Source organism: Streptomyces sp. IBSBF 2435 (genome assembly GCF_036815005.1).
GTDB lineage: Bacteria > Actinomycetota > Actinomycetes > Streptomycetales > Streptomycetaceae > Actinacidiphila.
Map to the genome: position 1 here is coordinate 1 of NZ_JAJSYW010000020.1, position 57,671 is coordinate 57,671.

Here is a 57,671-nt window from a genome sequence, read left to right on the forward strand (position 1 = left end):
CCCCCCGGGGCCTGGGGGTGTGGGGCCCCCCCCCGGCGGTGGTAGAGCACCCCCCCCGCCGGCGCCCGGCCGCCCGATCCGGGCCCGGCCCGGCAGCAGCCGGCGCTGCTCACGGGCTACGAGCGGATCGGCGAGCAGCGCTACCGCGAGTCGGTGGGCTTCCACTACGAGGAGTTCACCGTGGGCGACGTCATCGAGCACCGCCCCGGCCGTACAGTCACCGAGACGGACAACGTGCTGATGAGCATGCTGGCCATGAACCTCTCCCCGCTGCACATCGACGCCGCCTACTGCGAGACGCTGCCGTGGGGCAAGCCGCTGGTCTCCAGCCTCGTGACGCTCAGCATCGTCGGCGGGATGACCGTGCGCAGCACCAGCGGCCGGGCACTGGCCAACCTCGGCTGGGACCACATCCGGCTGCCCGCGCCGGTCTTCGCCGGCGACACCCTCTACGCGCAGAGCGAGATCCTCGCCAAACGGCTCTCGCGCAGCCGTCCGGGCGAGGGGATCGTGTCCTGCCGGACGACCGGGACGAAGTCCACCGGCGAGGTGGTGCTGGTCTACGAGCGCAGCTTCCTGGTGCCGTGCAGGACCGGGGCAGCCGGCGCGGCAGCCGGGTACCCGGCCGTGCCCGACGCGCCGCCCGCCCCGCCGTCTCCGGCCGGGTCCGCACCGCGGGAGTCGGCGTGAGGACACTGCTGATCGGCAACACCCGCACCGAGGAGATGGTCGGCGACCTCGCCGCGCTGTCCCCGCAGGCCCGCGAGGCCGCCGGATACGGTGCCCACCGCATGCTGTGGTGGGCGCGCGAAGGGGACGTGCTGGTCCTGCCGACCCTCCCCGACGAGGCGTTCGCCGACTACGTCGCCGCGCTGACCGGGACCCCGCGCGCCTCGGTCACCGTCCTGGCCCCGGCCCCCGGCCGGCTGGGCTCCGGGCTGCTGACGCCGGACCGGCTGGCGGACCCCGCGCTTGAGGAGGCGCTGCACGGCGCGCTGCGCAAGGCCCAGGGCTCAGGACCGGCCGGCCTGCGGATCACGCCGGTCTACCCGGACGCCACCGTGGCCGACCTCGCACGCCGCCTCGGCGCCGAGGCGGCGCTGCCCGGCTTCGGCTTCCACGCCCAGGGCGGCAGCGCGCTGGTCAACAGCAAGGCGGCCTTCCGCGCGGTGGCGGCCGGCGCGGGTGTGCCGATCGCGCCCGGCACGGTGGTCATCGACCCCGGCGAGGCGGCCCGCGCGATCCGCGCCCTCCTCGGCGGGGGCCACTGCGCCATCGCCAAGCAGGAGTTCAGCGGCGGCGGGCTGGGCAACGAGATCCTGGCGCCCGCGCCCGGCGTCGAGCCCGCGGGCGCCCCCCGCGCGGTGGTGCTGCCCGACGGCGCGGCGATCGACGCGTACGTGGCGGAGCGCTGGCCGTGGCTGACCGAGGGCGGCCGGCACCGGCTGGTGGTGGAGCGCTACTACGCCGGGGCGGTGCCGGTGTACGCGGAATTCGTGGTCGCCGACCGCGCGGTCGAACTGACCGGCACCGGCGAGATGCTGATGGACCCGGTGGTCGTCGGCGAGATCGTACCGGCCTCGGCGAGGCTGACGGCCGACGCCACGGCCGAGTTGATCGCGGTCGGCCGGCACCTGTGCGAGGCGTACCGGGCGCTGGGCTACCGGGGCACGATCAGCGCCGACGCCTACCTCACCCCGCAGGGCGAGATCCGCTTCTGCGAGGCCAACGGCAGGATCACCGGCTCCACCCATCTGCACACCGTCATGGCCGAGCGCCTGGTGGGTCCGGCGGTGCGCCCGCGGCGGGTCCTGCTGGGCGGGGAGTGCGCCGCGCCGTCCTTCCCGGCCGCCGTCGCGGCGCTCGAGGCGGCCGGGCTCGGCTTCGACCCCGCGACCGGCACCGGCGTGGTCCTCGTGAACGACTTCGGGCCGGCGGCGGGAGCCGTCATGTACTGCGTCATCGCCGAGGACGTCGCGGGCGCCCGGGAGCGGCAGCGGGAGACGGAGCCGCTGCTGGCTCATGCCGCGGCCTGAACGCGCCACACCGCACGGCCCGTTGATCCGGGGCCGCCGCCGCGGGCGGCCCGGACGGCACCCCCCACCATGCCCCGCCCACCCGCAACCGACGCCGAGAGAAGGCCGAACCATGCTCCTGAACAGCTACGACAGTTGGTCCCCGCTGCGTGAGGTGGTCCTCGGATCCGCCGACAACTACACCTCGCACGAACGGGAGTTGTCCTTCGACATCTTCTTCCACGACGAGACGCCCTACAGCCGCATCTACTACCCCCGCCATGTCAGCCCCGGGGCCGGTCCGGCGAAGCGCTCCCCCATCAAGCAGCGGTATCTGGAGGAGCTGCGCGAGGACGTCGAGCAGATGGCCGACATCTTCGCCCAGCTGTCGATCACCGTCCACCGCCCGCTGTCGCTGGACGCGGCGACCGGCGAGGTCCGCACCCCCGCCTTCGCCGCCGCCGTCGTCCCGCCGCTCAACGTCCGCGACAACAGCATCGTGTTCGGCGACGAGATCATCGAGACGCCCCCGCTGGTGCGCTCGCGCTACTTCGAGACGCAGTTCCTCAAGCCGGTCTACGCCGAATACTTCCGGCGCGGCGGGCGCTGGACGGTGATGCCCCGCCCGATGATGACCGACGCCTCCTTCGACCTGTCCTACGTGGCCGAGGCGGGCAAGGCCGGCTCGCTCTTCGAGCCCATCTCCGACCCCCAGCCGTCCCCGTACGACACCGGGTTCGAGATGATGATCGACGGGGCGCAGTGCCTGCGGCTGGGCCGGGACGTGTTCGTCAACGTCTCCAACGCCAACCACGCGCTCGGCTGCGACTGGCTGGAACGGCACCTTGAGGGGCGCTTCCGCGTCCACCGGCTGCACCGGCTCGCCGACAGCCACATCGACAGCACCGTCCTGGCGCTGCGTCCCGGTCTGCTGCTGGTGCGCTCCCCCGAGGTCGCCGAGCGGCTGCCGAAGGCGCTGCAGAGATGGGACATGATCTTCCCGCCCGAGCCGGAGGACAACAACTTCCCCGACTACGACGACGACGACCTCATCCTCACCAGCCGCTACATCGACCTCAATGTGCTGTCGGTGTCGCCGGACACCGTGATGGTCAACGCCGCCTGCCCGGAGCTGGCCCGCACCCTGGAGGGCCGCGGCTTCACCGTGGTCCCGGTACGCCACCGCCACCGCCGGCTGTTCGGCGGCGGCCTGCACTGCTTCACCCTCGACACGGTCCGCGAGGGTTCCGGGCCCGAGGACTACCTCGACGACTGAGCACGCCGCCTGTCAGCCGACGAAAGGAGAAGACGATGCGGGCCGTGGTATTACGGCGCTTCGGCGGGCCCGAGGAGCTGCGGCCCGCGGAGCTGCCGGAACCGGAGGCGGGCCAGGGCGAGTCGGTCATCGACGTCACCCTGGCCGGACTCAACTTCGCCGACCTGGAGGTCCGCGAGGGCGTGTACGCGCCGCCGCGGCTCCCCGCCGTCCTCGGCGCCGACGTGGTCGGGCGGCGGCGCTCCGACGGGCGCCGGGTCGTCGCCCTGCTGCGCGCGGGCGGCGGCTACGCGCAGGTGGCCGTCGCGCGCGACGCGTACACGGTGGAGGTGCCGGCCGGTATCGACGACGCCCAGGCGGTGGGCCTGCTGGAGCAGGGGTGCACCGCCTACGGCGCCCTCGTCACCGCCGGGCGGCTGCGCCCGGGCGACAGCGTGGCGGTCGCCGCCGCGGCCGGGGGCGTGGGCCACCTCGCGGTGCAGTTGGCGCTCGCGCTCGGCGCCGGTCCGGTGGCGGCCGTCGCGTCGACCCCCGAGAAGCGGGCGTTCGTACGGTCGCTGGGCGCGCAGGTGGCCGTCGGCCGGGCCGAGGAGCTGGGCGAGGCGCTGCCGAACGGTGTCGACCTCTACCTCGACTCGGTCGGCGGCCAGGAACTGCGGGCGGGCCTCGCCGCGGTGGCCCCTTTCGGCCGGCTGGTGTCGGTCGGCGCACGCGGCGGGCTGTCCGACACGCTGGCCATGGACGATCTGACCGGCCGGTCCGTGGGGGTGCACGGCCTGTGGATGCAGCAGGTCCTGGCGGCCCCGCAGGTGTTCGCGCGTGCCTCGGGCATGCTGTTCACCCTGGCCAGGCGGGGACTGCTGACCGCCCGGATCGACCGCGTCGTACCGCTCGCCGGGGTGGGCGCGGCCCACGCGGCGATGGCGGCACGCGCGACGATGGGCAAGGTCCTGGTCGATGTGCGGGCCTGACGGGCGGTAGGGCAGGCGACGGCTCCGCGCGCCGGCGGCCGGAACGGACCGGGCCGTACGGGCGCGGACCGGGTGCGTACGGTCGCGGGCCGCGGGGCCGCGCTGTGCGGTCGTACGGTCGCGGGCGCCGGGTGCGTACGGTCGCTGCGGGGTCGTACGGCTAGCGGGCCGCCGGGGCGCACGGTCGCGCGTTACGCCGCCTGCTGGCCGACGGGTTCCGCCACGTGCGGGGGCGGCGCCGCGAGCCGGCGAAGTCCCGGTGTGGCGGCGCCGATCGACGTGACGGCGCCGATGCAGAGCAGGCCGCCGCCGACCAGGGCCGTCACGCCCGTCGTGGCGGCTGCCACGAGCCCGCCCGCCATGCTGCCGAGGTCGGGTCCCGCCTGCCCGACGATCTGCTCGGCGGCGGCGACCCGGCCGAGGAGTTCGTTCGGAGTGTTCAGCTGGACGATGGCGCCGCGGGACACCACTGAGACGGTGTCGGCCGCGCCGGCCAGCACCAGGCAGCCGAGTCCGGCCCAGGCCTGCGGCGAGAGCCCGAACAGCACCAGCGCGGCGCCCCAGGAGGCGGACCCGCCGAGCATTACCAGGCCGGGGCGCGGCAGCCGGGTGAAGGTCCCGGAGAAGACGGACGCGGCCACTCCGCCGACGGCTATCGCGGACAGGAAAAGGCCCAGGGTGCGCGGGTTGCCGCCGAAGCGCTCCTCGTTGATGAGCGGGAACAGGCTGATCGGCATCGACAGCACGGTGGTGGCCAGGTCGGAGAGCAGCGCCCCGCGGATGACCGGGGTGCGGACCAGGAAGGCCAGGCCGTCCAGCACGCCGTTCAGCCCCGGCCGGGTGGCCTCGTCGCCGGCCCGCATCGACGGCAGGCCCAGCGCCCCGTAGATCGCCGCGGCGAAGGTGAGCGCGTCGACCAGGTAGCAGGCGCCGACGCCCGGACCGCCGAGGATCAGCCCGCCCATCGCCGGGCCGAGCAGCATGGCGCTCTGGAAGGAGATCCGGTTCAGCGCCAGCCCGGCGGAGAGCTGGTGCGCGGGGAGCAGCCGCGGGACGAAGGTGCGCGAGGCCGGGCCGCTGCCGGCCACGAAGCAGAACTGCACCGCGACCAGGAGCAGCACCGCGGCGGGGGGTAAGTGCCCGAAGAACCCCTGGAGGGCCAGGAGCAGGGCGCACGCGGCCTGCCCGCTGGTCGCGGCCAGGTAGAACCTCCGCCGGTCGACCCGGTCGATGAGCGTCCCGGCGAAGAGCCCGAGCACGGTCAGCGGAAGCGCCTGCGCCAGGCCGACGGCGCCGGTCCAGACCGTACTGCCCGTCATCTGCCAGACCTGGTACATCACGGCGACGAGCGACATCTGGCTGCCGAACCCGGAGAGCGCCTGGCCGGCCCACAGCCGCCGGAAGGCTGGTGAGGACCGCAGCGGGGCGACGTCGAGCAGCGCGTGCCTCATGCCCATCCGGGGTCCTCCGTCGGCTTTTCCGGTGTCCGGCCCTGCACATCTCCTGCCAACGGCCGCCCTGCGCTGCCCCTGCCGCCCTCGGAGTATGCCGGGCACCGGGCGCCCCCGCCTAGACCGAAAGGCGCCCGTCACGAAGCGCCGAAACCGGGGCCGCTGAATCGGCTGGTCGCGGACGCGGTCCGTGCGCGAGGCTGGGCGTATGCCTCGACGTCTCATGTTCGTGCAGTTGAAGACCGGTTACGACACCGACCGGGGCCCCTCCTGGATCGGGTGGGTGGACTTCTCGAAGACCTGGAGCACCGCGTACGTCCGGGGGAGGACACTGCGGCGGTCAGGGGGGATGTCCGACGCGAACTTCCACGACGTCGGGACCGGCGAGGAGTTCTGGGTCTCAGGACCGAAGCGGGACCGCACCGACACCCGCTACGGCCCGTCCAGCCCTGACATCGACCCGGAAGCCGTCAGGGCCTACCGCGCCTTCCTCGACGGCGCGCCCCTGCCGGGCCGGCAGAACGGCTGACCGGCGGGAGGCGGGCCGCGCTCGGCGCACCGGCGTCAGGAGCCGTGCGAGTGGGGCGGTTCGGGCTCTGGGCGGTCGAGTTCCGGTTCCAGGCCGTCCGCGACCGGGGCGGGGCGGCGGCCAGCGTCGACCCGCCACACCTCGAAGGCCCAGGTCGTCGCGGACACCACCGCCAGGCCCAGCAGCCACCCGCCGATCACGTCGCTGCACCAGTGGACGCCGAGGGCCACGCGGGTGAAGCCGACACCCACCACGGCCAGCGCCGCCACGAGCCAGCACAGCCGGTGCGCGGCGCGCGGCACGAACGGGAGCAGGACCAGCAGGAAGATCGCGAAGGACGTGGTGGCGGTCATGGCGTGCCCCGAGGGGAAGGAGTAACCGGGCGCGTGCGCCACCGGGTCGGACAGGGCGGGGCGGGCCCGTTCGACGATCGCCTTGACCAGCACGCCGGTCAGCGCCCCGGCGCCGGCGGTCACCGCCGACCAGGCCGCCAGCCGCCAGGCCCTGCGGTGCAGCAGCCAGAGGGTGAGCAGGGCCACCGCGGTACGCAGGGTGCCGGGGCTGAGGATCCAGTTCGACACGAAGGAGAGTGCCCGCGTCCACTCGTGGTGGCGGACGGCGATGTGGTGCAGCCGGTCGGCCGCCCCGGTGTCGATGTCCCGCAGCGGCGTCCAGTGCGCCTCGACCAGGACGAGCAGGAGTCCGAAGAGCACCGCCGCCGCCGCGGCGCCGGCGGCCGAACCCAGCAGGTGGGCGCCGTACGAGCGGTCGGCCCTGCGGGTGCGGTCGCCGATGGACTCGGGTGCGTTGTGCGTCACCATGTCAGGCTCCCGGATCGGACGTGACCGGCCCGGGCCGCAGTGCGCGGGCCGCTTCCAGCTGGGCCGCGAACGACAGCCCGAAGAACAGCGCTATCGAGGTCAGATAGGACCACAGCAGCAGCGACATGAACGCGCTCAGCGGCCCGTAGACGGTGTCGAAGGAACCGCTCAGCCGCAGGTAGAGGGCCAGCAGCGCGGTCAGCGCGGCCCACAGGACGAGGGAGACCGCCGCCCCGAAGCCCAGCCAGGTGTAGCCGGGCTGCGGACGGCGGGGGGCGCGGCGGAAGATCACGCTCCCGGAGGCCAGCGCGAGCAGCAGCCCGGCGGGCCAGCGTACGACCTTCCAGACGTCCAGGGTGGTCCCGCCGCCCAGGTGGTAGACCGACACCACGGCGGACGCGAGGTCGTCCCCGGCGACCATGATCACCGTGGCCAGGCCCAGCGGCGTACCGGCCGTCAGCGCCATCACCAGGCCGCGGGTGTACTTCTGGCGGAAGGGCCGGTCGCGTTCGATCCCGTAGATCCGGTTCGCCCCGCGCTCGATCTGGCACATGCCCGTCGTGAGATTGACCCAGGAGAAGACCAGGCCGAACCACAGGGCGAACTGGGCACCGTCGCCCGCGTGCCGCCGGCTGCGTTCGAGGGCGTCTTCGACGACGTGCTCGCTCGGCCCCGCGGCCAGCTTGCGGATGGTCAGTTCGGCGATCTGTCCCACGCTCTCGCCGTGCACCGCCGTCGACAGCCCCACGAAGGCGATGGCCAGCGGGATCACCGCCAGCACGATCTGCAGGGCCAGCGCCCGCGCGTGGCTGAATCCGTCGGCGTACCGGAACCGTATGAAGGCGTCGCGCAGCAGCGTCCAGCTGCCGTAGCGGCGCAGCGCCGCCATCGCCTCGTCGGCCGACAGCTCGTCCTCGGACATGTCACGGGTCTGCGGGACCCGTGTCGCGGTACCCATTCATCCCTCCTGCTGGCGGAGTCCGGGGACCCCGGACCGCTCGGGGACCCCGGGGGCCTCGCGGCGGCCGGGGATCCTGGGGGCCCCGGCGCGCCCGGAGACCTCGGGCAGGAGGACGCTCAGCGCGCCCGGCACCACCCGCGCGGACAGCTGCCGTCCGGCGGCCACCGGGTCGCCGTCGATCTCGCGCGGCTGCCGGGTGCGCAGGACGAGATCGACCCGCCGGCACGCGTGGGTCTCCACACCGCCCGCGCCGGAGCGCCGGGAGGAGCCGTGCAGGACGTACGCGGCGGCGCCCAGCCAGCCGCCGAGGCCGCGCGGATCCAGCAGCACGACATGGAGCAGGCCGTCGTCGGGGCGGGCGTCCGGGGCGAGCGACGCGCCTCCCTGCAGCCGCCCCACGTTGGCGATCACCACCATGCGCGCGGTGCGCCGTACCGGCTCGCCGCCGTCCAGCCGCAGCGTCATCGCCGTACGGGGGACGCGCAGGGCGCGCACCGATCCCAGGGCGTAGGCGGGCCAGCCCAGGGCCGACTTCGCGCGGTCCGGGGTCCTTTCCATCAGCGCGGCGTCCAGGCCCGCGCCGGACATGGCGCAGAAGAGGGTCGGCGGCAGGTCGTCGCCCTCGATCCGGCCGAGGTCCACCGGCCGGGCCGTCCCGCCGAGGGCGGCGTCCAGCGCCCGGACCGGATCGAGCGGCAGGCCGAGGTTGCGGGCCAGCAGATTGCCCGTGCCGTGCGGGGCCACGGCCAGCGGCACGCCGGTGCCGGCCAGGGCCTCGGCGACCGCGCGGACCGTGCCGTCGCCGCCGCAGACGACCACCAGGGCGGCGCCGTCCGCCACGGCCCGCGCCGCCGGGCCGCCGCCGGGGTCCTCCACGGTGGTCTCCACGAACCGCGGTGCGGTGTGGCCGTACCGTTCCAGTACCAGCCTGATCCGGTCGCGGTCGGAGCCGCCGGTGGAGACGGGGTTGACGATCACGACGGTCGGGCCGGGCGCCGGCTCGGCGCTCTCGCCCGCCTCGGCCACGGCGAGGTCCACCGCGTTGCGCGGCAGCGGGGCCGGGGCGGGATCGGCGAACAGGACCGTCCGGCCGACGATCAGCAGCGACAGCGCGCCGTTGAGCATGCCGCCGGCCACATCCGTCGGGTGGTGCATGCCCCGGTACATCCGGCAGGTGCCCACCGCGAACGGCAGCAGCACCAGGAGCACCGCCACCGCGATCCGCCAGGGGCGGCTCAGCCGCCGTGTCCGGGTGAGCACCAGAACGGCGAGCCCGCCGTAGAGGGCGGTGGCCGCCCCGGTGTGGCCCGAGGTGTAGCTCGACGTCGGGGGTGAGTCGTCGAGCCGGTGCACCGCCGGCCGGTGGCGGTCCACCGCGGAGGTGATCGCCAGGAACACCAGGGCCTGGAGCGACACGCTCACCGCGAGGAAGACCGCCTCGCGCCACCTCGGCAGGACGGGCGCGAACACCATGGCCGCGCAGACCACCAGGGTGATCGCGATGATCGTCAGGGTGTTGCCGGCCTCGGAACCCCAGGAGGTGACGGTGTCGAAGGTCCCCGTGCGCACGTGCACGAACCCCTCGTTGACGCGGTCCTCCACCGTGAAGGGCCACACGTGCCGGGCGGGGCCGGTGATGAGCAGCCCGAAGCCGATCAGCAGCGCGGCCTGGCAGATGGTCAGCGCTGTGATGCGGCCGACGGCCGTGGCGGTGCCGGTGGTCAGGACGGGGAGGCGTCCGCCGGGCGACGCAGCGCCGGGTCCTCGGCTCGGACTCCGGCCGGAGCCCGGGGCGGTTCGGCCCGGAAGTGCGGTTGGCATGGGTTCCCCCCTGTTGGACGAGTGCGCCGGAGCGGCGGCGTACGCGGAGGCCGGTTTGTGCCTCTCCGAGCCGCTACCCGCCATCGGCCCGTGCAGGCCGAACAGAAATCCCGGCGTCTGGACCGGCGGTCGGCCGCGGCGGTCCGGCGCAAGCGCGGGGACGGGCGCGGGTGGGGTCCCGCGGGCACGTCGGCGACCTGGGCGGCGCCCGGGACCCTGGCGGCGGCGCGGCGCTGCGAACCCTCTACTATCAGGGCGTTCGGCGTGGCCGAGCCGTGAGGGGAGCGTCGGCCGCCGGGTGCCGCCGACGGAATGAGGGTGGGGATCGTGGCCAAGCATCGTTTGTCCAAAAGGGGCCGGTACATCGCCTGGGCCACGGCGGGTTCCGTAGTCGCCGCGGGGGGCGTCGTCATGGCGCAGACGTCGATGGCCGCGACCACGTGGCCCGCGCAGAAGACCTTCACCGGCCGCGCCTTCGACGCCTGCGCGGCACCCTCGCTGAACGCGATGAAGGCGTGGAAGTCCGACGCCTATTACGGAGCCGCCGCCGTTTATGTCGGCGGAAAGAACCGCGGCTGCGCGCAGGCCAACCTCACCGCGTCCTGGGTGAAGTCGGTCAACGCCGCGGGCTGGAAGCTCATACCGATCTACGTCGGCGCCCAGCCGCCCTGCCAGACCGGCTCCAGCCCGGAGAAGCTCACCGCCGCCACGGCCGCCGCGCTCGGCGCGAGCGACGCCAAGGACGCGGTCGCCAAGTCCGCGGCGCTCGGGATGAAGGCCGGCTCGGCGATCTACCTCGACATGGAGCCGTACGCCATCACGAACACCTCGTGCAACACCGCCGTGCTGACCTACGTGCGCTCCTTCACCAAGACGCTGCGCGCCAAGGTCTACCGCGCCGGCTACTACGGCTTCGCCACCTCCAGCGCCAAGGCGGTCGCCACCGCGGCGGACAGGACCGACCTGCCCGGCAACCTCTGGTACGCGCTGTGGGACGGCAAGGCCACCACGACGGACTGGCCCTGGGACCCCAAGCTGTTCACCGGCCACAGCCGCGGGCACCAGTACACCGCCAACAGCAAGGAGACCCGCAAGGGCTACACCATCACGGTGGACCGCGACGCCTGGGACGGGCCGGTCGCCATCGTCGGCTGAGGCCGAAGGTCCGGCGCTCCTGGCGCCGGCACGGACGAGGTCGCCGCGCAAAGTACCCCGGTCCTCGCGGTGGAGGTCCCAGGCCACGGGATACCGCCATGACGCCAGGTGACCAGGTGGCGGGGCTGTACGCGGCGGGGGCCGCCGGCCGGACAGCGGGCGGCGGCTACGGCCGCGGGCCACGCCCGCGGCCGTAGCCGCCGCAGAGGTCGTGGCGGGGCCGGCCCCTACCCGGCCGGGACCACCACCATCGCCGACCCGCCGCCGCGCCGTACCGGCTCCGCCGCAGCCAGCCAGCGGCCGTCCGCGAGGCGCTGGACGCCGGTGGCCGCGCCGATCTCCGGGTTCTGGACGAAGTGGTGGCCGATGCCCTCCAGGTCGGTCTTCAGCGGGCTGTTCCACAGGGCGGGTTCGAGTTCGGTGTTCGCCGCGTTGCGCTGGCTGGCGCGGGGCGCGGCGATCGCGTCGACCAGGGGCAGGCCGCGGTCGACGTGCTCGGTGAGGACCTGGAGCACCGTGGTGATGATGGTCGCGCCGCCGGGCGAGCCGATCGCGAACTCCGGGCGGCCGTTCTTGAGCACGATGGTCGGGGAGATCGACGAGCGCGGGCGCTTGCCGGGTCCCGGCAGGTTGGGGTCGGGCACGGCCGGGTTGGCGGGGACGAAGGAGAAGTCGGTCAGCTCGTTGTTGAGCAGGAAGCCGCGGCCCGGCACGGCGATCGCGCTGCCGCCGGTCTGCTCGATCGTCAGGGTGTAGGCGACGACGTTGCCCCACTTGTCGGCCACGGTCAGGTGCGTGGTGTTCTCACCCTCGTACGTGGTCGGCGCGGCCGTTCCCGTGCCGCCGCACGCGGCGGGGTGGGCCGGGTCGCCCGGGGCGAGCGGGCTGGTCAGCACCGCGTCGTCCTTGATCAGGCAGGCCCGCGAGTCGGCGAACCGCTGCGAGGTCAGCCCGGCGGTCGGCACCTGCTCGAACGCGGGGTCGCCGACCCAGCGGCCCCGGTCGGCGAACGCGATCCGGCTCGCCTCGATGTAGTGGTGCAGATACTGCACCTGCGAGGCGTTCTTGAGGTCGGTGTGCTGGAGGATGTTCAGCGCCTCGGCCACCGACGTACCGCCGGACGAGGACGGCGCGGGCCCGTACACGTCCAGGCCGCGGTAGTCCGTGTGGGTCGGCGCCTGCCTCTTGGCGGTGTACGCAGCCAGGTCCGCTGCGGTCAGGTCGCCGGTGCGCACCACGCGGGTGGCGGCGGGGTCCACCGGGGGCTTGCGCACGGTGCTGACGATGTCCGCGCCGATGTCGCCGCGGTAGATGGCGTTGATCCCCTTGCGGCCCAATTCCTTGTACGTGGTCGCCAGTTGGGGGTTGCGCAGGGTGGAGCCGACTGCCGGGGGCTGCCCGCCGGGCAGGAAGAGCGCGGCGGTGGCCGGGAAGTCCTTGAACCGGGCCTGGTTGTCCGCGGTCTGCGAGTTGAAGGTCGCGTCCACGATGAAGCCGTCGGTGGCGATCTTCTCGGCGGGCTTGAGGACGTCGCCCAGCGAGCGGCTGCCCCAGGAGTCCAGGGCGGTCTGCCAGGTGGCGGCGGTGCCGGGCACTCCGACGCTGCGTCCGCTGGTGACCGCGTCGGCGAAGGCCAGCGGCCGGCCGTTCTCGACGAAGAGCTGGTCGGTTGCGCTGCGCGGTGCGGTCTCGCGGCCGTCGATGGTGAAGACCTTGTGCTGCTTGGCGCTGTAGTAGACGAAGTAGCCGCCCCCGCCGATGCCCGAGGAGTACGGCTCGGTGACGCCGAGCGCGGCGGCGGTGGCCACGGCGGCGTCCACCGCGTTCCCGCCGTGCCGCAGCACCTCCACACCGGCCGCGGTGGCGTCGGTGTCCACGCTGGCGACGGCCCCGCCGTACCCGACTGCGAGCGGGGCCTTGGCAGGCGGCGAGCCCGGATGGCGGTGCGCCGGCGCGGCGGCGGTGAGGGCGCCGACCACCGCCGTGACGGCGAGCGCGGACACCGCCCCCACGGCCCGCCGCCGTACATCGTGCCTGGTTGAATGCGCGTCGGGGTACCTGCGACGATTGCGTCCCATTTACGGAGCCTCCACTCAACGACCGTCCCGGCAGCCTAACTTCACCTCAGCCGCCACGTCAGGAGCACGCCGAAGAGTCCTGTAGGTCCCGAGTTATTCTGTCGCCGCGGCAAGAGATATTCGACTTCCCGATTGCGTGGCGCCGTACGATCGCGATCTCTCCCGGTCACCGCACGTACCGCCGCCGGGCGCAGCGGCCGGCGCCACTTGGCCGGACCCGGGGCGCAGCGCCGCGTTCCGACCACAGCACACCTGGGCGGATACGTAAATCTGATGCCGCAGGCACAGAAATTCCCGCAGGCCGCGTGGAGCCTTTTACGTCCTTGCCGGCACAGCAATCAAAAGGGTCGGACATAATCGCCGCCGCGTGCTATGGTTCGTATCAGTTGCAGTTGTGGTTCCCAAAGACTTCAAGTGCCCTCGCCGCCACGAGCGGCGGGAGCGCTTTTGTATTTCCGGTTGTTTTTCCGGATGGGGTAATCATCACGGCGACGCGGGGTCCGCACAGTGCGGGCTCCGGGTACTGCCCCTGAAGGAGAATGTAATATGGCATCTGGCACCGTGAAGTGGTTCAATGCGGAAAAGGGTTTCGGCTTCATCGAGCAGGACGGCGGCGGCGCTGACGTCTTCGCCCACTACTCGAACATCGCCGCCTCCGGCTTCCGCGAGCTGCAGGAGGGCCAGAAGGTGAACTTCGACGTCACGCAGGGCCAGAAGGGCCCGCAGGCGGAGAACATCGTTCCCGCCTGACGCTGACGCGCACAGCAGGCCGGGGCCCGCACCTTGGGGTGCGGGCCCCGGCCTGCCGCATTACCCGAATGATTCCCGGGTCCGCGGCGACAGCCGCGCATCCCGCCGGGCACCCTGCCCCCGTACCTCCCGGGCAGGCCGCCGCCCGCTTCGCAGCATTCCCTTTCATCGGTTCGTTCTTGTGTTCCCAGTCGCGGCTTGCGCCGCCCGGGATTCCTCGACGTACCGCATCGAGGAAAGGTTCTCCATGAACCGCACGTACCGCACGACCGATCGCTCTTCCCGCAGCCGTTCCGCCGGCTCCACCGGCTCCGGCCGCGGCGGCTACCGCGGTCAGGCCCCGAGCCGTTCCGGCGGGCCGTCCCGCTCCGGCGGCTACGGAGGCCGCCGCCCCGCGGCGGCGCAGGGGGAGTTCGCCCTGCCCGTCACCCTCACCCCGGCCCTGCCCCCGGTGGAGACCTTCGCCGAGCTGGACCTGCCGCCCGTACTGCTGACGGCGCTGGGCCGGCAGGGGATGGCCGTGCCGTTCCCGATCCAGGCCGCCACGCTCCCCAACTCGCTGGCGGGACGCGACGTGCTGGGCCGCGGCCGTACCGGCTCCGGCAAGACGCTGGCGTTCGGCCTGGCGCTGCTGGCCCGTACCGCGGGGCGGCGCGCCGAGCCCGGTCAGCCGCTGGCCCTGGTGCTGGTCCCGACCCGGGAGCTGGCCCAGCAGGTCACCGACGCCCTCACCCCGTACGCCCGCGACCTGCGGCTGCGGCTGGCCACCGTCGTCGGCGGCATGTCCATCGGCCGTCAGGTCAGTGTCCTGCGGGCGGGCGCCGAGGTCGTCGTGGCGACTCCCGGCCGGCTCAAGGACCTCATCGACCGCGGTACGTGCCGGCTGGACCAGGTCGACATCACCGTGCTGGACGAAGCCGACCAGATGGCCGACATGGGATTCATGCCGCAGGTCACCGCCCTGCTGGACCAGGTGCGCCCGGGTGGCCAGCGGATGCTGTTCTCCGCCACCCTGGACCGCAACATCGACCTGCTGGTGCGCCGCTACCTGACCGACCCGGTCGTGCACTCGGTCGACCCCTCCGCGGGCGCGGTCACCACGATGGAACACCACGTCCTGCACGTGCAGAACACCGACAAGCAGGCCACGACCACCGAGATCGCGGCCCGCGACGGCCGGGTCCTGATGTTCCTGGACACCAAGCACGCCGTGGACAAGCTCACCACGCACCTGCTGCGCAGCGGTGTGCGCGCGGCGGCACTGCACGGCGGCAAGTCGCAGCCGCAGCGCACCCGCACACTGGCGCAGTTCAAGAGCGGTCACGTGACCGTGCTGGTCGCCACCAACGTGGCCGCCCGCGGTATCCACGTCGACGACCTCGACCTGGTCGTGAACGTCGACCCGCCGAGCGACCACAAGGACTACCTGCACCGCGGCGGACGTACCGCCCGGGCCGGCGAGTCCGGCCGCGTCGTCACCCTGGTCCTGCCCAGCCAGCGCCGCGAGATGACCCGGCTGATGGCCACCGCGGGCATCACCCCGCAGAGCACGCAGACCCACTCGGGGGACGCCGAACTGACCCGTGTCACGGGCGCGCGGACCCCCTCCGGTGTACCCGTCACCATCACGGAACCGGTCGCGGACCGCACCAAGCGCAGCTCGTCGTCCTCGCGCGGGCGGCGCAGCCGCCCCGCGCAGGCCCGGCGCTCCACCCGGCCCACCGCGGCGCCGGCGGGAACCTCACAGCGCCGTTCCGCCCTCAGTCCGGCAGCATGAAGCCCGCAGGACCGTCCCCCTCAGGCCGCACCGGCTCCCGCCCCGTCCCCCTCATCTGCGAGGACCCATGCGCTGCATCATCGCCCGTTTCGCCTTCGACCTGACCAAGAGTGACGTGCAGGCGTCGATGAAGGGCATCAAACCCGAGCCGATCACGGGCGAGTCCGTGATCATCAGCCGCCGCCACTACCCGGTCAAGCAGGTCGGGGAGGTCATCACCCGGCAGGACCGCCGCGACTTCAGCGCCGCCGAGGTGACCCGCGCCCTCCACAACCTCGGCTTCACCTGCCGGAGCGCCACCCCTGACGCTCCCCCCGCCGCCCTCGGTCCGCTCCGGACAGCATCCTCGCTGCTGGGCGTCGGACACCTGTCCGGCCACTGACCGGGCCGGTTTCCGCGGACCCGGGAGCCCACCCGGCCGTCTCACCTAGCCGTCGGGCCGCCGATCGTTTCGGCGGCCCGGCCCCTACCCGAGCGGGATTACCAGATCTCATCCTCGTCGACATTGTGAAAGTGCACCCATACCACGATTCAGGCACTCGCGCGGTACCAGAACCTGCCCTCGCGACACCGCTCTCGTGCGCGGCAGTGCACGGGAAGGCATGACATGGCTATGGGAACGGTCAAATGGTTCAACGCGGCCCGGGGGTTCGGCTTCATCGAGCAATCCGGCGATGGCGCCGACGTATTCGCGCACTTCTCCCATCTCGTCGACCCAGGACTTCCCGGACTGGTCGAGGGCCAGCGGGTGACGTTCGACGTCACGCAGAACCCGAAGGGTCTGTACGCCGAGAACATCGCGTGCGCCTGACCACCCCACATCGCCGGGCTTGACCACGCAGGCCCCGCCGTACGCCGGTCGGAGCAGCGGTGCGGGCGCTCCTTACGCCAGCCGCGCCGGCCGATGGGCGGCGGCGCGCTCCACGAAGACCTGGTGGAGTTCGTGTGCCGCGCGCGGCACCGAGCCGGACAGCCGGCGCTGCGCCACCATCAGCACCTCGGTCGCGTCGTCGGCCACCGGCCGGCGGACCAGCGCGCCGCTGCGCTCCAGCGGGTCGCCGATCACGCTGAAGTCCGGCAGCACCGTGGCACCCAGCCCCTCGGCCACCATCAGCTTGCCCATCTCGGCGCCGTCGGTGGAGTACGAGAAGGACGGTGTCCGGCCGGCCAGCAGCCGGTGCACGTAGCGGTGCACGACACAGCCGACCCGCATCACGACCAGCGGTTCGGTCAGCAGGCCGTCAACGCCGTATCGACCGGCGCCCGCGCGGACGCCTAGTCTGGCGGTCGGACGGAGACCCGCATCGACGGCATGCCGGGGTCCGGCCCGTGACGGCTAGGAGTGAGGAAGCGATCGGTATGCGCGGCATCCTCACCAAGCGGCGCCATATCGACCTCGCGCGCGTCGCCAGCGCCTGCTGTTGCCGCTGAGCACCGCTCCCGCCCGCTGTGGCGGACCCCGCCGCTCACCACCGCGTCCCGCCGCGCGCTGAAACCGCGGTCGGCCCGCACGGCTTGCCCTCGCCCGGGACGCCGTCCGCCCCGCAGGACCGGATCGCACGCCGCCGCCGTGCCGGCACCGCACACGTACCGGCCCCTCGGCTGCGCCCCGTGACCGGTGCTGTCCGCGAGGGGTGCCCCGCACCTCGTCCAGGGCTGGCTCATGCGGGACCGGCGCCTCACGGCCGGCGACGACGGCCCCGTGACGGCCGGCCCCGCCGCCGCGCCAGGCCGCCACCCCACCTCTCGACCGCCCTCGACTCCCAGGAGGCCTTCCGTGACCGCTCCGTCCCGACCCCCGACCGCTACGGCGTCCCGCAGGGCGGAGGTGATCGCCGACGACGCGGAAGCGCTCGCCGTCGCCGCCGCGCTCGCCGCCGAATTCCGGGTCGGCGCCGCCCGCCGGGACGCCGAACGCGAGCTGCCGCGGGCCGAGCTGGACCGGCTCACCGCCGCCGGGCTGCTCGCGGTCACGGTCCCGGCGGCGCACGGCGGGGCGGACGTCGGCCTGGGCACGCTCGCCGAGGTCTTCCGGCTGCTGGCCACCGCGGACGGCAGCCTGGCGCAGATCCCGCAGAGCCACTTCGCCTACGTCAACGTGCTGCGCGCCCAGGGCACGCCCGCCCAGCAGGACTTCTTCTTCCGGGAGCTGCTGGCCGGCAAGCGGTTCGGCAATGCGCAGTCCGAGGCCGGCACCAAGCACGTCCAGGACATCCGCACCCGGCTGGAGCCCGGCGCCGACGGGACCGGATACGTACTGACCGGGGTCAAGCACTACGCCACCGGCGCGCTGTTCGCCGACTGGATCCCGGTGCTGGCCAGGGCCGGGGACGAGGGCGCGCTGCACGTCGCCTACGTGCCCGCCGACGCGCCGGGCGTGACCGTGGTGGACGACTGGGAGGGCATGGGCCAGCGCACCACCGCCAGCGGGACCGTACGGCTGGAGGACGTCGCGGTGCCCGCGGACCGGGTGGTGCCGCACCACCTGACCTTCACCGGGCCGCAGCTGCACGGGGCGGTGGCCCAGTTGCTGCACGCGGCGATCGACGCCGGGATCGCCGGGGGCGCGCTGGCCGAGGCGGTGGACTTCGTCCGCACCAAGAGCCGCCCGTGGTTCGAGAGCGGATTCGACACCGCGGCCGAGGACCCGCTGCTGATCCAGCGGGTCGGCGAACTCGCCCTCCAGGTCAAGGCCGCGGACGCGCTGCTGGCCGCGGCGGCCCGCGCGGTGGACGCCGCCCGCGCCGAGCTGACCGACGACAGCGCCGCCGAGGCGTCCATCGCGGTGGCGGCGGCCAAGGCGTTCGCGGCGGCCGCGGCGGTGGAGGTCTCGGGCGCCCTGTTCGAACTGGCGGGCACCCGCTCGGCCGCCGACTCGTTGAACCTCAACCGCTACTGGCGCGACGCCCGCACCCACACGCTGCACGACCCGGCGCGGTGGAAGGTGCAGCACATCGGCCGCTACGTGCTGTCCGGCACCCGCCCGCCGCGGCACGGCCTGCTGTAGTCCCGCAGCCTGCCCGCAGGCCACGCCCGCTGTACACCCGCGGCCTCACGCGGCCCGCGGGCCACAGTGGCGGGCGCCCGCCCCCACCAGCCGCACACCGAAGCCGCTGACCCCGAACGGAGATCTCTCGTGACCCTGACCTTCCACTGGTTCCTGCCCACCTACGGTGACAGCCGCCGGATTGTCGGCGGCGGCCACGGCACCCCGGCCGGCGCGGCGGGCGGCGACCGGCCCGCGACGATCGGCTACCTCACCCAGATCGCCCGCGCCGCCGAGGACCTGGGCTTCGTCGGCGCGCTCACCCCGACCGGGGCGTGGTGCGAGGACGCCTGGCTGACCACCGCCATGCTGGCCCAGACCACCGAGCGGCTGAAATTCCTGGTCGCCTTCCGCCCCGGCTCGGTCTCCCCCACCCTCGGCGCGCAGATGGCCGCGACCTTCCAGCGGCATTCCGGCGGCCGGCTGCTGCTCAACGTGGTCACCGGCGGCGAGAGCCACGAGCAGCGCGCGTACGGCGACTTCCTCGACAAGGACGCGCGCTACGCCCGCACCGCCGAGTTCCTGCACATCGTGCGGGGGCTGTGGGCCGGCGAGGCGGTCGATCTGGCCGGCGAGCACCTGCGGGTGGAGGGCGCCCGGCTCAGCCGGCTGCCCGACCCGGTGCCCGAGGTGTACTTCGGCGGTTCCTCGCCGGCCGCGGGCACGGTCGCGGCCCGCTACAGCGATGTGTACCTCACCTGGGGCGAGCCGCCGGCCGCCGTCGCGGAGAAGATCGGCTGGATCCGGGCGCTGGCCGACAAGGAGGGCCGCCGGGTCAGGTTCGGCATCCGGCTGCACGTCATCCCGCGCGACACCGCCGGGCAGGCGTGGGCCGAGGCCGAACGGCTGCTGGCCGGCTTCGCCCCCGAGACCATCGCCGCCGTCCAGGCGGGCCTGGCCCGCAGCGAGTCCGAGGGCCAGCGGCGGATGCTGGCACTGCACGGCGGCAGCACCGCCGACCTGGAGATCTCGCCGAACCTGTGGGCCGGTATCGGCCTGGTACGCGGCGGCGCGGGCACCGCGCTGGTCGGCAGCCACACCGAGGTCGCCGACCGTATCGCCGAGTACCACGCGCTGGGCATCGACGAATTCGTCCTGTCGGGACACCCCCACCTGGAAGAGGCGTACTGGTTCGGCGAGGGCGTACTCCCCCTGCTCCAGGCCCGCGGGCTGTGGACCCACCCGCTCGACGAGACCCCCGGCGCCCGCGACACCGCCACCGCCGAGACCCCCTTCGCCGGCCGGAACTGACGCCGGCGGGCGGCGGGACCGCGGTCACCCCGGCGACCTGTTCCCGCCGGCCCGCCCCGGCGCCCGCCGCGTGCGCGTCCCTTCCGCCGTCCGCGGACGGCACCGAACTCCGAGGCCACCGGCCTGCCGGCACCGGGCGGCACGCCTCGGCGGCCGGGTCCTCATACTGGGTGGTGCGCAGGTGTTCGGGTGGCCGCGGCGAGGAGCTGACAGCGGCCGGGGCGCGTGGTTGGCTGGTGTGCGCGGATCGCATGTCACCGGATGAGACGGGCAGGGCGTGGCGGGAGCGGCGGAGTATCCCGGGGGCGTGCGGGCGGACGGTTTGCCCGCGGTGCTCTCGGACCGGGACAGGCTGGCGGCGCTGGAGGCCAGCGGGCAGGTGGGCAGCGCCCCTGAGGCGGTGTTCGACGACCTCGCGCGGCTGGCGACGTCGGTGACCGGGTGCGGTATCTCGGCGGTGACCTTCGTCGGCGAGACCCGTACGTTCTGGAAGTCGGTGCCGCACCTGCCGTACGGGGACGCGGAGTCCTGGCAGAACGCGGTGGGCGACAGCTTCTGCTACTTCCCGGTCGGGATGAACGGCCCCTTCATCGTCGAGGACGCGGAGAAGGACCCGCGTACGGCGGGGCATCCGGCGATCGGGCCGTGGGGAGTGGGCGCGTGGGCGGGCTTCCCGATCGTGTCCGCCGACGGGCAGGCCATCGGCAGCATGTGTGTGATCGACGCGAACCCGAGGGTGTGGACGGCCGGCGAGCTGGAGACGCTGGCGATCCTGGCGCGCGCGGTGTCCAGCGAGGTCAACCTGCGGGTGTCGCTGAGCAGTACGCGCAACGCCCTGACCCGCGCCCAGGACGCGCTGGAGACCGTGCAGGAGGCGCTGGACACCTCCAAGGAGCTGGCCCGCAGCCTGCAGGACAGCCTGCTGCCCCCGCTGCTGCGTCCGGTGCCGGGCCTGGACGCCGCCGCCCGCTACCTGGAGGCCAGCGGCGACGTCAGCGTGGTCGGCGACTTCTACGACCTGTTCCAGGCCCGCGGGCCGTGGTGGACCGCGGTGATCGGCGATGTGTGCGGCAAGGGCACGGAGGCGGCGAAGGTGACCGCGCTGGCCCGCTACACCCTGCGCGCGGACGCCGGCGAGCACCTGTCGCCCGCGGCGGTCCTGGACCGGCTCAATGCCGCGATGCTCGCGCAGCGCGCCCCGCGCTACCTCACCGCCGTCCAGGCCACCTTCCGCACCACCCCCGCAGGACTGGCCGGACGGCTGTGCCTGGCCGGGCATCCCCCGGCGCTGATACGCCGCGCCGACGGCCGGGTCCAGCAGGTCGGCACCCCCGGCTCCCTGCTCGGCGTGTTCGCCCCGGTACGCCTGGCCGACGTCCGCTTCCGCCTGGCTCCCGGCGACCTGCTGCTCCTCTACACCGACGGCGCCTGCGAAGCCCGCCCCGACCCGGACAGCCCCAGGCCCCACCGGCCGATGTTCGACGAGGCGGCCCTCGCCCGTACTCTGGCCGACACGCGCGGCCTGGACGCGGCCGGCACCACCGGGCACATCGCCGCGACCCTGGCCGCCCACCACGACGGCTGGGCCAGCGACGACACCGCCCTGCTCGCCCTGCGCGTACCGCCGCGCACCTGAGGGGGCCCCGCGCCGGCGTGCGGCCGTACGCGGTGAGCACCTCCCGCACGGCCTCGACGCGCTCCTCCCACCGCGGGTGCGGGCACGCCGGCTCAGTTCAGCCACGCGGGCGGCAGCGAACGGATGTCGCCCGCCCTGCCCCGGCCGGAAGCTCCCTGCGTGTCCCGACCAATCCGTATGGCGAGTGGTCACGAAGTCGTGGTGTGCCGCCTGCTGACCGATGCGGGTACGAGGAGAGAGGGGGCGTGATGGCGACGGATCGCATCGACACCCGGTTGCGTGGACAGCTCGCGGAGCAGCCGCGGGATGCGGACAGCGACGCCGTGCGGATCGCCCGTTGACCGCGCGGAAAGACGCAGCCCCCGGGTTGGCCCGCCCCTTGTCCTCGGGCGGGCCGACCCGTCCGGGGCCGCCCGCCGCGCCGGCTCCCCGTCCTGCGGGCGTACGCGCGGCACCGCGGTCCCGGGCGAGCCGCCGTACCGGCCGTACCGTTCCCGAATCGAGGCACGACATGACCGCATTCCGCACTCCCGCCCGAGGCCGCAGGGCCGCCGCCCTCGCCGTCGCCGCCGCGCTGCTCTCCCTCGTCGGCTGCTCGTCCTCGTCCGGCTCCGACGGATCCTCCGGCGCCGCGACCCCGCCCGGCATGTCCTCGATGGCGTCCGGGCCCGCCGCGTCCGGGTCCTCGGCGCCTGCCGGGGCGACGCGGATCACCATCACGGACTTCATGTTCAGCCCGGCCACGCTGACCGTCCGCCCCGGCGCCAAGGTCACCGTGGTCAACCAGGACTCGACCGTCCACACCGTGACGGCCACCGAGGACAAGCAGTTCGACACCGGCAGCGTCGCGCCGGGCAGGACGACGACGTTCACGGCGCCGACCACGCCGGGAACGTACGGCTACATCTGCACGATCCACCAGTTCATGACGGGCACCCTCACCGTCAGCTGACTCCCGGCGAAGGAACCCCACGATGCCGACCACTGGACCACGCCCCTCCACCCGCGCAACGCTGAGGGGAGCGGCCCGCCTCGCCGCGGCGGCCGGACTGGCGGTGGACGCCTACGTGCACGCCAAGCTCGCCGACCAGTACGACCCCGTCAAAGCGACGCTCAGCGAAGGCAACCTCTTCCGCGCCGAAGCCGCCGCGGCCGCCCTCGCCGCGCTGCTCATCCTCGTCTGGCGCCGTCCCGTCAGCGAGGCCTCCGGCTGGCTCGTCGCCGCGGGAGGACTGGCCGCGATCCTCGTCTACCGCTACGTGAACGTCGGCGCGCACGGCCCGCTGCCCGCCATGTACGAACCGATCTGGTCCTCCGACAAGAAGACCGCCGCACTGGCTCAGATCGTCACCCTCGTCACCGCGACCTTCCTGCTCCTCTCGGGCAGCCGCACCGGAGCCGTACGTGAGAAGCGCCCCCGGGTCCGGTACGGGCAGGGCCTGTGAGGAGTCCCTGTCGCCCCGGCCCAGAGGCACTTGGGCACGGCCGCCGGGCCCAGCAGCGGACGGCGAAGAGCGCGCATGGCTGACTCCTGTTTCCTGTCACGGCGTCGGCACATGAGCGGCCGACTCGCGCCAGGACACGGGGTTTTGCCCGGTTCTTCGGGTATCTCAGGCGGACTGACACGTTCGTGTCCGACCGGCCGCCCACCGTTGACACGACCGGCGCCGGGGCCGCACACCGCAGGAGCGGTCCCGCAGGACCGCCCCTGACGTCCGACCGGCCTGCCGCGCTCCGCCCGTCGCCCCGACCGGGCCGGACGGCGAAACGCGGCAGGTCCTAGTCCTGACGGACGCGGTTGCGGCTGGCGCGGCGCCTCACCGAGCGGCGCTCGTCCTCGCTGAGTCCGCCCCAGACACCGGCGTCCTGACCGGTCTCCAGCGCCCATTGGCGGCACTGGTCCATGACGGGGCACCGGCGGCAGACCCTCTTGGCCTCCTCGATCTTCAAGATCGCGGGGCCGGAGTTGCCGACGGGAAAGAACAGCTCGGGGTCCTCGTCGCCGCACGCAGCGCGGTGTTGCCAGTCGGGGATCATGGTTCCTCCATCGCTCGATCGGCCTTTCGGGGTGGGAGCGGCCGGGCAGAAGAGTTCGATCGCCGGACCAGCATCGACTTCTCCGCCTCCTGGGCGGCTTTCTCCTGTGGTGCGCCTGTCCGGTGAGACGGAGCCCAACCGCACTGCGGGGCAGCGGGATTCGGTCGGCCTCGCGCGCGCACGGCTGCTCCAGGCCATACGGGGGCCCGGCGGCGTCAGCCGAGCGCGACCACCAGCGCGGCGGCGAGCACGAGCAGGACCGCCGCGGAGAGCAGAATGATGCGGCCCACGGGCATCGAGGCCGCCGCATGATGGCGGAGGCGCCCGGCTCGCGCGTGCTTGTGCGGCCGTCCGGCGGCCCAGGGGCGAGTGCTGTGTGTCGTCATCCGGATCTGCGTCATGCTCCCCTCCTGACCGCTGAACGGAGAATGAAAGCCGGAAAATGACGGACAGGGCCGCTCGGGGTGGGTGACGCGCCGGTGTCCGGAGTCCTGTCAGCCGAAGGGGACGCGGGCCAGCACGGTGCCGTACCTGCCTCAGGGGCCGGGGCCGGTCCGCTGTCTCGAAAGCGATCTGTTGTCATGACCCGATCAGTGGGTAATGTCCCGGGGTGCTGTCACATACGCGGAGATCCCCCGCCCGCCCGATGTCCGTCGTGGCGGCGATCCTCGCCGCCCTGGTCCTCGTCCTGCTCGCCCCGGCCGGCGCACACGCCGGTCCGGCCCCACGGGACACCGGCAGCCAGCCGGTCGACTCCTACGCCAACGCCGTCCGCCAGTCCGTCTGGGTCACCACCGGCCTCGACGGCGACCGCGACGGCAAGCCCGACCGGGTGGCGGTGGACATCGTCCGGCCCTCGGAGCCCGCCGCGGCCGGCCAGAAGGTCCCGGTCATCATGGACGCCAGCCCCTACTACTCCTGCTGCGGCCGCGGCAACGAGAGCCAGCTCAAGACGTACGACAAGAGCGGGAACCCGGTGGGCTTCCCGCTCTACTACGACAACTACTTCGTGCCGCGCGGCTACGCCGTCGTACTCGTCGACCTCACGGGCACCGACCGCTCCGACGGCTGCGTCGACGTCGGCGGCCCCTCCGACATCGCCTCCGCCAAGGCCGTCATCGACTGGCTGAACGGCAGGACCACCGGCTACAGCACCCGCACCGGGAGTACGACCGCCACGGCGAGCTGGGCCAACGGGGCGGTCGGCATGATCGGCAAGAGCTGGGACGGCACCATCGCCAACGGCGTCGCCGCCACGGGTGTCGACGGCCTGAGGACCATCGTCGACATCAGCGGCATCAGCTCCTGGTACGACTACTACTTCGCGCAGGGGGCGGCGCTCTACGACGGCGGCCCCGACGCGCTCGCCTCCGAGGTCGAGAGCTCCGCCGCGCGGTCCCGCTGCTCCGCCGAGCAGCAGGCGCTGCGCACCGGGGCGCCGCGCAACGGCGACTGGACCAGCGCCTGGCAGCAGCGCGACTACTACGCCGACGCGTCCAAGGTGAAGGCCAGCGTCTTCGTCGCGCAGGGCGCGCAGGACCTCAACGTGCGCACCAAGAACTTCGGCCAGTGGTGGGACGCGCTCGCGGCCGACGGGGTGCCGCGCAAGATCTGGCTGTCGCAGACGGGCCACGTCGACCCGTTCGACTACCGGCGGTCCGCCTGGGTCGACACCTTGCACCAGTGGTTCGACCACTACCTGATGGGCGTCGACAACGGCGTCCAGAACCAGCCGGTGGCCGACATCGAACGCACCCCCGACCACTGGACCACCGATCAGGCCTGGCCCCCGTCGGGTACCGCAGCGACCCGGCTCGGCCTGCTGCCGGGCACCGCGAACGGCCTCGGCACGCTGAGCGCCGCAGCCCCTCCCGCGAGCGGCACCGAGCGCTACACCGACAACCCGGCGCAGAGCGAGGACACCTGGGCGGCGCAGGCGGACCAGGCGACCGCGGCCAAGGTGTCCTTCACCACCGGCGTGCTCACCGGCGACCTGCGGCTGTCCGGCGGCGGCACGGTGACACTCACCGCGACGGCGTCCACCACCAGCGCCCACCTGTCCGCGGTCCTGGTCGACCTCGGCCCGGCGACCATCCGGGACTACGAGGGCGCGGGCGAGGGCATCACCACGCAGAGCACCAGGTCCTGCTGGGGCGACAGCACGTCCGGGGACAGCGCCTGCTACCTCGACACCGCGGCCGACACCGAGACCGTCCAGCAGACGGTCTTCAGCCGCGGCTGGGCCGACCTGGGGCACTACGACCCCGCGCTGCACGGCGTCGCGCTCACCGCGGGCAAGCCGTACACCATCACCCTCCAGCTGGCCTCCTCCGACCACGTGGTCCCGGCCGGGCACCGGCTCGCGCTGATCGTCGCGGGCACCGACAACGGGCTGATCGTCGCCCCGTCCACCAAGCCGGCGATCACCGTCGACCTGTCCAGGTCCAGCGCGGACCTGCCGCTGGTCGGCGGCCTCCCGGCGCTGGCGCACGCGCTGCGCGGCGGGTCCAGCAGCCCTCGCGCGGCGGGCGGTCCGGCCACCGCCGTCCCGGCGGGCGGCCCGGCGGCGGCGCTGCCCGCCTCGCAGGCGGCGCGACTGCGCTGAACCCCGCCCGCAGCCGATCGAGGGTCCCGCCGGTACGACCGGCGGGACCCTCGTGTGTGCGGCAGCCGCACACACGACCGGGCGCCGCAGGCTCGAAGCGGGCCGGCCCGGTCCCGCCCGGGCTCGGCCTGAACGTTCCTTCACGGCGTGCGCCCCCGGCGCGGGGCGGATCGCGCGGCGGGTGCGTGTGATACCGAGCGCCGATAAGAATGATTGCGCTCCGCAATCTTGCAACCACATACTGTGATCACCGCTGCGGATCGCTGTCCCTGGAGCGTGCTTCCCTCTGTCAAGTCGCCGCCGTTAGGAGGTATTTGATGCCCCGGTTGACGGTAGAAGACGTACTGGCCGTGTCCGTCCAGCCCGTCCTGCTGCTCGCTGTTGCCAGTGTCTTCGCCCTCTCCGAGTGGCGTGGATGGGAATTGGGCACAGCCACCTTCCTCTTCCAGTTCGCGGTGCTCGGTTTCCTGGCGGCGCTGGAGTTCCTGATCCCCTACGACCTGTCCTGGCGGCCGACCCGGCGCGAGTGGGGGTACTACGGCGTGTACTACGTGCTCACCGCCACCGCGGGCGCACTCGGGCAGACCGTCGTGCTGCTCGCGGTCGCCGCGATCGCGACCGCGCACCCCGTCCTCCCGCTGTGGGGCGAGATCCCCGTGGCACTGCTGACCGGCTCACTCGCGAGCTACGCGGTGCACCGGGCCGGGCACAGCGTCCCGTGGCTGTGGAAACTGCACGGCGTGCACCATGTGCCGGCCAAGGTCAACGTCGCCAACAACGGCGTCAACCACGTGGCCGACGTGTTCATCTCACAAGGGTTCGTCCAACTGACGCTCGCCTTCCTCGGGTTCTCCGAGCGCGCGGTCTTCGGGGTGGGGCTGTTCGTGATCGCGCAGGGGTATTTCGTCCACGCCAACATCCGGGTGTCGCTCGGGCCGCTGAATCACGTCCTCGTCGGTCCCGAGCAGCACCGGCTGCACCACAGCACCGATCTGTCCGAGGCCGGCCACTACGGATCCGACCTGTCGCTCTGGGACCGGGTGTTCGGCACCTTCACCTGGCGTCCCGGCCGCGAGCCGGCGGCGGTCGGCCTGACCGACCCCCGGTCCTTCCCGGCCTCCGGGCGCATTCTCACCACGCTCGTCCACCCCTGGCGCCGCTCGCTCGGCTGACACGTATCCGCTGTCCTCCGCGCTGTTGCCGGCTTGCTCACGTCTGCGCGGTGCGTGCCGTCCTCCGGGACGGGCGCCCGATCCGTGACCCGAGGAGTGCTCATGTCCGCATCACCCAGTGGTTCCCCCCTGCCCGCCGCCAAGGTCGCCCTCATCGGCATCGGCTGCCGCTTCCCGGGCGGTGCGAACGACCACCGCTCCTTCTGGCGCAATCTCGCCGAGGGGAGGGACTGCATCACGCCGACGCCGCCCGACCGGTACGACGTGGCGGGTCTGGGCAGCAGGGACAAGGCCAAACCGGGTCGGCTGGTGGGCGGGCGGGGCGGGTACATCGACGGGTTCGACGAGTTCGACCCGGCGTTCTTCGGCATCAGCCCCCGTGAGGCGCACGCCATGGATCCCCAGCAGCGCAAGCTTCTGGAGGTGGCCTGGGAGGCCCTGGAGGACGGCGGGCAGAAGCCGGCCGAGCTGGCCGGGCGCGATGTCGGAGTGTTCGTCGGGGCGTTCACCCTGGACTACAAGATCCTGCAGTTCTCCGATCTCCGGTTCGACACCCTCGAAGCCCACACGGCGACCGGCACGATGATGACGATGGTCTCGAACCGGCTCTCCCACTGCTTCGACTTCCGGGGCCCCAGCCTCTCCATCGACTCCGCGTGCAGTTCCTCCCTCGTCGCCGTCCACCTCGCCTGCCAGAGCCTGCGCCGCGGCGAGAGCTCGCTGGCCCTGGCCGGCGGCACCCTGCTGCACCTGACTCCGCAGTACACGATCGCCGAGACCAAGGGCGGCTTCCTGTCGCCGGAGGGGCGTTCCCGGACCTTCGACGCGAACGCGGACGGCTACGTCCGGGCCGAGGGGGTCGGCGTCGTCGTCCTCAAACTCCTCGCCGACGCGGTACGCGACGGTGACCCGATCCACGCCGTGATCACGGAGACCGGCGTCAACCAGGACGGACGCACCAACGGCATCACCGTCCCCAGAGCCGAGGCCCAGACCGCGCTCATCGAGCAGGTCTGCGCCCGGGCCGGCATCACCCCGGGCAGCCTGCAATACGTGGAGGCGCACGGCACGTCCACCGCGGTGGGCGACCCGATCGAGGCGAACGCGCTGGCCGGCGCCCTCGCCATCGGCCGCAAGCCCGGCGCCGCCTGCTACATCGGATCGGTCAAGACCAACATCGGGCACACCGAGTCCGCCGCGGGGATCGCGGGCCTGATCAAGACCGCGCTCAGCATCGAGCACCGGCTGATCCCGCCGCACATCAACCTGGAGCGGATCAACCCCGCGATCGACCTGGAAGCCGCGCCCTACAGGATCCCGGACCGGCTCACCCCCTGGCCCGCGCACGAGGGACCGGCCCGCGCGGGGGTGAATTCCTTCGGCTTCGGCGGCACCAACGCGCACGTCCTGCTCGAAGCGGCTCCCGGTCCGGCTCCGGCCCCGGTCCGCCACAGACCGTCCACCGCAAACCCCGGCCTGCCGTTCCGCGTCCTGCCGCTCAGCGCCCACGACAGCGCCGTGCTGCCCGCGCTGGCCGACACCGTACGCGCGGAACTGGCGGAGCCGGCCGACCCGCACGCGGCCCCGGTCCCGCTCACCGACCTCGCGCACTCCCTCGCCCACCACAGGCAGCACCACGACGCCCGGCTGGCCGCGGTGTACGCGTCACCTCACGACCTGGACGAGGCGCTGGCGGCGTACGCCCGGGGCGAATCGCACCCCCGTGTCCTGGCCGGCAGACGCCACGAGGCACCGCACGACGCACCCGCCTGGGTGTTCACCGGGATGGGACCGCAGTGGTGGGCCATGGGCCGCGAGTTGTTCGCGGCGGCGCCCGCCTACCGGGAGGCCGTCGAGGCCGTCGACCGTGAGATCACCGCACAGGCCGGCTGGTCGCTGATCGCCGAGCTGAACGCCGACGAGGACGCGTCCCACATGACGCAGACCTGGCTGGCCCAGCCGGCCAACTTCGCCGTGCAGACCGGACTCGCCGCCCTCTGGCGCGCCCACGGGGTCCGCCCCTCGGCCGTGGTCGGCCACAGCACGGGCGAGGTCGCCGCTTTCCACGAGGCCGGCGTGTACGACCTCCCGGACGCCGTACGGATCGTGCTGCACCGCAGCCGGCTCCAGCACCGGGCCACGGGCGCCGGCACCATGCTCGCGGTCGGTCTGCCGGAGCAGGAGGCCACCCGCCGTGCGGCGGCCTTCGGCGGCCGGGTGTCCGTCGCGGCGGTCAACAGTCCGGAGGCACTCACGGTGGCCGGGGACGAGGCGAGCCTGACCGCGTACGCCGAAGCGCTGCGCGCCGACGGCGTGTTCGCCAAGTTCCTCGATGTCCGCGTGCCCTACCACAGCGCCGCCATGGACGACCTGAAGGCCGATCTGCTGGCTGAGCTGGCCGGGATCACCCCCCGTCCCGCCCGGCTGCCCCTCTACCTCACCGGCAGGGAGGGGCGGGCAGAGGGACCCGAACTCGACGCGCGCTACTGGTGGGACAACGTCCGCGACACCGTCCGCTTCCGCTCGGCCATCGACGCCATGCTCGACGACGGGCACCGCACCTTCCTGGAGATCGGCCCCCACCCGGTGCTCGGACGCTCCATCAAGGAGTGCTTCGCCGCCCGCGACGGCGTGTCCGGGGCCGGGGACGCGGCGCCGGCGCCGGTCGCGGGCGGGCACCAGCCCGTGACCACGCTGCCCTCGATCCGCCGGTCCGAGGACGAGCTCCTGTGCTTCACCACCTCCCTCGCCGCGCTGTACACCGTCGGCTGCGCCGTCGACTGGGACGTGCTGCACCCGCGGGGACACCGGGTGCCGCTGCCGCGGTATCCGTGGAAGCGGGACCGGTACTGGACCGAACCCGCCTCCGTGGCGCAGATCCGGCTGGGCCACGTCGACCATCCGCTGCTCGGCCGGCGCCTCGCCACCGCGGAGCCCGCGTGGGAGGTGGCGCTCGACGTCGAGACCACGCCCTATCTCGCCGACCACCGGATCCAGGGCCGGACGCTGTTTCCCGCAGCCGGGTATGTCGAGATGGCCTACCAGGCGCTCCAGGCGCTGACCGGCGGGACGGACGCCGGGCTCGGCGGCATCGAACTGCGCAAGGCCCTCTTCCTGCCCGACGACGCCCCGCGCCGCGTGCAGTTGTCGCTGTCCGCGGAGTCCTCCTCCTTCACCGTGGCGAGCGGCGGCGACACCCCCGCGGTCCACGCCTGCGGCACGGTGCGCAGCGGAAGTCCGGCCGCACGCGTCCCCGCGCTGGACCGGGAGGCGATCACGGCGCGCGGCGGGCAGCCCCTGTCCTCCACCGCCTGCTACGGCCTGCTGAGCGCCCTCGGCTACGACTACGGCCCCGCCTTCCAGGGCATCGCGGAGGTCTGGCGGGCGCCGGGCGAGGCTCTGGCACTGATCAGGCCGCCCGCGAGCGCCGGTGAGGGAGCGGCGGGCCACCACGTGCACCCGGTTCTGCTCGACTCCTGCTTCCAGACCCTGCTCGTCGCGGGACTCCCGGCCGCCGACACGGCGGCCGGGGGCGGGATGCTGCTGCCGCTCACCATCGACGAGCTGCGCACGGACCCCGTCGGCGCGGGCCCGCTGTGGGCGCACGCCACCGTCACCCGGCGTGCGGACGACGAACTCGTCGGCGACATCGCCCTCTACACCGAGGACGGCGAGCCGGCCGGCCACGTCCGCGGCTTCCGCGCCGCCGACGTCGAGCAGGCCTCGGCCACGGTGGGGCTCACGACCATCGACGGCTGGCTCGCCGAAGTCGCCTGGACCGAGGCGCCGTCGCCCGGCCAGGCTCCGGACGGCGAGCCGGCCGTACCCGGTACCTGGCTGCTGTTCGCCGACCGGCCCGGGGGCGTGGCGGACTCCCTCGCGGGGCTCGCGAGCGGCCGGGGCGCGCGCTGCCACCTCGTACGGCCGGGTGACCGCTACCTGTTCGACCATGACGGACGGGGCTCCCGGGTGGTTCCGGGCAGCGCCGACGACCTCCGCAGGCTGCTCGGCGACCTGACCGCCCTGGCCGCGGACCGCGGTGAACCGCCCCTGGACACCGTCGTCCACCTGTGGAATCTGGATCTGCCCCGGCTGGACGACACCTCGCGGGACGACCTCGACGCGCACGGCTCGCTCGGCGCCTACTCCGTCGTCGCCCTGGCCCAGGCGCTCCAGGACCACCCGGGGCAGGCGACCGACCCGGCCGCCCTCCACCTGGTCACCCGGGGCGCCCAGGCGGCCGTGCCCGGTGAGCCGGTCGAGCCTCTCGGCGCACCGGTCTGGGGCATCGGCCGGGTGCTGCGCCACCAGGAGCTGACCGCGCACCGGGGCAAGCTGATCGACCTGCCGCCGCTGCGGGAGGGCGCCGGTCCCGGGGCCTCGGAAGCCGAGGCCGGCGCCGGCGACGCCGAGGAGCTGCTGCGTGAACTCCTCGCCCCGCGGACCCCGGACCGGCCGCAGGACGAGGTGGCCCTGCGCCACGGGCGCCGCCTCGTCAGCGCGCTCGCCCGCCCCGGAGACCTCACCCTTTCCCTCCCGCCCCGGCTGCGCCCGGACGGCGCCTACCTCGTCACCGGTGCCTTCGGCGCGCTGGGCCGGCTGCTGTGCCGCTACCTCGTCCGCCGGGGCGCCCGGCACCTGATCCTCGTCGGGCGCACGGAACTGCCCGACCGCGCCACCTGGCGGGCGGTCGGCCCGGACTCCCCCGCGGGCTCCGGGATCGACTTCGTCAAGGAACTGGAGTCGCTCGGCGCGCACCCCGTGCACGCCGCCCTCGACATCCGAGACGAGCAGGCCCTGACGCAATGGCTGGCCGACTACCGGGGCCGGGACGCTCCACCGGTGCGCGGCGTCTTCCACCTCGCCGGGCAGGTGCGCGACACCCCCGTGCGGACCATGGACCGCGCCACCTTCGACTCCGTGTTCACCCCGAAGGCCGCGGGTTCCTGGCTCCTGCACCACCATCTGCGCGACGAGCCGCTCGACTACTTCGTGCTCTTCGCCTCGGTCGCCTCCCTGCTCACCACCGCCGGCCAGACGAACTACGCGGCGGGCAACGCCTTCCTGGACGCCCTCGCCCAGCACCGCAGGTCCCGGGGCATGCCCGCGCTCAGCCTGGACTGGGGGCCCTGGGCGACCGGCATGATCCACGAACTGAGCCTGGTCGAGCACTACCGCACCGTCCGGGGCATGAGTTCGCTCTCGCCGGCCGCCGGCACGGCCGTCCTGGAACGGGTCCTCGGCCAGGACCGCGCCCAGCTCCTGATCGCCACCGTCACCGACTGGCCGACCTTCCTCGCCTGGTATCCCGCCCCGCCCCCGCTGGTCGCGGACCTCGCCGCCGAGGCAGCCCGCGCGGCGGACTCGGCGGGGTCCGCCACCGACGGCCAGGACGGCTACCTGGACCGGTTCAGGGCCGCGGCGGACGAGGCGGAGCGCGCCCGGCTGGTCACGGACCGCTTCGTCGGCTGCGCCTCGGCCGTCCTGCGGATGCCCGCGGACCAGCTCGACCTGGACACCGGCCTCGGTGCGCTGGGCATCGACTCGCTGCTCGCCATGGAGCTGCGGGCCAGGGTCCAGGCGGAGACCGGGGTCGCGCTGCCGGTGGTGGCGCTGCTCAGCGGAGCGCCGCTGCGGGAGCTGACCGCGCAGCTGCACCAGGCCACCGCGGAGCTGGCCGCGGCGGCGGCGGGACCGGAGACCGCGGCGGCGGCGGAGGTGTACGAGGACGTCTCGCGGCACCCGCTGACCCAGAACCAGAAGGCGCTGTGGTTCCTCAAGCAGCTGAATCCTGACGGCTTCGCCTACAACATCGGCGGGGCGGTCGAGGTCCGCACGCAGATCGACCCGGAGCTGATGGCAGCCGCCGTCCGCGTCCTGACGGCCCGGCATCCGGTACTGCGGGCCAACTTCGTGCTGGAGGACGGCCGTCCGCTCCAGGTCGTCTCGGAGGACGTGGAGCCGGACATGAGGGTCTTCGACGTCGAGGGCCTGGCATGGGAGCAGGTCCGCGACCTGATCGTCGAGGAGTACCGGAGGCCGTACGACCTCACGTGCGACCGGCTGATGCGCTTCCGGCTGTTCCGGCGCGGCCCGGACCGCTGGGTGCTGATGAAGGCGGTCCACCACATCGTCTCGGACGCGATCTCCACCTTCACCTTCATCGAGGAACTGCTCGCCCTGTACGAGGGGATGCGCGCGGGCCGCACGGTCGAACTGCCGCCGGTCCAGGCCCGTTACCTGGACTTCCTCAACCGGCAGAACCGGTTCCTGGCGTCACCGCGGGCCGGTCGCATGCTGGACTACTGGCGCGGCGCGCTGCCCGCCGAGATCCCGCCGCTCACCCTGCCCACCGACGCGCCCCGGCCCGCCGTGCAGACCCACAACGGCGCCTCGGAGTTCTTCGTCCTCGACGAGGACCTCAGCGCCCGGGTCCACACCCTGGCGCGCGAGAACGACGTCACCGTCTTCATGGTGCTGCTGGCCGCCTACTACCTGCTGCTGCACCGGCACTCCGGCCAGGACGACATCGTCGTCGGCAGCCCGGTGACCGGCCGCACCGACGAGGACCTGTCCTCGGTGTACGGATACTTCGTCAACCCGCTGCCGCTGTACGCGAACCTGGCGGGCGACCCGACCGTCGCCGAACTGCTCGCCCAGGTCCGCGCGACGGTGCTCGGGGGTCTCGACCACCAGGAGTATCCCTTCGTCCTGCTGGTCGAGAAGCTCGGCCTCCAGCACGACCCCAGCCGCTCCGCCGTCTTCCAGGCGATGTTCATCCTGCTCGCCCACAAGGTGTCCTCGCAGCAGTACGGCTACCACCTCGACTACATCGAACTCCCCGAAGAGGAGGGGCAGTTCGACCTCACGCTGTCGGCGTACGAGGACGAGGCCGAGCGCCGCCTCCACTGCGTGCTCAAGTACAACACCGACCTGTTCCGGCCCGGGACCGCCCAGCGGCTCGTCCGGCACTACCGCAATCTGCTGGACGCGCTGACCCGCTCCCCCGGAGACCTGCGGGTGGCGGGGCTCGACATGCTCGGCGAGCGCGAGCGCCACGAGATCCTGCACGGCCCGTCCGCCCGGGGCCCCGTTCTCGCGCAGGACCCGCCCGTGCAGGCGCTGTTCGCCCGGGCGGCGGCCCGCAACCCGCAGGCGGTCGCGGTCACTGTTCCCGCCGCCGCCCCGGACGGCGAGGCCCGGCATCTGACGTACGCGGAGCTGGAGCGGGCCTCCGCCGCCCTGGCCGGGCGGCTGCGGGCCCGGGCGGCGAGCGGCGGGGTCGTCGCGGTGTGCCTGCCGAAGTCGGCCGAACTGGTCGTCGCGCTGCTCGCCGTCCTGCGTGCCGGAGCCGCGTACCTGCCGCTCGATCCGAGCCACCCGGCGGAAAGGCTCGCTTTCATGGCGGGCAACGCGGCCGTGGGCCTGGTCATCACCGACCCGGCGGGCGCCGGGCGGCTGGCCGTACCGGGTGCGGAATTCCTCACCGACGTCATGAGGGAAGGCGACGCCTCGGCGCAGGAGAGCGAGAGCCCGGCCGCCTCCCACGACATGCCTGTGGGCGCGGACACACCCGCGTACGTCATCCACACCTCGGGATCGACGGGCCGCCCCAAGGCCGTACAGGTCTCGCACGGCGCCCTGTCGGCCCTCTACGGCGCCTGGCGCGAGGAGTACGGGCTGGACGCCGCGCCCGGGGTGCACCTCCAGATGGCCGGCGCGTCCTTCGACGTCTTCACCGGCGATCTCGTCCGCGCCCTGTGCTCGGGCGGGCGGCTGGTCCTCGCCGACCGCGAACTGCTGCTCAACACGGCACGGCTGTACGAGGCGATGACCGCCGAGGGGGTCGACTGCGCCGAATTCGTCCCCGCCGTCGCCCGCGCGCTGATGACCCACTGCGAGGAGGGCGACCACCGGCTGGACTTCATGCGGCTGATGATCGTCGGATCCGACACCTGGAAGGTGGCGGAGTACGCACGGCTGCGCGCGCTGTGCGGCCCGGCCACCCGGGTGATCAGCTCCTACGGCCTGACCGAGGCGACCGTCGACAGCGCCTGCTTCGACGGGCCCGCCGACGGCCTCGACCCCAGCAGCAGCGTCCCCATCGGCCATCCGCTGCCCAACTGCGTCCTGCACGTGCTCGACGCCCGCCGGCAGCCCGTACCGGCGGGAGTGGCCGGCGAGCTGTGGGCCGGCGGGGCGGGCCTGGCCCTGGGCTACGCCGGGGACCCCGAGCAGACCGCGCGCCGCTTCGTCACCCTCACCCTGGACCGCGGACCCGACGCCGTCCCCGAGCGGCTCTACCGCACCGGGGACCTGGCGCGCCGGGACGCCGAGGGCCGGATCCACCTGCTCGGCCGCGCCGACACCCAGATCAAGCTGCGCGGCCACCGCATCGAACCCGGCGAGATCGAATCCCTGCTCACCGCCTTCCCCGGGGTCGCCGCGGCCCACGCGATGGTCAGGACCGACGTCGGCGGCGAACCGGTGCTCTGCGCCTACGTCGTCCGCGCCCACGACGTCCTCGACGCCGCGGAGCCGGTGGAGGCCGCGCCGGACACCCGGGCCCTGCGCCGCCACCTCGCCGCCCAGCTGCCCACCTACCTCATCCCCGCCCATCTGACGGTGCTGGACGCCCTCCCGCTGACCGCGAACGGCAAGGTGGATCCCGAGGCCCTGCCCGCGCCCCGCTCCGAGGGCGCGGAGGTCGAGCACGAACCGCCCGCCACGCTGTACGAGGAGCGTGTCGCGGCCCACTGGAAGTCGGTGATCGGCCTCGAACGGGTCAGCCTGCACAGCGACTTCTTCGCCTCCGGCGGCAGCTCCATCACGCTGATCGAGCTGATCCACCACCTCCAGAAGGAGTTCGGGATCGCGATCGCCGTCGGCCGGCTCTTCAAGGTCACCACCCTGCACGGCATGGCCCGCACGGTCGAGGACATCGTCACGGGCCGGATCTCCGGCAACCTCTCCCACCTGACCTTCAACGCGGGCCGCGGACCGGCGCTCTTCTGCTTCCCGCCCGCCGGCGGCCACGGCCTGGTCTACCGCAACTTCGCCGCGCACCTGCCCTCGTACGAACTGGTCGCCTTCAACCACGTCGACGGGGACAAGGCCGTCCGCTACGCCGACCTCATCGAGTCGCTGCGCCCCGAGGGGCCGTGCCTCCTCCTCGGCTACTCCCTGGGCGGCAACCTCGCCTTCGAGGTCGCCAGAGAGCTGGAACAGCGCGGCCGTGACGTTCCGCATGTCGTGATCATGGACTCGTACCGCATCACGCAGGAGTACGGACTCCCCACCGAGCACATCGAGGCCTTCGAACGCGAACTGGGGGACCATCTGCGCCGCCACACCCGCTCCGAGACCGTCACCGCTCAGACCCTCGAACAGGCCAGGGACTACCTGGAGTACTGCGGGCGCACCCCGAACCGCGGAAGGGTGGCCGCGACGGTCACCGTGATCTCGGACGAGGCGAAGGCGGCCTTCTACGCGGCCGAGCAGCCCGGCAGCTGGCACGCCGCCTCCACCACCGGCAGCCGGCTGGTGCGCGGCGCGGGGCTGCACGCGGAAATGCTGGACGAGAAGCCCTCCCAGCGGAACGCGGCCCTGGTGCTCGCCGCGCTCGACGACGGGACCGGCGCCCGCCGCGAAGCCCGCACCCCCGTGCAGACCGACCCCACGAAGGGCGAACCAGGTGCCGCGTAACGACAGGCCCGTATGGGAGGCCCGCGCCCCGGGGCCGGGCCGGAGCACGGCGGACAAGCCGCGGGTGATCATCATCGGCGCGGGAATCGGCGGCCTGTCCACCGGCTGCTACGCCCAGATGAGCGGCGCCGAGACCAGGATCTTCGAACGGCACGTCCTGCCCGGCGGCTGCTGCACCGCGTGGTCGCGCCAGGACTACGTCTTCGACTACTGCATCGAGTGGCTGACCGGGACGGGACGCAACAACGACGCCAGCCGGGTCTGGCGGGAGCTGGGCGCCCTGGACGGCAAGACCATCGCGAACTTCGAGATGTTCAACACCGTCACCGACGAGGACGGCCGCTCGGTCACCTTCTACAACGACCCCGACCGCCTCGAAGCGCACCTGCTGGAGATCTCGCCCGCCGACGCCCGCCCGATCCGGGCGTTCTGCCGCGACCTGCGCCGCTTCACCCGCATCAACCTCTACCCCTTCCTGACCCCGCCGCCGCTCCAGTCGCCGCGGGAGAAGCTGGCCACCCTCCGCACCGTCACGCCCTCCTTCGCGCTGCTGTGGCGCACCGCGGTCACCCGCATGGAGAGCTTCTGCGACCGCTTCGAGGACCCGCTGCTGCGCCGGGCGTTCCCGTTCATCTTCTTCCAGGACCACGAGGTCTTCCCGCTGCTGCCCTACCTGTTCAACATGGCCAGCGCCTTCCACCTCAACGCGGGCTTCCCGCAGGGCGGTTCGCTCGGCCTGGCGCGCTCGGTGGAGGAGCGGTACACCGAACTGGGCGGCCGGGTGGACTACCGGGCCCGGGTGGAACGCATCCTGGTGGCCGACGACCGCGCGATCGGCGTGGAACTGCGCGGCGGTGAGCGGCACTTCGCCGACCACGTGGTCTCGGCGTGCGACGGGGTCACCACCATCGACGGGCTGCTCGGCGGTCGCTACACGAGCCCGCGGATCGACAAGCTCTTCGCCCATCTGACGAGCCGCCCCGACGTGCTCTACCCGGGCGTGGTCTCGGCCTTCGTCGGACTCGGCGAAGAGATGGACCCGTCCGCCCGGCACAGCACCACCTACCTGCTCTCCGACGAGGACAGCGCGCAACTGCCCGGCGTCCTGCAGAACAGCCTCGTGGTGCAGGTGCGCTCGCGCTACTCCGACGGCTTCGCCCCGCCCGGCAAGTCCGTGCTGCACTGCACCTACTTCAGCGACTACGACTCCTGGAAGCAGTTGCGCCGCACCGACCGCAAGTCCTACCGGGCCCGCAAGCAGAAGGTGGCCGACTTCGTCCGGGCCTTCCTGGAGCGGCACTACCCGGGTATCGGCCGGGCCATCGAGGTCATGGATGTGGCCTCGCCGACCACCACCGAGCGGTACACCGGGGTCCGGGGCGGCAGCATCCTGGGCTGGAAGTCCTTCACCCCGGCCGACGACGTCATCACCGGTCTGATCAACAAGGACCGGATGCGGCTGCCGGGCCTGGACGGATTCTCCATGGCGGGCCAGTGGTTCGGAGGCGGCAGCCTGATCCGCGCCGCCGCCGGCGGCCGGTTCGTCACCCAGTACCTGTGCGAGGAGCTGGGCCTGGACTTCCGCGCCTGGGAGCGCGGCGGCACCACCCCCTGGCATCCCGGGATGCTCGGCCACCTGCCGCAGCTCGAAAGCCACAGGGTGAGGTGACGGCGAGATGACCACCACGACGGCGGACACCCGCAGAAACAGCATGATCATCATCGGCGGCGGGCTCGGCGGCCTGTCCACCGGTGCCTACGGCCAGATGAACGGCTACCGCACCCAGGTCTTCGAGATGCACGAGATCCCGGGCGGCTGCTGCACCGGCTGGGGCCGCGGCGACTTCACCTTCGACGCCTGCGTCAGCTGGCTGCTCGGCAACGGCCCGGGCAACGAGATGCACCAGATCTGGCTCGAACTCGGAGCGCTCCAGGGCAAGGAGATGCGCCACTTCGACGTCTTCAACACCGTGCGCGGCCAGGACGGCCGCACCGTCTACTTCTACTGCGACCCCGACCGGCTCGAAGCCCACCTGGTGTCCCTGTCCCCGCCCGACGCCCGCGCCATCCGCTCCTTCTGCAAGGGCCTGCGCAAATTCATCGCCTGCCTGCCCTCCTACCCCTTCCTCACCCCGGTTCCGCTGATGAGCCGCCGGGAGCGCTGGCGGATGCTGGCCGGGTTCCTGCCGTACTTCAACCTCTTCCGCACCTCCATGTCGGTGCTGATGGCCGAGTATTCGACCCGCTTCAAGGACCCGCTGCTGAAAGAGGCCTTCAACTACGTCCTGTACGAGAAGCACCCGGGTTTCCCCGTCCTGCCCTTCTACTTCCAGATGGCCGCGCAGGCCCACCGTTCCGCAGGGGTGCCCGAAGGCGGCTCGCTGGAGCTGGCGCGCTCCATCGAGCGGCGCTATCTGCGGCTCGGCGGCCGGATCACGTACAACTCCCTGGTCGAGGAGATCCTGGTCAAGGACGACCGGGCGGTCGGGGTACGCCTCTCCGACGGCAGCCGGCACTACGCCGACATCGTGGTCTCGGCCTGCGACGGCCCCAGCACCTTGCTGAAACTGCTCGGCGGGCGCTACCTCGACGGCGAGTACGGCACCCTCTACCGCGAGACGCTGCACCGGCCCGGCATGGTCTTCCCCGGCTACACCAGCGTCTTCCTCGGCCTGCGCCGCTCCTACCCGGATGCCGACCCCACCACCACCCACCTGCTGGACGAGGCGACCGCCTCCCGGCTGACCGGCATCCGCCATCCGAGCCTCAACGTGCAGTTCCGCAGCCACTTCTACCCCGAGCTGTCGCCCCGGGACACCACCGTCATCTACGCCACCTACTTCTCCGACACCGCGCCCTGGCGGGAGCTCGCCGAGGGACCCGAACGCCTCAGCCGGGCCCGCAGGGGAACCGAGCTGCACACCCTGCCGGTCCGGCGCGGCAAGGCGTACACCCTCGCCAAGCGGCGCACCAGGGACGCGGTCATCGACTTCCTCGAAGAGCTCTATCCGGGGCTCAGGGTCTCCATCGCGGTACGGGACACCTGCACCCCCCTCACGCAGATCCGCTACACCGGCAGCTTCGAGGGCACCTTCCTGGGCTGGCAGCCCTTCGTGGAGAGCGGCGAGGCGATGGAGGAGCTGGTCAAGAAGAACGGCCCCGTCCTGCCCGGCCTGGAGAACTTCTACCTCTCCGGGGTGTGGGCCACCACCGGCGGCCTCATCCGCGCCGCAGCCGCCGGGCGCCAGGTCATGCAGTTCATCTGCCGGGACGACGGGATCGGCTTCACCGCCGCCCTCGACACGAGCGCCCCCCTGCCGACCCATGTGGACATCCCCGTCGGCCCGCACCGCCGAGCCCGTACCGCTCCCGCTCACGCCGCTTCGTCCCGCACCTCCGAGAAAGGCACCCCGTGACCGCGCCCCCCCATGCCGCCGGCCTCTCCCCCGAACCGCTCGCGTACCCCTTCTGGACCACCGAGGGGCTCGGCCTCCCGGACGGATACCGGCAGTTGCGCGACCGGCCGCCCACCCGAGTCCGGCTGCCGTACGGAGACGACGCCTGGCTCGCCACGCGCTACGACGACGTGCGGGCCATCCTGTCGGATCCCCGGTTCAGCCTGGCGGAGGCCCTGCACCGCGACCAGCCCCGCATCGGCCCCATGCCCCGGGCGGGCGGCGGCCTCATCGCCCTCGACGCCCCGCGCCACACCCAGTTGCGCGCGCTGCTGGCCAAGGAGTTCACCGCCCGCCGCATCGAACGGCTCCGCGACCGCATCCAGCAGGTGGCCGACGCCCTCATCGACCGGATGACGGCCGCCGGCCCGCCGTCCGACCTGGTCGAGGACCTGGCCTTTCCGCTGCCCATGACCCTGATCTGCGAAATCACCGGAGTGCCCGAGCCGGACCAGGCCGCCGTGCGGGCGTGGGCCGACACCGTGTGCTCGGGAAGGGTCACGCCCGAGATCGTCCAGCGGCACGCCGAGGACTTCTTCGGCCTTATGCACGGCTGGATCGAGGCACGGCGCCGCGCCCCCGCGGACGACCTGATCACCGTGCTGGTCCGGGCCTGCGACAACGGGGACCTCACGCAGGACGAGCTGACGGGACTGGCCAACGAACTGCTCATCGGCGGCTTCGTCACCACCACCAACCAGATCGCCAACTTCTTCGCGGTCCTGCTGCTCCCCGGGGAGGCGGGGGCAGGCGGCCCCGACCTGCTGGCGGCCGTCCGGGACCGGCCCGAGCTGATTCCGCGGGCCGTCGAGGAACTCCTGCGCTATGTGCCCCTGCTCAACGGCCTCACCCTGCCGCGCTACGCCACCGAGGACCTCGAACTGGGCGGTGTCCCGGTCCGGGCCGGTGAGGCGGTCGTGGTCTCCCAGGCCGCCGCCAACCACGACCCCAAGGTCTTCTCCTCCCCCGACCGCATCGCCCTGGACCGCCCCGGCACCCCGCACATCAGCTTCGGCCACGGCATCCACTACTGCCTGGGCGCGCACCTGGCGCGGCTCGAACTCCAGGTGGCCCTGGAGCGTGTGACGACCCGGCTGCCCGGCCTGCGGCTCGCCGCCCCGGAGGGGGATCTCAGCTGGCGCTCCAAGGAGTTCTTCAGCGGCCTGCGGGCACTGCCGGTGGCCTGGTAGCCGCCCCGGGCACCGGGCCCGGAGGACAGCCACCCCAGCGCCGCCGGCGCGCGGGCCGCCGACCACCCGGCTGTGTTGTCAGTGGCCGCCGCTAACGTTCCGCGCATAGTCGCACTCGGTCCGGGAGGACGTCCCTGGCCGAGCTGCGCTCTCATCGTGTGTTCTTGATGACGCGGAAGGCTGTGGCACGTGGGTTGGCTGTCGGCGGGTGACGGGTACGAAGTCGCTCTGGTGGAGGGGCGAATAGCGGCGCGCGCCACCTCGGGGAGGTCGGCGGGGCGGCAGTTGAAGTCGCTGCCGCGCACGCTCAAGGACCACCCGGAGGTGGACCGGCTGCGGCGGTTCGCCGAGTGGCTCGACCGGCACGCCGCCGCGTGTGTCGCGCAGGCCGACGCGTGGATGGTGTCCTCGCTGCCCGTGCCCACCGGGCTGCTGGCCCGGGTGTGGCCCGACGAGGCCTGGCAGTCCGCGCTGCGCGATCTGGCCGTGGTCGGCGACGACCCGGACGAGGTGGGCTTCCTGCGCGGCGCCACCGAGGCCGGCGAGCTGCAAGTGGTGAATCTGGACGGCGAGACCGTCCGGATGGCCCCGCGCACGGTGACGCTGCCCCACCCGGTGCTGCTGCCGGACCTCGACGACCTGCGCGAATTCGCGGCCGAACTGGGCATCGCCCAGCGCGTCGAGCAGATCCACCGGGCGGTGTGGCGCCGGCCCGCGGACCTCGACGCGGAGTCCACCGAGGTGCGGGAGTTCGCCGGAGGGTCGTTCCGCTCCCGCTTCGCGCTCGCCGCGCGCGCGAGTTCGCTGGGCTACCGGGTGTCCGGGGGTTACGCGACGACCCGGGTGCGGGACGGCGGGCACGCCGTCGAGGGCTGTGTGTGGATCGGCGAGCCGTACTGGGAGGACACGGTCGAGACCGGCGGCCTCACCTGGCAGGACCGCGACGGCCGCGCCCTGCCGCTGCGCGAGGTGGGTCCTGTGGCCTGGTCGGAGGGGATGCGGATGGCGGCGGCGCTGTACGCCGGCCGCGAGATCGAGAAGGGCAAGAACGCATGAGCGGGGGGACGCAGGTGTCGTACGAGGAGTTGCTGACGGCGGGCGCGGTGCTGCCGCCCGACGTGCCGGAGGCCGGTGAGCGGGGAGTGCCGCTGACGGCGCGGACGTACCGTCACCCGGGCCTCGACGACCGGGTGGTGGTGCGTCTGGTGGCCGGCGAGCTGGGCGCGGCGGAGGACCTGGCCGCCGGATTCCTCGGCCTGGCGCAGGACGCCGAGCCCGTCGTGGTCGGGTTCGGGCTGCGCCAGTCGCTGGGCTTCCCCGAATGGGTGCTGGTGCACCACCCGCAGGACGGGCACCACGCCCTGGGCGTCGTGCCGGACCTGGAGCGGGCGGCCCGGCAGGCCAGGTCCCGCCCGAAGGCCGCGCTGGACGCCTTCGTCGAACTCGGCGAGCGGCTGGCGGCCTCGGTGCCGCACTTCCTGCCGACGTATTACGAGCAGGCCGGGCGGGTGTTCCTCGCGGAGGAGAACACCACCTACGCGGCCCAGCTGTTCACCCGCGCCCGCAAGGCCGAGGCGGAACACGGACTGGAGGTCCAGGAGGAGCGGCTGGACGCCGTGTTCCTGGAGTTCGCGCTGGCCGGCGCCCTCCCGGTGACGGTGCTGTCCGCCTACGCGAAGGAACTGGCGGCGCAGGTGCCGCCCGAGGAGGCGCTGCGGCGCTTCACCACCTTGTGCCTGCGCCGCACGGCGGGCGGGCTGCCGCCGGCCGCGCGGATGGCGACCGACCTGCGCAAGCTGGCCCGGGCCGCCGGCCGGGACGCGAATCTCACCGAGCAGGAGTATCTGGCCGAACTCCTGCGCCTGCCGGCCACGCTGCGGGCGGCGACCAGCTGGTGGAAGGGGCACCGTACGGCGCTGGTCGCCCTGGCCGGGCGCGAGCCGCACGTCCGCGGCCTCCTGCTGGACGTGATCCCGGCCGGCCAGGACAGCGAGATGCCGGCGCTGTGGCTGGGGCTGCTGGCGGACTCCGGTGCCACGGCGGGCCTGTGGGACACGTCCCTGCCCGGCGAGCAGCGCCCGCGCGACGGGGCGGCGGGCTGGCTCCAGAGGTTCCAGACCCACCGTGAGCGGGCCCGTTCGTGGCGGGAGTCCGGCCGGATGCCCGAGCTGTACCCGCTGGTGGTGCGGACCGCGGATCTGCTGCGGGCCGAACTCGCCGCCTCGGGCGGCGCGTTGAAGGTCCTGCACGATCTCGACCTGATCGACCTGCTGCTGTCCCTGGACATTCCGGTGGCCGCCCCGGAGAAGAACGACGTCCTGCTCCTGACCCAATGGGCGCTCGGCGAGGGGCAGCGCGACCTCGTACGGCTGGCGGCCGACGCCCGCTTCCACGACGCCTTCCGGCGCGGCGCGGAGCGGTTCGGCAGCGACGACCGCACACTGCGCGCGATCAGGCTGCTGGCGGCCTCGCCTGGCGGCAGCCCGCTGCTCGCGGACTGGGTGCGCTCCGTCGTACGGCGCTTCACCGCGGTCGGTCTGCCCCAGCTGCCCGAGGCGCTCGCACGGCTGAAATGGCTGCCCGCCGAGGCGCTGGCGCTGGCCGAGGAGGAGGTCCGCGAGGCCGCGGGCACCGACCTCGCCCCGGTGCTCCAGCGCACCCTGCGGGCCGGGCTCTTCGACGAACTCGGCTGGCCCGCCTGGGAGGAGGCGGTCGGCGCACTCGTCCCCCAGGCCGATATCGAGGACGTGGTCGTCGCCGATGCCTGGCCCCACCTCATCGTGGCGGGCGCGGCCCAGGCCCGGGTGATCGGCGCCGAGGGCACCGTCCTGACCCACGACCTGCGGATCCCGGCGAACAGCGCCACGGGCGATCCCGGGTTCCACTACGTGGACGGGGAACTCCTCGTCCACTGGAGCGACGGCAGCGGCGGCCTGCGCGGCTACTGGCACACCCGGGCCGACCGACCGCAGCCCCTGGAGGGCGCCCGGAGCACCCGGGGTGTCCGGATGGACTGGTACCAGGCCGATATGCCGGTCACGCTGCCCCTGCCCGGCGGCGGCAGGACCACCGGCGGCGGCGTCCTGCACGCGGGCGACACCACCGTGCCCCCCGAGCGGCACGTGCTCTGCGACGGCGTCTCGTACTGGGTGTGGCACGCGGAGAGCGAGGCGGAACAGGCGCGCGGCTGGTACGAGTACGACCCGGTGACCGGTGAGCGGGGCCGGATGAGCAAGCCCGCCTTCCTCGCCGACGCGCTGCGCGATGCCCCCGAGGGCAGCAGCTTCGAGGGCGGCCGGCTGCGCCCCTCGCCGACGCCCGGCGCCGGACCCGCCTGCGCGCCCGTGGACGGCCTGGTCGGCCTGCGCGTGGTGCAGTCGCCCGACGGTTCCGTGCGTGCGCGGGATCTCGCCGGGCACACCGCCACCCTGCCCGCGAACTCCGGCCGGCCCGCAGCGCTCGTGGTCTTCCCCGGCGCCGCACAGGCGCATGCCGTCGTCCGCAACAGCTGGCAGCTCGCCGTCGTGGACACCGACGGCGTCATCACCTCGGTGGCCAAGACCGACCGCGCGCCCGGTGTCTTCGGCGAGGGCTCGCTGCTGCTGCCGCCGGTGCAGTTCTGGGAGTGCCTGACGGCCCGCGACCCGGAGGGTTCCGCGGCGCTGCGGCAGCTCGACCGGGACACCGCGGCGGCCCTGCTCACGGCCGCCGCGGACGAGGACAAGGAGGCGCTGCCCGACGCGATCCGCTCCCTCCTCCCGGTCACCCACAGCGCGCTGGTCTCCGGGATCGCCGGGGTCGTGCGCCACGCGGCCGGTCAGCGGGCCGTCCTGGACGCGGCGGCGGACCGGCTCACCCGCGCCCTCGACGGCGGCCTGGAGGACACCGGCCCGGCCGGGCCCGCGGACGCCGTACTCCTGGACGCCATGAACGGCCTCGGCGATTCGTCCGGCCACTGGTGGAACCGCGACGACGAGGCCGACACCGTCTTCCGCACCCTGCGCGAGATGAAGCGGGCGGGCAGCGGCCCGGGCGCCGAGGAGGCGGGGCAGACCGCGCGGCTCCACCTGGACGGCCGTCAGCTGCCCTTCGGCCGGCCCGGACTGGGGGCACTGATCGACCGCGCCGCGGCCATGGCCTTCCGGGCTGCGGCCGGCACCACCGCCGAGGACCACCGCACGGCGCTGTGCGCGCTGCTCGCCGAGTTCGACGCGCTGGGCTTGGTGCCGAACGTCCGGGCCGCGCACTGGCGCAAGGTCGACCTGCACCTGGCGGCCGGTCCGCTGCGCACCCCGTCGGGCGAGTGGCGCGACGGCGCGTGGTACGGGCTGCTGCCGCTGGGCGGCGGTTCCTTCGTCGCCCTGGTGGCACGCGGCTCGCAGGACGACGACGGCTGCGTGTTCAGCGGGTACTTCCACGACCCGGCCGGGCGCTTCGAGACACCCGCGCCCTACACCCTGCGGGCGTCGGCGCCGCTGGGCGCGGACGGGGAGGCGGACCGTGTCAGCGCCTTCCTCCGGGAGCTGGCCGCGCGCGGACCGGCGCCCTGGTTCCCGCAGGCAGCCGAGGAATTCGCCCGCCTGACCGGCGTCACCGAGACCGCGGCCCGGCTCATCGTGGCCGGACTGCCGCAGGTAGACGCCTACGAGCGGGCGTTCCTCACCGCGGAGGCGCGCGAGGCGATCGGCGTGAAGGCGGCTCCTGCGGCGGTCGCGAAGGACGATCTGCAAGGCGTCGACCCCGCGATCCGCGCCGCGGTCGTGGCCGCGCTGCTGCCCGCCGAGCCGGCCCGGCTGTGGACCGAGGGACCGGACTGGTCCGCCGCCGCCGAGGTCTGGAATTCCCGGGTGGGCCGGCGCACCGCCGTGCCCGAGGAATTGCTCAGCGACGCGGTACGCGTGTTCAGGCGGGGGCAGTACGAGGTCCGCCGGATCCTGCCCGCGCTGCTGCACCCGGCCGGCGAGCCCCAGCTCAGCCGGGACCTGGAGTGGGCGGTCGACGGGGACCGGGTCAAGCCCGTGGGCAAGGACACGGCCGGATTCACCGCGAAGACGCTGGTCGGCTCCATCGGCCTCGCCGCCTGGCTCGCCCACCGGCTGCCCGCCGGCGACCCGATCCGCGCCGCGCTGCCCGCCGCGCTCGGCGCCGTGCACGACCGGCTCGCCCACCCCGGACTGGTGCTCGACCTCGGGCGGTACATCGGCCTTCCCGACTTCCGGAAGACCGCGGGAGCGCCCACCGAGGTCGGCAAGGGCTTCGAGCGGTACGGCGCGGTCATCCTCGCCACCCACGACGACCTGCCCTCCCCCGGTATCCGCGTCGCCCTGCTGGACGAGGCGGGCCACGACCCGTATCTGCCCGCGCTCCGCGCCGACGGCGGGCGCCCCGACCCGGCGGAGGTGGCGCTGCGGCTGGCCCGCTCGGCCTCCTTCGCGGCCCTCCTCGCCGACCCGGGCGACCCGCGGGCGGGCGGGCGGGGCACGGACGGCACGTGGTGGCCGCAGGACCCGGGCCGCTCGGTGCCGGATCTGGTGGCAGACGCGGCCACGGAACACGGCGTCGGCGAGGACGCCGCGAGGCTCTATCTGATGCTGCTGGCCATGCCCGACCCGACCGACCGCATGACGGCCCGGTGGACGGGGTGGAAGCCGGCCCGGCTCAAGGCCGCCCGCGCCGAACTGGCCGCCACCGACCTGGTGGTGGAGGCCGTCCGCACCAGGGCCGGGCGCTCGCTCTTCCTGCCCGGTGGCTGGGTGGACCCCAAAGCACCGCACGTGCCGCTGGAGCGGTGGAAGGCGCCGCTGTTCCGCGACCTGCTGGCGGAGGAGGACGCGCTGCTGGGCGCGGTCGTGCCGACGGAACCGGCGGCGGAGCTGTACCGCAGGGCCTGGCAGCGGGTCCGCGAGGACGGCGGCCCCCGGTTCGAGGAGCTCAAGGTACGGCGGGGGCGCCGCCGCTGACGTACCCGCGGGGGGGGGGGGGGGGGGGGGGGGGGGGGGGGCGCGCGCCCCCCCCCCCCCCCCCCCCCCCCCCCCCCCCCCCCCCCCCCGGCACCCCCTGCCACGACGACGCACCCGACCTGACGAACAAGGACACGCATGACCCCGACCGACACGGCGAGGACCCTCCCGGCCCGGCAGACGCTGCCCGCCGAGGAGCGCCACGCGACCGAACTCGCCTTCCTCGCCGCCCACGACACGGGCCCCCGCCCGCCCGGCTGGCGGCTGACACCGCGCGCCGTGATCACCTTTGTCTGCGGCAGCGGCGGCGAGACGCTCAAGCTCCCCGAGCGGCACGGGACACTGCCGGACCGGCTGGCGATCACCCCCAAATTCGTCGGCGAACGCGCCCTGGTGGAGCGGTGCGTGGTCACCCTCGCGGGGGAACGCGGCCTGCTGCTGGTCGGCGAGCCCGGCACGGCCAAGTCGATGCTCTCAGAACTGCTGTCCGCCGCCGTCTGCGGCACCAGCGCCCTGACCGTCCAGGGCACCGCGGGCACCACCGAGGACGCCCTGCGCTACGGGTGGAACTACGCCCTGCTGCTCGCCCAGGGCCCCACCTCCGCGGCGCTCGTCGACTCCCCGGTGCTGGCCGCCATGCGCGCCGGGCGGGTGGCCCGCGTCGAGGAGATCACCCGCTGCCTGCCCGAAGTGCAGGACGCCCTGGTGTCGATCCTGTCCGACCGGCGGATGAGCGTGCCCGAGCTGTCCGGCACGGACGGCGCGCAGGTCGCGGCGGCCCCCGGCTTCACCGTCATCGCCACCGCCAACCTGCGCGACCGCGGCGTCTCGGAGATGTCCGCCGCGCTCAAGCGCCGCTTCAACTTCGAGACGGTGCACCCGATCGCCGACATCGAGGCGGAGACCGCGCTCGTACGGCACCAGGCGGTGGCCGCCGTGGAAAGGGCGGGCGCGGCCTTCGGCGTCGACGACGCGGTCCTGGACGTCCTGGTCACCGTCTTCCGCGATCTGCGGGCCGGCCGGTCAGCGGAGGGCTGGGATGTGGAAAAGCCCGGCACGGTGATGTCCACGGCCGAGGCCGTACAGGTCGCCGTCTCCCTCGGGGTGGCCGCCGCCTACCTCCCGGGCGCCGACTCCCTCGACCTGGTCCCCGGCCACCTCCTGGGCGTCGTCCGCAAGGACGACCCGGCCGACCACGCCCGGCTCCTCGGCTACTGGGACGGCCCGGTGCGCCGCCGCGCCGAGGACGGTTCCGCGCTGTGGCGCCGGCTCTGGGACCTGCGGGAGAACCTCCGGTGACACACACCCCGGATCCACGGGCGGCCGTCACCGCCCTCGCCGGCTCCACGGAGCCGTATCTGCTGGGCGTCCGGCACCACAGCCCGGCGCTCGCGGCGGCGGTGCCCGCCCTGCTCGACGCCTCGGGGGCGGACGTGGTGTGCGTGGAGCTGCCCGCCGACTTCGAGCGGTGGCTCACCCATCTGGCCGCGCCCGGCACCGTCGCACCGGTCGCCCTCGCCGGAGCGGACGGGAACGGGCGGCTCGGCTTCTACCCGTTCGCCGACTTCTCCCCCGAACTGGCCGCGGTCCGCTGGGCCCGCGAGCACGGGGCGGACGTCGTGTGCTGCGATCTGCCGATGTCCGATCCGGCGTGGAGCGCGGACGGCCCCGTGCCGGCGCCGGTCCCGGTGCCCGACGCACGGACCGCCGCCGCCGGAGTGACCGCCGCCGCGCACGATCCGCAGCGGAGCGCGGACAGTCCCGTGCCCGTACCCCGCATGCGGACCGCCGTCGCCGAAGTGGCCCCCGCCGCCCGGGCGACCGCCGGGCCCGCCTCATTCGCGACCGCGCTCGCCGCGTCCGGGACAGGCCGTGACGGTGACGACCTGTGGGACCGCTGCGTCGAGGTCCTCGCCCCCGGATCGGCCGCCGAGGCGATCCGCCGCGCCGCCCTCGGGGTCGGATGGGCGCTGCGCAGCGACGCCGCAGCCGCCGGGGGGATCCCGGCGGTGGACCTGGCCCGCGAGGCGTACATGCGCCGGGCGATCGCGCGCGCCCAGGATGGCGGGCGCCGGGTCGCCGCCGTCGTCGGCGCCTTCCACGCCCCGGCGCTGACCGGTGCCGGCCCGGCTCGCGGCACGGACGCGGTGCCGGGAGCCGGGGCGGTGTACGCGGCATGCGATTCCGACAGCGCCGCGGAGCACACGGGCGTCGTCACCTCCCTCGTGCCGTACGCCTTCGATCTCCTGGACTCCCGTTCCGGCTATCCGGCGGGGATCCGGGATCCGCGCTGGCAGCAGGCGGTGTTCGAGGCCGGCGGCGACCCCGAGCGGATCCGGGGCGCCGCAGCGCGGGCGATCACCGACGTGTGCCGTGAACTGCGCGCGGCCGGGCACCCCGCCGGTACGGGCGAGGCAGCCGAGACCGTGCGGATGGCCTGCGACCTCGCCGGGGTGCGCGGACTCGCCGCTCCGGGACGGGGCGAGGTCCTCGAAGCCCTCACGGCCGTGATGGGCCAGGGCGAGCCGCTCGGCCGCGGCCGGGCCCTCGCGCGAGCGCTCCAGGTGGTCCTGGTCGGCGCCGCCCGGGGCCGGATCGCGCCCGGCACACCGCGCTCCGGCCTCGGGCCGAGCGTGGAGGCGGAGGCCGCCGCGCTGAAACTGCCGGGCCCTGACGACCCCGCCCCGCGCGAGGTGCGGCTCGACCCGCTGCGCTCCGCCCTGGACAGCCGCCGCGAGATCCTGCTCCAGCGCCTCGCCGTGTGCGGCACGGGATACGGCGAGGCCGTCACGGTGGCGGGTACGGGCGACGCGGCTGCCCTCACCACCCGTTGGCGCGTGTCGTGGACCCCGGCTGTCCCGGTACGACTGGACCTGGCCGGGGTGAGGGGTGTGACCGCGGCCCTGGCCGCGGAGGGCACCCTGCGGGAGACCTTCCGGGGTCAGGCGGCGGACGGCGGCCCCACCTGCGCCGACGTCCTCGGGGCACTCGGCGCCGCCGCCCGCTGCGACCTGCCCGCCCTGGTGGAGGAGCGCCTGGCCGACGCCGCCGAACTGCTCCCCGCCGCCGCCACGCTCCCCGAACTCCTCGCCGCACTGGACCTGTTGGAGGCGCTGCGCCGCGGCCATCTGCCCGGCACGACTGCCGGCAGCAGGCGGACCGCCGCCGAACTGGCCACCGACCTCATGGAGTCGGCGGTACGCGCCCTGCCCGGGCTGGCGGGCAGCGACCGGCCCGAGGACACCGCCGCGCTCATCGAACTGGCCTCGCGGGCCGGCGAACACCGCCTCGGGCTGCGGATGGACGACGCCCTCGACACCCTCGCCCGCACCGGCTCCCCGCTGGTCCAGGGCGCCGCGCTGGCCGCCCGGGTCCTGCTCGACCTCGACGACGCCGGCACCCTCGGCGCCCGTACGGCGGGCTGGATCGACACGGCCACCGGTCCCGAGGCACGGCGTGCGCTGAGCCGCCGGCTCAGCGGACTGCTCAGCGGCGCGTCCGCGCTGCTCCAGTCGGCCCCGGCGGCGACGGACCCGCTGCTTGACCGCATCGACACACTCCCCGACCAGGACTTCCTCGACCGGCTGCCGGCCCTGCGCGGGGGTTTCGACACGCTCAGCCCCGCGGGTCGCGACCGCCTGCTGCACACCGTGACCGAGCGGCTCGGCGACCGCCTCGACCTGTCGCTGACGGCCGCGCCCCAGCTACTCGCGCTGTGGACGGCCGCCGACGCGGAAGGACGTACCGCCCTGCGCGCCCTGGGACTGCCCACGGGGACGGTTGACGCATCAGCCGGCGGCTCCCCGCCCGTCGCCTCGGCCGCACCACGCCCCGCGCGAGCGCCCGCCGCCACGGACGCCGCGCTCCGGATCGGCCCCGCCGACCGGTGGCGGCTGCTCCTCGGCCGGGAGAGCGAGCACCTCCCGCAGCACGCCCGCCGTTACGCGCACGCGCTGGACGAGCTGTACGGCACCGGTCGCGGTGAGGGTTCCGCGGACCTCGGCCGGGAAGCCGGCGGCCAGGGCGGCGGGCAGGACGCGTCCTTCCCGACCGCCCGCGAATGGGCCGGGGAGTTGGAGGCGCTGTTCGGCGCCGAGGTCCGCGAGGAGGTCCTGGCCCTCGCCGCCGACCAGGGGCGTGCCGACGTGCTGGCCGAACTCGACCCCGCGGCGGTCCGCCCGTCGGTCGACCTGCTGACCTCCGTGCTGTCCCTCGCCGGCGGGATGCCGGAACAGCGGCTGGCCAGGCTCCGCCCGCTGGTGCGCCGCCTGGTCGACGAACTGGCCAAGGAGCTCGCCACCCGGATGCGTCCGGCCCTGACGGGGCTCGCGACACCGCGCCCCACCAGGCGTCCCGGCGGCCGGCTCGACCTGCCGCGCACCCTGCGGGCCAACCTCGCCCACGCGCGCAGAACGGCGGACGGGCGGACCGTGGTCGTACCAGAGCGGCCGGTGTTCAGCACCCGCTCGCGCAAGGAGGCGGACTGGCGCCTGGTCCTGGTGGTCGACGTGTCCGGGTCGATGGAGGCCTCCGTCGTCTGGTCGGCGCTGACCGCGGCCGTCCTGGGCGGTGTCCCCACCCTGTCCACGCACTTCCTCGCCTTCTCGACCGACGTGATCGACCTGACGGACCGGGTGGACGACCCCCTGTCGCTCCTGCTGGAGGTACGGGTCGGCGGCGGCACCCACATCGCGGCCGGGCTCGCCCACGCCCGCTCGCTGGTCACCGTGCCCAGCCGGACCCTCGTGGTGGTGGTGAGCGACTTCGAGGAGGGCTACCCGCTGGGCGGACTCCTCGGCGAGGTGAGGGCGCTGGCGGCCTCCGGGGTGCATCTGATGGGGTGCGCCGCCCTGGACGACTCCGGCGCCCCGCGCTATTCGGTGCCCGTCGCCCAGCAGCTCGCCGCGGCCGGTATGCCCGTCGCCGCGCTCAGTCCCCTCGCCCTCGCCCGCTGGGTGGGCGACCGCCTCCGCGGAGAGGTCCGATGAACCCCGAACTGCCCCCGGCGGCCCCCGATGTGGTCGCCTCAGCCGTCGAGACGCTGACCTCCCGGCTGCGCAAGAAGCTGGACGCCGCGATCGAGTCGTACGCGGCCGTGCCGGTGGTGGCCGACGGCGCCCTGCGGCGGGTGCGGTGCGGACAGGACGCCGAGGTCACGCTCACGCCCGGCCCCTCCGGCGCGGTCACGGACGCGGACCAGGCGGTGTGCAGCTGCCTGCTCGCGCCCCGGTGTCTTCACCGGGCCGCCGTCCTGAGCGCGTGCCCGGTCGCCGACGCGGAGGCGGTGCCCGCTTCCGAGGGCGACAGCGCGCCGCAGGGCACGGCGGGGCAGGCGGGCGGCGAGCCCGGCGCTGCCGCGGGGGCCGATGAGGAGCCCGTGGCGCTGACCGCTGGCCAGGTGGCCGCCGCGGCCGAACTGTGGGCCGCCGCCGCGGCCGTGCTCACCGCCGGGGTGCCGGCCGCGGGCGCTGTTCCGCAGGCCGAGCTGCTGCGGGCCGCGCACACCGCCCGGGTGGCCGGGCTGCACCGCGCCGAGGCAGCCGCCCTGCGGGTCCTGCGCGGGCTGCGTGGCGCGCGCGCCCGCCACGACGGCCACCGGCTGGCCGACCTGGTCGCGAATCTGCGGGAACTCCTGCTCACCACCGCCCTGTTGGGCAGCCCCGCCCCGCAGCACGCGCTGGTCGGCACCGCCCGGCGCGCCTACCGCCCGGCCGGCGGCCTGCGGGTCCACGGGGTGTGCAGGGAACCGGTGATCGCGGCCACCGGCTACGGAGGTGTCGTCACCCATCTCGTCTCCGAGGACGGGCGCTGGTTCTCCATCGCCGACGTCAAGCCCGGCGGACCGGCCCGCGCGAAGGGCGCGGCCACGGCCACCGTGGCGCTCGGCTCGGGAAGCCTCGACCATTCCCAGCTCTCCCGCGGCGGACTGCTGATCTCCGGCGCGACGGTCTCTTCCGACGGCCGTCTCGGCGCGGGCAAGGGCGTGCGGGCCACGGCGGTCAGCGGCCTGCCGTGGACGTCGGGGCCGCTTGCCGCGCTGTTCGCACGTCCCCTGGGCGAGGCCGTCGCCGAACGGCTCGCCGCGGCTCCGGAGGCCGACCCGGAACGGGCCGGGCAGGCGGAGCGCGAGCTGGTCGGGTGCGACCTGCTGCTCGTCGGGGCGGCGGGCGAGCAGCTGATCGCCCGGGAGCTGCTGCCCGGACGGCCGGACACGGAGGGCCTGCTGATCCGGCTGGCCCCGTCCAACGGCCATCCCGACCTCGCCCATACGGCCAACTTCCGCCGGCTCGCGTCCCGTCCGGGGCTGAGGCTGCGTGCGATCGGCCGTCTGGACCCCGACCGCGCCGCGACGCTGCGCCCGCTCGCGGTCGCCCCGCTGCCCGACACCGAGGCGACGCTGCGGCTGCCCGCGGACTGGAAGGGCCGCGCCGACCTGGGCTACGACCGTCTGGAGGGTGTCCACCTCCCGCCGCCCGCTGTCGTGCCCGCCCCGGACGACCTGGGCGCCGTGCCTTCCGATCCGCTGGCGCAGGCCCCCCTGTGGCGGCTTCGGCGACTGGTCGACGTCGCGGTGTCGGGTGGCCGCCGAGCTGTCGCCGAGCCCGCGCGCGACGGCGACCGGAGCGGCGGCGGGGCGGCGCTGCGCCGCGGCGGCTTCGGTACGGCCGCGGACCTGGCGGCCGGCCTCACCGCCGAGGCCGACCGGCGTACCCGGGACGTCTTCGGCCGCACCGGCGAGGCCGACCCCGACAGCTACGCGCGGGCCTGGCTCGCCTCGGCCGTCTATCTGGCCGGTGTGGAGCGGGCGTTGGTACGGGCCACCTGGCAGCCGGAGCCCGCGGGGCCGTGAACCGCACCCCGGGCGAAGCGGCCGACGGACCGGCCTGAGGCCGCCGGGCCGCGCCTTCGCCCCCGTGGTTCCTTGTCGCGGCACCCGTGCGACCATGCCCCTTTGCGGCGGGGCCGTGGAGCCGGAGGCCGGTTCCGGGGTGCCGCCGCGCGAAAGGCTCCGACTGCGCCCGCCGTCCGCGGGTATCCGCCGTCGAGTAGGCACAGTGGCCGCGCCGCAGCCGGGGTGACCGGCCGGGCCGGGGCCGCACGGGGGAAGGGAATGTTCGATGGCATCGCAGGAACGCAGGCTCCGTTCGGGAGTCGTGATGCTCGGGAGTGTGGGGCTGCTCGCGGCCGCCCTCGTCTCGTGCTCCTCGGGCGGCCCGGACAAGCGGTGCGTCGACCCGACGACGTACAAGAAGCTGAACGACCGCGACTGCCACGACGGCGGCCCGGGCCGCTACTACTACGGCGGTTCGGTGAAGAACGGCAAGGTGTCCGGCGGCGGCTTCGACAAGTCCGCGGTCAAGCGCGGCGGTTTCGGCGGCGGGTCCGGTGGCGGCAAGGGCGGCGAGGGCGGGCACGGCTCCGGCGGGAGCTGACGGCGGCTCAGCGGCACACGCACCAGGACAACGGACACAGGTATCAGGGGGGTTCGCCGTATGCGGCGGCACACGATCGCACCGCGGCCGCAGTGGCAGCGCATCGTCGAGGAGCAGGGGGTGGTGTATCCGCTGACCCGGCACCCGGACGGCGTGCTGCGTCCGTACTGGGACGAGAGCGCCTACTACGCCTTCACGCTGCCGGAGGTCGAGGCGCTGGAGGCCGTGGTGGAGGAGCTGCACCGGCTGTGCCTGGACGCCGCCGCGCACATGGTGGCGGAGGATCGCTTCGCCGACCTCGGCATCACCGACCGCGGGCTCGTCGCACGGATCGTCGAGTCATGGCGCCGCCGCGACGAGCTGCCCTCCCTGTACGGGCGGTTCGACCTGCGCTACGGCGGCGGCGCCGAGTCGGGCACGGCGGCGGACTCCGTCAAGCTGCTGGAGTACAACGCCGATACGCCGACCTCACTCGTCGAGGCGGCTGCCGCCCAGTGGTTCTGGCTGGAGGACCGCTTCCCCGGCGCGGACCAGTGGAATTCGCTGCACGACCGGCTCGTGGCGCGCTGGCGCGAGCAGGCGGGCCTTCTGCCGCCGGGGCCGGTGCACTTCGCGCACACCCAGGCCGATGAGATCGGCGAGGACCTGATGACCGTGGCGTATCTGCGCGAGACCGCCGAGCAGGCCGGCCTGGAGACCGTCGCGCTGGCCGTCGAGGACATCGGCTGGGACGGGCTGTCGGAGCGGTTCGTCGACGAGCAACTGCGCTTCATACGGAGCTGCTTCAAGCTCTACCCGTGGGAATGGCTCGCGACCGACGCGTTCGGCCCGCACGTGCTGGCCACCCTCGACAACGGCGGCGGCACGGGCAGCACCTGCTGGATCGAGCCCGCGTGGAAGATGCTGCTGTCCAACAAGGCGCTGCTGGCGATCCTGTGGGAGCGCAACCCCGGTCATCCCCACCTGCTCCCCGCCTACCTGGACGGCCCGCGCGAACTCGCCGCCGGCGCGGGCTACGTGGCCAAGCCGCTTTTCGGGCGCGAGGGTGCGGGCATCACGGTGCACGAAGCGGCGCGCGAGCCGGTTCACGCCGTAAAGCCGGACGGGTCGGCGCCTGGGCCCCCGCCCGCCGGCTCCGGCGCCGCCTCCGCCGCCCCTGCCGGCTCGGCGGAGGGCACCTGCTACCAGCAGTTGGCTCCGCTGCCCGTCTTCGACGGCAACCATGTCGTCCTCGGCGCCTGGGTGGTGGGCGAGGAGGCGGCCGGGCTCGGCATCCGCGAGTCCGCCGGCCTGGTCACGGACGCCTACGCGCGGTTCCTGCCGCACATCATCGTGTGAGGGCGGCGGAAGGCGGCCCCGGCCAGGACCGCGCAGGTCACAGCCCGGTCCGGGCGGGGCCGCCGGCGCGCGGGAGCTTGCCGCCGGCGAGGTCGTGTTCGAGGCGCTGCCCCTCGATGTCGGGGTCGGGGATGTGCCGGGAGAACCACTGGGGGTGGTACCAGAGCTTGGCGCGGACGATCGCCATGACGGCCGGGACCAGGGTGAGCCGGACCACGAAGGCGTCGAGGAAGACGCCGGCCGCGAAGCTGAAGCCGATCGCCTTGATGGTCGGGTCGTCGGTGAACATGAAGGCCACGAAGATGAAGAACATGATCAGTGCCGCGGCCGTGACGACCCGGGCCGACACCCCCGTGCCGCGCTCGACGGCCCGCAGGGCGTCGCCGTTCTTGGTGTAGTCCTCCTTGACCCGGGAGACGACGAAGACCTCGTAGTCGCTGGACAGTCCGAAGATGATCGCCAGCATGATGATCGGCAGGAAGCTGATCGTCTCGGACGGGGTGATCCCGAAGACATGGCGGCCCCAGCCCCACTGGAAGACCGCCACCTGTGCGCCGAGGGCCGCCGACATCGACAGCAGGAAGCCCAGGATCGACTTGACCGGCACCAGGATGGTCCGGAAGGCGAAGGTCAGCAGGATGAAGGCCAGGCCGACCACCACGGCCAGGAAGACCGGCAGCGCGCTGGAGAGCTTGGCGGAGACGTCGATGTTGGACGCGGTGGTGCCGCCGACCAGGATCCGCGTGCCGGTGGTGCCCTCGATCGACGCCCGGTCGCGGCGCAGCCGGTGCACGAGCGAGGCGGTGGACGGGTCGTTCGGCCCCGACCTGGGGATCAGCCGGACCAGCGAGGTGCCGTTCTTCGCGGTCACCGGCGTCACCTGCTGGACGTCGGGTTCCTTCGCCAGCGCGCCCGCGATGCTCAGGGTGTCCGAGGGCTGCCGGACGTCCTGGACGACGATCAGCAGCGCGCCGTTGAACCCGGCGCCGAAGCCCTCGGTGGTCAGGTCGTACGCCTTGCGCTGGGTGTTGTTCGTCGGCTTCGACGCGCCGCTGGGCAGACCGAGCCGGATACTGAGGGCCGGGATCGCGAGGACGCCGAGCAGGACGACGCCGCCGGCGAGCATGACGATCCGGCGGCGTACGACCAGCCGGGCCCAGCGGGCGCCGGCCGGGCTGCCCGGATCGGCGGCGGACCTGCGGGCGACCCGCTCGACGTGCTTGCCCAGCAGCGGCAGA

General features: G+C 73.9%; 37 protein-coding genes and 1 pseudogene (1 of these 38 running past the window's edge). 29 read left to right on the plus strand and 9 right to left on the minus strand.

Features of this window, described 5'->3' with window-relative positions; translation table 11 throughout:
• Window positions 1–105 precede the first annotated feature (105 nt).
• From V7E46_RS06160 to V7E46_RS06175, 4 genes are all read left to right on the plus strand, one after another.
• Complete coding sequence (locus tag V7E46_RS06160; protein ID WP_443054021.1) at window positions 106–690, plus strand: MaoC family dehydratase; 585 nt, start codon at window positions 106–108, stop codon at window positions 688–690.
• Window positions 687–2,036, plus strand: coding sequence for a peptide ligase PGM1-related protein (locus V7E46_RS06165; protein WP_333767451.1), 1,350 nt, complete (start codon window positions 687–689; stop codon window positions 2,034–2,036). Before V7E46_RS06160 ends, V7E46_RS06165 begins: the two co-directional genes overlap by 4 nt.
• 112 nt (window positions 2,037–2,148) lie before the next feature.
• Window positions 2,149–3,291, plus strand: a complete 1,143-nt coding sequence (locus V7E46_RS06170) for a glycine amidinotransferase (protein ID WP_329172750.1) — start codon at window positions 2,149–2,151, stop codon at window positions 3,289–3,291.
• Window positions 3,292–3,326: 35 nt separating this feature from the next.
• Window positions 3,327–4,262 carry a quinone oxidoreductase family protein gene (locus tag V7E46_RS06175; protein ID WP_333767452.1) on the plus strand — a complete coding sequence of 312 codons (936 nt, stop codon included), beginning with the start codon at window positions 3,327–3,329 and terminating at the stop codon, window positions 4,260–4,262.
• A gap of 191 nt (window positions 4,263–4,453) precedes the next feature.
• On the opposite strand, the gene V7E46_RS06180 is transcribed toward V7E46_RS06175, so the two are convergent.
• The gene (locus V7E46_RS06180) at window positions 4,454–5,719 is read right to left on the minus strand and encodes an MFS transporter (protein WP_333767453.1); all 1,266 of its coding nucleotides are present in this window, start codon (window positions 5,717–5,719) and stop codon (window positions 4,454–4,456) included.
• Between the two features lie 202 nt (window positions 5,720–5,921).
• Between V7E46_RS06180 and V7E46_RS06185 the strand changes: the two genes are divergently transcribed.
• Window positions 5,922–6,242, plus strand: coding sequence for a hypothetical protein (locus tag V7E46_RS06185; protein ID WP_333767454.1), 321 nt, complete (start codon window positions 5,922–5,924; stop codon window positions 6,240–6,242).
• A gap of 35 nt (window positions 6,243–6,277) precedes the next feature.
• Here V7E46_RS06185 and V7E46_RS06190 read toward each other — a convergent pair whose 3' ends face one another.
• Genes V7E46_RS06190 through V7E46_RS06200 form a run of 3 tightly spaced genes read right to left on the minus strand, consistent with a single transcriptional unit; the run spans window position 6,278 to window position 9,845 of the window.
• Window positions 6,278–7,063, minus strand: a complete 786-nt coding sequence (locus tag V7E46_RS06190) for a phosphatase PAP2 family protein (RefSeq protein WP_333767455.1) — start codon at window positions 7,061–7,063, stop codon at window positions 6,278–6,280.
• A gap of 1 nt (window position 7,064) precedes the next feature.
• On the minus strand, window positions 7,065–8,021 hold the full coding sequence (locus tag V7E46_RS06195; protein WP_333767456.1) for a YihY/virulence factor BrkB family protein: 957 nt from the start codon (window positions 8,019–8,021) through the stop codon (window positions 7,065–7,067).
• The gene (locus V7E46_RS06200) at window positions 8,022–9,845 is read right to left on the minus strand and encodes a diacylglycerol kinase family protein (RefSeq protein ID WP_333767457.1); all 1,824 of its coding nucleotides are present in this window, start codon (window positions 9,843–9,845) and stop codon (window positions 8,022–8,024) included.
• 327 nt (window positions 9,846–10,172) lie between these two features.
• Here V7E46_RS06200 and V7E46_RS06205 point away from each other — a divergent pair, with 327 nt between their 5' ends.
• Window positions 10,173–11,000, plus strand: a complete 828-nt coding sequence (locus tag V7E46_RS06205) for a glycoside hydrolase domain-containing protein (protein WP_333767458.1) — start codon at window positions 10,173–10,175, stop codon at window positions 10,998–11,000.
• 227 nt (window positions 11,001–11,227) lie between these two features.
• Here the strand turns inward: V7E46_RS06205 and ggt are convergent, their stop codons facing one another.
• A complete protein-coding gene (gene ggt / locus V7E46_RS06210; RefSeq protein ID WP_443054013.1) occupies window positions 11,228–13,078 on the minus strand; it encodes a gamma-glutamyltransferase in 1,851 nt (616 codons plus the stop codon).
• A 546-nt stretch (window positions 13,079–13,624) separates the two neighbouring features.
• Between ggt and V7E46_RS06215 the strand changes: the two genes are divergently transcribed.
• From V7E46_RS06215 to V7E46_RS06230, 4 genes are all read left to right on the plus strand, one after another.
• Window positions 13,625–13,828 (plus strand): cold-shock protein, encoded by a 204-nt coding sequence (locus V7E46_RS06215; RefSeq protein ID WP_033176054.1) that lies wholly within the window; start codon window positions 13,625–13,627, stop codon window positions 13,826–13,828.
• Window positions 13,829–14,075: 247 nt separating this feature from the next.
• Window positions 14,076–15,605 (plus strand): DEAD/DEAH box helicase, encoded by a 1,530-nt coding sequence (locus V7E46_RS06220; protein ID WP_333767460.1) that lies wholly within the window; start codon window positions 14,076–14,078, stop codon window positions 15,603–15,605.
• Between the two features lie 67 nt (window positions 15,606–15,672).
• Window positions 15,673–15,987 (plus strand): SCO5918 family protein, encoded by a 315-nt coding sequence (locus V7E46_RS06225; protein ID WP_333767461.1) that lies wholly within the window; start codon window positions 15,673–15,675, stop codon window positions 15,985–15,987.
• Between the two features lie 225 nt (window positions 15,988–16,212).
• Complete coding sequence (locus tag V7E46_RS06230; protein ID WP_329172775.1) at window positions 16,213–16,416, plus strand: cold-shock protein; 204 nt, start codon at window positions 16,213–16,215, stop codon at window positions 16,414–16,416.
• A gap of 72 nt (window positions 16,417–16,488) precedes the next feature.
• Here V7E46_RS06230 and V7E46_RS06235 read toward each other — a convergent pair.
• A pseudogene (locus tag V7E46_RS06235) lies at window positions 16,489–16,902 on the minus strand (LysR substrate-binding domain-containing protein); the annotation flags it as partial.
• Between the two features lie 62 nt (window positions 16,903–16,964).
• Here V7E46_RS06235 and V7E46_RS33830 point away from each other — a divergent pair.
• From V7E46_RS33830 to V7E46_RS06260, 6 genes are all read left to right on the plus strand, one after another.
• Complete coding sequence (locus V7E46_RS33830; protein ID WP_443054023.1) at window positions 16,965–17,036, plus strand: putative leader peptide; 72 nt, start codon at window positions 16,965–16,967, stop codon at window positions 17,034–17,036.
• A 346-nt stretch (window positions 17,037–17,382) separates the two neighbouring features.
• Entirely contained in the window at window positions 17,383–18,612 is a 1,230-nt protein-coding gene (locus V7E46_RS06240) for an SfnB family sulfur acquisition oxidoreductase (protein ID WP_333767462.1), read from the plus strand.
• Window positions 18,613–18,741: 129 nt separating this feature from the next.
• A complete protein-coding gene (locus V7E46_RS06245; RefSeq protein WP_333767463.1) occupies window positions 18,742–19,902 on the plus strand; it encodes an LLM class flavin-dependent oxidoreductase in 1,161 nt (386 codons plus the stop codon).
• 277 nt (window positions 19,903–20,179) lie between these two features.
• Window positions 20,180–21,538: a GAF domain-containing SpoIIE family protein phosphatase gene (locus V7E46_RS06250; RefSeq protein WP_333767464.1), complete on the plus strand. Its 1,359-nt coding sequence runs from the start codon at window positions 20,180–20,182 to the stop codon at window positions 21,536–21,538.
• Between the two features lie 511 nt (window positions 21,539–22,049).
• Window positions 22,050–22,490, plus strand: a complete 441-nt coding sequence (locus tag V7E46_RS06255; protein WP_333767465.1) for a cupredoxin domain-containing protein — start codon at window positions 22,050–22,052, stop codon at window positions 22,488–22,490.
• A gap of 22 nt (window positions 22,491–22,512) precedes the next feature.
• Window positions 22,513–22,983 (plus strand): hypothetical protein, encoded by a 471-nt coding sequence (locus V7E46_RS06260; RefSeq protein ID WP_333767466.1) that lies wholly within the window; start codon window positions 22,513–22,515, stop codon window positions 22,981–22,983.
• Window positions 22,984–23,317: 334 nt separating this feature from the next.
• On the opposite strand, the gene V7E46_RS06265 is transcribed toward V7E46_RS06260, so the two are convergent.
• Window positions 23,318–23,575 carry a WhiB family transcriptional regulator gene (locus tag V7E46_RS06265; protein ID WP_333767467.1) on the minus strand — a complete coding sequence of 86 codons (258 nt, stop codon included), beginning with the start codon at window positions 23,573–23,575 and terminating at the stop codon, window positions 23,318–23,320.
• A 215-nt stretch (window positions 23,576–23,790) separates the two neighbouring features.
• Window positions 23,791–23,976 carry a hypothetical protein gene (locus V7E46_RS06270; protein WP_329172790.1) on the minus strand — a complete coding sequence of 62 codons (186 nt, stop codon included), beginning with the start codon at window positions 23,974–23,976 and terminating at the stop codon, window positions 23,791–23,793.
• 245 nt (window positions 23,977–24,221) lie between these two features.
• On the opposite strand from V7E46_RS06270, the gene V7E46_RS06275 reads away from it, so the two are divergent.
• The 13 genes from V7E46_RS06275 to V7E46_RS06335 all read left to right on the plus strand — a co-directional run bounded on the left by V7E46_RS06275 (window position 24,222) and on the right by V7E46_RS06335 (window position 56,433).
• Complete coding sequence (locus V7E46_RS06275; RefSeq protein ID WP_333767481.1) at window positions 24,222–26,180, plus strand: Xaa-Pro dipeptidyl-peptidase; 1,959 nt, start codon at window positions 24,222–24,224, stop codon at window positions 26,178–26,180.
• A gap of 317 nt (window positions 26,181–26,497) precedes the next feature.
• The gene (locus tag V7E46_RS06280) at window positions 26,498–27,352 is read left to right on the plus strand and encodes a sterol desaturase family protein (protein WP_333767468.1); all 855 of its coding nucleotides are present in this window, start codon (window positions 26,498–26,500) and stop codon (window positions 27,350–27,352) included.
• 102 nt (window positions 27,353–27,454) lie between these two features.
• Complete coding sequence (locus V7E46_RS06285; protein ID WP_333767469.1) at window positions 27,455–37,057, plus strand: non-ribosomal peptide synthetase/type I polyketide synthase; 9,603 nt, start codon at window positions 27,455–27,457, stop codon at window positions 37,055–37,057.
• Window positions 37,047–38,726, plus strand: a complete 1,680-nt coding sequence (locus V7E46_RS06290; RefSeq protein ID WP_333767470.1) for a phytoene desaturase family protein — start codon at window positions 37,047–37,049, stop codon at window positions 38,724–38,726. Before V7E46_RS06285 ends, V7E46_RS06290 begins: the two co-directional genes overlap by 11 nt.
• Window positions 38,727–38,733: 7 nt before the next feature.
• On the plus strand, window positions 38,734–40,473 hold the full coding sequence (locus V7E46_RS06295) for a phytoene desaturase family protein (RefSeq protein ID WP_443054016.1): 1,740 nt from the start codon (window positions 38,734–38,736) through the stop codon (window positions 40,471–40,473).
• Window positions 40,470–41,702: a cytochrome P450 gene (locus tag V7E46_RS06300; protein ID WP_333767471.1), complete on the plus strand. Its 1,233-nt coding sequence runs from the start codon at window positions 40,470–40,472 to the stop codon at window positions 41,700–41,702. The genes V7E46_RS06295 and V7E46_RS06300 overlap by 4 nt, the downstream gene beginning before the upstream one ends.
• Window positions 41,703–41,891: 189 nt before the next feature.
• Window positions 41,892–42,758, plus strand: a complete 867-nt coding sequence (locus tag V7E46_RS06305; RefSeq protein WP_333767472.1) for a DUF4132 domain-containing protein — start codon at window positions 41,892–41,894, stop codon at window positions 42,756–42,758.
• The gene (locus V7E46_RS06310; protein WP_333767473.1) at window positions 42,755–47,662 is read left to right on the plus strand and encodes a DNA-binding protein; all 4,908 of its coding nucleotides are present in this window, start codon (window positions 42,755–42,757) and stop codon (window positions 47,660–47,662) included. The genes V7E46_RS06305 and V7E46_RS06310 overlap by 4 nt, the downstream gene beginning before the upstream one ends.
• 138 nt (window positions 47,663–47,800) lie before the next feature.
• Window positions 47,801–48,961 carry an ATP-binding protein gene (locus V7E46_RS06315; RefSeq protein WP_333767474.1) on the plus strand — a complete coding sequence of 387 codons (1,161 nt, stop codon included), beginning with the start codon at window positions 47,801–47,803 and terminating at the stop codon, window positions 48,959–48,961.
• Complete coding sequence (locus V7E46_RS06320; protein WP_333767475.1) at window positions 48,958–52,650, plus strand: DUF5682 family protein; 3,693 nt, start codon at window positions 48,958–48,960, stop codon at window positions 52,648–52,650. Before V7E46_RS06315 ends, V7E46_RS06320 begins: the two co-directional genes overlap by 4 nt.
• A complete protein-coding gene (locus tag V7E46_RS06325) occupies window positions 52,647–54,512 on the plus strand; it encodes a hypothetical protein (RefSeq protein WP_333767476.1) in 1,866 nt (621 codons plus the stop codon). The genes V7E46_RS06320 and V7E46_RS06325 overlap by 4 nt, the downstream gene beginning before the upstream one ends.
• Window positions 54,513–54,780: 268 nt before the next feature.
• Complete coding sequence (locus tag V7E46_RS06330) at window positions 54,781–55,095, plus strand: hypothetical protein (RefSeq protein WP_333767477.1); 315 nt, start codon at window positions 54,781–54,783, stop codon at window positions 55,093–55,095.
• A gap of 60 nt (window positions 55,096–55,155) precedes the next feature.
• A complete protein-coding gene (locus tag V7E46_RS06335) occupies window positions 55,156–56,433 on the plus strand; it encodes a glutathionylspermidine synthase family protein (protein WP_333767478.1) in 1,278 nt (425 codons plus the stop codon).
• Between the two features lie 37 nt (window positions 56,434–56,470).
• Here the strand turns inward: V7E46_RS06335 and V7E46_RS06340 are convergent, their stop codons facing one another.
• Window positions 56,471–57,671 carry the 3' portion of an MMPL family transporter gene (locus V7E46_RS06340; protein WP_333767479.1) on the minus strand. It continues 1,013 nt past the right edge of the window, so the window shows 1,201 of its 2,214 coding nt (coding positions 1,014–2,214); its start codon lies off the right edge, out of view — the gene reads right to left on this strand; it ends in the stop codon at window positions 56,471–56,473.

What these genes read in the sequence shown, in the direction of transcription:
- V7E46_RS06170 (WP_329172750.1), top strand. Translation starts at nt 2,149, where the DNA reads ATGCTCCTGAACAGCTACGACAGTTGGTCCCCGCTGCGTGAGGTGGTC.
- V7E46_RS06175 (WP_333767452.1), top strand. Translation starts at nt 3,327, where the DNA reads ATGCGGGCCGTGGTATTACGGCGCTTCGGCGGGCCCGAGGAGCTGCGG.
- V7E46_RS06180 (WP_333767453.1), bottom strand. Translation starts at nt 5,719, where the DNA reads ATGGGCATGAGGCACGCGCTGCTCGACGTCGCCCCGCTGCGGTCCTCA.
- V7E46_RS06185 (WP_333767454.1), top strand. Translation starts at nt 5,922, where the DNA reads ATGCCTCGACGTCTCATGTTCGTGCAGTTGAAGACCGGTTACGACACC.
- V7E46_RS06190 (WP_333767455.1), bottom strand. Translation starts at nt 7,063, where the DNA reads ATGGTGACGCACAACGCACCCGAGTCCATCGGCGACCGCACCCGCAGG.
- V7E46_RS06195 (WP_333767456.1), bottom strand. Translation starts at nt 8,021, where the DNA reads ATGGGTACCGCGACACGGGTCCCGCAGACCCGTGACATGTCCGAGGAC.
- V7E46_RS06200 (WP_333767457.1), bottom strand. Translation starts at nt 9,845, where the DNA reads ATGCCAACCGCACTTCCGGGCCGAACCGCCCCGGGCTCCGGCCGGAGT.
- ggt (WP_443054013.1), bottom strand. Translation starts at nt 13,078, where the DNA reads ATGGGACGCAATCGTCGCAGGTACCCCGACGCGCATTCAACCAGGCAC.
- V7E46_RS06215 (WP_033176054.1), top strand. Translation starts at nt 13,625, where the DNA reads ATGGCATCTGGCACCGTGAAGTGGTTCAATGCGGAAAAGGGTTTCGGC.
- V7E46_RS06220 (WP_333767460.1), top strand. Translation starts at nt 14,076, where the DNA reads ATGAACCGCACGTACCGCACGACCGATCGCTCTTCCCGCAGCCGTTCC.
- V7E46_RS06225 (WP_333767461.1), top strand. Translation starts at nt 15,673, where the DNA reads ATGCGCTGCATCATCGCCCGTTTCGCCTTCGACCTGACCAAGAGTGAC.
- V7E46_RS06230 (WP_329172775.1), top strand. Translation starts at nt 16,213, where the DNA reads ATGGCTATGGGAACGGTCAAATGGTTCAACGCGGCCCGGGGGTTCGGC.
- V7E46_RS06255 (WP_333767465.1), top strand. Translation starts at nt 22,050, where the DNA reads ATGACCGCATTCCGCACTCCCGCCCGAGGCCGCAGGGCCGCCGCCCTC.
- V7E46_RS06260 (WP_333767466.1), top strand. Translation starts at nt 22,513, where the DNA reads ATGCCGACCACTGGACCACGCCCCTCCACCCGCGCAACGCTGAGGGGA.
- V7E46_RS06265 (WP_333767467.1), bottom strand. Translation starts at nt 23,575, where the DNA reads ATGATCCCCGACTGGCAACACCGCGCTGCGTGCGGCGACGAGGACCCC.
- V7E46_RS06270 (WP_329172790.1), bottom strand. Translation starts at nt 23,976, where the DNA reads ATGACGCAGATCCGGATGACGACACACAGCACTCGCCCCTGGGCCGCC.
- V7E46_RS06275 (WP_333767481.1), top strand. Translation starts at nt 24,222, where the DNA reads ATGTCCGTCGTGGCGGCGATCCTCGCCGCCCTGGTCCTCGTCCTGCTC.
- V7E46_RS06280 (WP_333767468.1), top strand. Translation starts at nt 26,498, where the DNA reads ATGCCCCGGTTGACGGTAGAAGACGTACTGGCCGTGTCCGTCCAGCCC.
- V7E46_RS06285 (WP_333767469.1), top strand. Translation starts at nt 27,455, where the DNA reads ATGTCCGCATCACCCAGTGGTTCCCCCCTGCCCGCCGCCAAGGTCGCC.
- V7E46_RS06295 (WP_443054016.1), top strand. Translation starts at nt 38,734, where the DNA reads ATGACCACCACGACGGCGGACACCCGCAGAAACAGCATGATCATCATC.
- V7E46_RS06310 (WP_333767473.1), top strand. Translation starts at nt 42,755, where the DNA reads ATGAGCGGGGGGACGCAGGTGTCGTACGAGGAGTTGCTGACGGCGGGC.
- V7E46_RS06315 (WP_333767474.1), top strand. Translation starts at nt 47,801, where the DNA reads ATGACCCCGACCGACACGGCGAGGACCCTCCCGGCCCGGCAGACGCTG.
- V7E46_RS06325 (WP_333767476.1), top strand. Translation starts at nt 52,647, where the DNA reads ATGAACCCCGAACTGCCCCCGGCGGCCCCCGATGTGGTCGCCTCAGCC.
- V7E46_RS06330 (WP_333767477.1), top strand. Translation starts at nt 54,781, where the DNA reads ATGGCATCGCAGGAACGCAGGCTCCGTTCGGGAGTCGTGATGCTCGGG.
- V7E46_RS06335 (WP_333767478.1), top strand. Translation starts at nt 55,156, where the DNA reads ATGCGGCGGCACACGATCGCACCGCGGCCGCAGTGGCAGCGCATCGTC.